The sequence below is a fragment of the Streptomyces sp. NPDC048650 genome (genome assembly GCF_043199095.1).
Lineage (GTDB): Bacteria > Actinomycetota > Actinomycetes > Streptomycetales > Streptomycetaceae > Streptomyces.
The window spans coordinates 166,782-224,158 of record NZ_JBICVM010000004.1; the positions used below are offsets into that span (position 1 = coordinate 166,782).

A 57,377-nucleotide genomic window follows, 5' to 3' on the forward strand; every position below is an offset into this window, starting at 1 on the left:
CCCCCGCCGCGCGAGGAGACGCCCGTCGCCGCGCACCGTGACCGTGGCGCCGGCCGCCCCACCAAGCGCGACCGCCGTGAGATCGAGCAGCTGATGTTGCGCGGCCGGTAGCCCTGGGATACGCGGCCGGTGGCCGGGGCGGGCGAGGCCGCCGGTCCGGTCTACGCCGGCAGCAGGGCGTCCACGTAGAGCCACCGGCCGTCCTCGCGGACGAACCGGCTGTTCTCGTACTGGCTCCCGGCCCTGCCCTGCAGCGTGTAGTGGGCGCGGAACTCCACCGTGCCCTCGGTGTGGAAGGCGCTGCCGCCGGTGGCGCCGAGGATCTCCAGGCCGGTCCACCGCTGGCCCGAGTCCAATTCCAGGCCGGCGGGCCGGGTCGTCGGGTGCCAGGTCCGCAGCAGGTATCCGTCGTCCCCGACGACGAAGGCGCTGTAGCGCGAGCGCATCAGCCGCTCCGCGCTGGGGGCGGCGGCGCGCCCGTCGTGGCAGGCGCCGCAGCAGTCGCGGTAGGTCTCGTCGCGTCCGCAGGGGCAGGGCGAGGCGGGGGTCACGGCGGGCCGGCGGGGCGTTTTCTTCTTCGACACCCCCCGATTGTGCCGGAGGGCGCGGGAGCTCCCGGTGGCGGGATCCGGGCACGACACGCGAAGCACAGTTCGAGGCGACGCGCCCTGTGGGCGGGGCCCGTTTGGGGGGTTTCAACGATAAATCACCCATTCGCAGCTTTTGATGGCTTGATACTTGCTGTGAGGCTGGAAGAACTCATGGTGATCGTCCCCACCACCCAGGAGAGAACCCCCATGATTCTGTCCATTTCCGGCGTCATCCTGCTCGGCGTCATCGTCTTCCTGTTCTTCCGCAAGGACGGCCTCAAGTGGTCCCACGCGCTGGTCTGTGCGCTCTTCGGGTTCTACCTCGCGGGCTCCGCCATCGCGCCCAGCATCAAGGCCGGCGGCGCCAGCCTCGCGGGCCTCCTGAGCGGGCTGAAGATCTAGCCCGCTCCACCGCCCCGGCTCGCCCCACACGTCGAGCCGTCACGACCGCAGCACGAGCAACAGGAGACAGATGTGGCCCGGCGCCCCCTGCCCCGCATCCTGACCGACAGCGCTTCCCTCGCGCGCAGCAGAGACATCGCGCGCACTGCCGCCGACAGCGCCTCCGATGTGTTCCATCCGCTGATCACCATCAGCCGTGGACTGCGCCGGCTGGCAGCGAACGGCAGACAGCGCTGGGATGCGACCCCCAAGGATCGCCGGAGTCCACTGTTCTTCTCCGTTGCCGCGTGCCTGGTGGCCGTGGCGCTGGTGCCATACGGGCCGCTGCTCGCAGCCATCGCGGTGATGGCGGCGGCGGCCTGGGCGGGCCGGGACCACACGCCGGCGGAGACCGGCCCCAGTGAGGCCGAGGCGGAGCGGCTGCAGGCGCTGTACGACGCGCTCGTGCCGTACTTCTCCGCCGACGGCGACCCCAGCCCCCTCTACGCCCACGGCGGTGAGTGGGACCAGTCCTTCACCGAGTACGGCTTCGACGACGACGGACGGCTGGAGCACCTGCAGCTGAAGTACCCGGCGTACTTCACCGATGGCGAGGACCTGTCCCGGTCCCGCGTCGAGCAGGTGCTGCACGCCAAGTCCGGCCGTGGCCGCGAGTACCACTTCGCCTGGGACGAGGCGGCCAATCAGCTGGTGCTCAGCGTCCTGAGTGCGCTGCCCACGGACATCGCGGCGCAGGAGTTCATCGTCTCGCCGGGCGAGACGGTCCTCGGGTTCACCGACCCGGACGCGGTCCAGCGGACCCTGCCGGTCGTCCAGGACGACGAGTCGCAGGATGTGCCACCGGTGGTCTGGCGTACCGGACTGCGGTCCACCGAGCCGCATCTGCTCGCCCTGGGCCGGCCGGGGACGGGCGGCACGACGCTGCTGCGGTCCATCGCGCTGCAGGCGCTGGCCGACGGCGATGTGCTGGTCATCGACGGCAGCGGCACCGGGGAGTTCGCGTGCCTGGCCGGACGCTGCGGGGTGCTGGGGGTGGAGAGCGGCCTCGCGGGGGCGCGGGCGACACTGGAGTGGGCCGCGCACGAGACCGAGCGGCGGCTGATCTCGGCGAACCGGGCGCGGCAGGCCGGCATGTCCCCGCCGGAGGACACCCGGCGGCCGCTGTGGATCATCGCGGACCGCCCGACCACGCTCGCCCATCTCGCGGCCGCCGAGGGCCGGGAGGATCCGCAGCGGCTGTTGCAGGTGCCGCTGCGGCACGGCGGGGCGGCCAACGTCACCGTCGTCGTGGCCGATCAGCTCGAGAGCGTGGACCTGCTGAGCGACACCGTGCGGGCCCACACCCGGGCGCGGGTCGTCCTGGGGCCGGCGTCGGCGGAGGCGGTGCGCTCCGTGCTCGGGGCGCCGCCGTCCACCACGCCGACGGACGACGTACCGCCCGGCCGCGGGTATGCACGCCTCGGGAGCGGCCCGGTACTGCGGCTCCAGGTGCCGGCCACCCCCGACCCGTTCGACGAGGCGACCAGCGAGGCCCACCGGCAGGCCGTGCTGGCGCTGCTGCCGGAGCGGACGCCTCCGATGACCATGTCGACGTCCTTCGCCAAGCCCGCCCTCACACCCGCGCCCGCACCCGCGGCGGACGAGGCCACCCCGTTGAGCACGAGCACGCAGATCGCGACCGTCAACGGCGGCGGCACGCTCGCGGTCAACGGATCGGAGGCCGCACACTTCGAGGGCTGAGGCCCCCGCGGAACCGACGGCCCGTCAGGCGACGAACAGATGGCGCGCTTCGGTCTCGACGGGGGCGCCGGAGGCCACCAGGCGCGCGGCGCCCGCCAGCCGTACGGCGGCCTCCTCGGCGACCGCGCCGTTGACCGTGAACGGGAGCCGCACAAAGCCTTCGAAGGCGCCGTCGACGCCGAACCGCGGGCCGGACGGTACACGCACCCCGAGCCGCTCCCCCGCCTCGGCGATGCGGGATCCGGACAGGCCGCCCGTCCGGGCCCAGAGGGTGAGGCCGCCGCGCGGCACGCTGAACTCCCAGTCCGGCAGGTGCCGGCCGAGCGCGGCGACGATCGCCGCGCGGTTCTCGCGGGCCTGCTCGCGGCGGACCTCGACGGCGGCCTCCCAGCCCTCGCCCCGCAGCAGCGAGGCGATGGCGAGCTGTTCGAGCACCGGTGAGCCCAGGTCGGAGTAGGCGCGGGCGGCGATCAGGGTGCGGATGATGTCCGGGGCGGCGCGCACCCAGCCGATCCGCATCCCGGCCCAGAACGCCTTGCTGGCCGAGCCGACGGTGATCACGGCGCTGCCCCCGGGGTCGAAGGCACAGACGGGACGCGGGGGGTCGGGATCCTCGTCCAGGTGCAGTTCGGCCATGGTTTCGTCGACGACGAGCAGCGTGCCGGCCGACCGCGCGGCGTCGACGAGGCGGCGGCGCTGGTCGTCGGTGGCCAGGGTGCCCGTGGGGTTGTGGAAATCGGCGACGACATAGGCCATCCGGGGCGCCGCGTCGCGCATCACCTGTCGCCACAGGGGGACGTCCCAGCCGGCCAGCCGCTCCCCCAGGGCGACGGGGACGAGCCGGGCGCCGGCGTCCCGCATCAGCTGCAGGATGTTGGCGTACGACGGGGAGTCGACGGCCACCCGTTCGCCGGGGCTCGTACACAGCCGACAGATCGCGGCGACCGCGCCCATCGCGCCCGTGGTCACCATGATCTGCTCGGGCATGGTGGGGATGCCGCGCGCGGTGTAGCGGTCGGCGAGGGCCTGGCGCAGGACGGGGAGTCCGGCCGGGTAGTCGCCGTGGGTGTGGGCGTAGAGCGGCAGGTCGGCCATGGCGCCCTGCACGGCGCGGGTCAGCCAGGGTTCCGGGGCCGGGAGGGCGGCGCAGCCGAGGTCGATGATCGAGCCGGCGGCCTCCGGCGGCAGCGGTTCCAGGGCCCGGGTGGGCAGCGGATTCCCCGCCGGGACCGCGGTCCAACTGCCCGAGCCCCGGCGGGACTCCAGGAAGCCTTCGGCGCGCAGCGCCTCGTAGGCGGCGGCAACGGTGGTGCGGCTGACCCCGAAGGCCGCGGCCAGCTCCCGCTCGGCGGGAAGCCGGGCGGCGACGGGCACCCGTCCCTCCAGGACGAGGAGACGGACGCCGTCGGCGAGGCTGCGGTAGGCGGGCAACCGGCGCCCGGCGGCCGTGAGTTCGGCGTCCCGCGGGTCCTGCGACCGGAGCAGCCGGGCGAGTTGGGGTGCACCCACCGCCGAAGTCCACTGAGCCATGGAAATCAGTCCACCTTCGCCGAATTGGCTCTACTTCCCGAGTTCGTACCGGCCACATGGTGTCATGCGTCAGTCCAATTCTGCCAGGAGGGGAAAGAGTCGTGTCCATCACCCGGGAAACCGCCATTCCGAGGGCGCTGCTGCCGCGCCGGCTCGGCCAGCTCTACACGGGACTCGTGCTGTACGGCGTGAGCATGGGCCTGATGCTGCGGGCCGACCTCGGACTGGAGCCGTGGAGCGTCCTCAACCAGGGCATCTCGCGCCATACGGGGCTGACGATCGGCACCGTCACCATCGTCTCCGGTGCGCTGATCCTGCTGCTGTGGATCCCGCTGCGCCAGCGTCCTGGGCTGGGGACGGTGTCGAATGTGGTGATTCTCGGGGTGGTCATGGACGCGACGCTGGCGCTGGTGCCCGAGCTGCACGCGCTCGGCGCCCGGATTCCACTGCTGGCCTTCGCCGTGATCCTCAACGGCTCCGCGACCGGCCTGTACATCTCCGCCCGCTTCGGCCCCGGCCCGCGCGACGGCCTGATGACCGGCCTCCACCTGCGGACCGGCCGTCCGGTGCGGCTGGTGCGGACCTGCATCGAGGTGACCGTACTGGCGGTGGGCTTCGCGCTCGGCGGCTCCCTCGGAGCCGGCACGGTCGTGTACGCGCTGGCCATCGGGCCGCTGGCGCAGTTCTTCCTCCGGCGCTTCGCGATCAAGGGCCTGTCCGAGCCGCCGTCGCAGGTGGTGGCCCGCGGAGGGGCGTCAACCGAGCGCGCAATACTGCAGAAGTGACCTCAGCGATACGCATCCGCCACGCCTATCTCGACCACCCCACCCCGCTCGCCTTCGCCCACCGGGGCGGCGCCGCCGACGGGCTGGAGAACACCGCCGTCGCCTTCCGGCGCGCGGTGGATCTCGGCTACCGCTATCTGGAGACCGACGTCCACGCCACCTCGGACGGGGAACTCGTCGCGTTCCACGACGCGACCCTCGACCGCGTCACCGACACCCGCGGAAGGATCGAACGGCTCCCCTGGCGGGCGGTGCGCGGGGCCCGGGTCGGCGGACGGGAGCCGCTGCCGCTCTTCGCCGAGCTGCTGGAGGAGTTCCCCGAGGCACGGTGGAACATCGACATCAAGGCGGATGCCGCACTCGCCCCGCTGCTGGACCTGCTGGAGCGCACCGGCGCCTGGGACCGGGTGTGCGTGGGATCGTTCTCGGAGGCTCGGGTGGCCCGGGCGCAGCGGCTGGCGGGGGCGCGGCTGGCGACCTCCCTCGGCATCCGTGGGGTGGCCGGTCTGCGGATGCGCTCCTACGGGCGCGGCGCGGTGCCGCTGGACCGGCTGCTGGGCGCGGCGGTGCGGCGCAACGCGGTGTGCGTCCAGGTTCCCGAACGACAGTCCGGCATCCCCGTCGCCGACCGCCTGTTCCTGCGCGCCGCGCGTGCACTGGGCATGCAGGTCCATGTGTGGACGGTCAACGATGCGGATCGGATGAGGGCGCTGCTGGACCTCGGCGTGGATGGCATCATGACCGATCAGATCGACACATTGCGCGGGGTGCTGACCGAGCAGGGCTCCTGGGTCTGACCGCCCGGTGCCGGTTCGCGACGGCGACGGGGACAGGAAGACGGGGGTGGGCGCGGTGAGCGCGCAGGCCGTGATCGGGGACGTCGAAGGGGATGCGGCGGCCAGACGCCGGGAACAGCGCGGCTGGTACTGGTACGACTGGGCCAACAGCGTCTACTCGACGAGCGTGCTGACCGTCTTCCTCGGGCCCTATCTGACATCGGTGGCCAAGGCCGCCGGGGACGCCGACGGTTTCGTGCACCCGCTGGGCATACCGGTGCGGGCGGGGTCCTTCTTCGCGTACTCGGTGTCGGCGTCGCTGCTGCTGTCGGTGCTGGCGATGCCGGTGGCCGGTGCCCTGGTGGACCGGACCGGCCGCAAGAAGCCGATGCTGGGCGTCTGCGCGTACACCGGGGCCGCGGCGACCGGGGGGATGTACTTCCTCGGCGGCGAGCGCTATCTGCTCGGCGGGGCGCTGCTGATCGTCGCGAACGTCTGCTTCGTGGTGTCGATGATGCTCTACAACTCCTTCCTGCCGCAGATAGCCGAGCCCGAGGAGCGCGACGCGGTCTCCTCCCGGGGCTGGGCGTTCGGCTACGCGGCGGGCGCGCTGGTACTGATCGCCAACCTGGCGCTGTACGCCGGGCACGCCTCCTTCGGCGTCTCCGAGGGGACCGCCGTCCGCATCTGTCTGGCGTCGGCGGGCCTGTGGTGGGGCGCCTTCTCGCTGATACCCCTGCGGCGGCTGCGCGACCGGCGGGCGGCGCGCGCCGCCGCGGCGGACCGGCCGCGCGGCGCAGCGCTCGGCCAGGGTTGGCGCCAGCTCCGCGGAACGCTGCGCGACATGCGCCGCCACCCGCTCACACTCGCCTTCCTGCTCGCCTACCTCGTCTACAACGACGGGGTGCAGACGGTGATCAGCCAGGCGTCGATCTACGGCTCGGAGGAACTCCGGCTGGACCAGACGACGCTGATCGTCGCGGTCCTGCTGGTGCAGGTGCTGGCCGCGGCCGGCGCGCTGGCGATGGGGCGGCTGGCGCGGCGGTACGGCGCCCACCGCACGATCCTGGGCTCGCTGGTGGCCTGGACCCTGACGCTCGCGGCCGGGTACTTCCTGCCGGCAAGGGCGCCCGTGTGGTTCTTCGCGCTGGCGTCGGCGATCGGCCTGGTCCTGGGCGGGAGCCAGGCGCTCTCCCGGTCGCTGTTCTCGCATCTGGTGCCGCGCGGCAAGGAGGCCGAATATTTCTCCGCGTACGAGATGAGCGACCGGGGCGTGAGCTGGCTGGGACCGCTGGTGTTCGGGGTGGCCTACCAGCTGACCGGAAGCTACCGGGACGCCATCGTGTCCCTGGCGGCGTTCTTCGCGGTCGGTTTTGTACTGCTGGCCAGGGTGCCGGTGCGGCGGGCGATCGCGGCGGCGGGCAATCCCGTCCCGGACCTGATTTAGGTTCGGGGGGCGCGGGCCGGTAGTGTACGCCTTTGGCTCACCAGGCGGACCGTTACTGCGCGCTCAACTATGTAAAGCGTTGGGTGACATCTGCTGCCAGATGTGACAAACCGGGCGCTGGTGGGTACAACAAGGGGCGGCACGAAGAGGAACCAAGCGGCGCGCAGCGCCTCCGTCAAGGGCGGTGGTGGGCGACGGGTGGGCGCATGTCCCGGATTACGGGAATCTTCACCGCCGACCGGACGTTGACCGGATGACGACGACAGCGACACCTGTCCTGTGGGCGACAAGCCCGGGAGGCACGATTCATGAGTGAGCGAGCTCTCCGCGGCACGCGACTCGTGGTGACCAGCTACGAGACCGACCGCGGCATCGACCTGGCCCCGCGCCAGGCGGTGGAGTACGCATGCGAGAACGGCCATCGATTTGAGATGCCGTTCTCGGTTGAGGCCGAGATTCCGCCGGAGTGGGAGTGCAAGGTATGCGGTGCACCCTCCCTCCTGGTGGATGGCGACGGCCCCGAGGAGAAGAAGGGCAAGCCGGCGCGTACGCACTGGGACATGCTCATGGAGCGGCGCACCCGCGAGGAGCTCGAGGAGGTGCTGGCCGAGCGGCTGGCAGTCCTGCGCTCCGGCACCATGAACATTGCCGTGCATCCGCGCGACAGCAACCGCAAGTCCGCCTGACAACCGGACTCTGCGCCTGAGAAGTACGCAGCACGAGGGCCGGGGCCACCGCATTGCGCGGTGGCCCCGGCCCTTGCTCGTGGGCGCTCGCCGTCAGCCGGTCAGCGGCGGGTCCTGGCGGCGCGGGGTCGGGGGCTCCTCGTCCCTGATGACCTCGCCCTGGACGACGCGGCCGTCGGGGCGGTGCATACGGGCCTGCTGGAACGCCTCACCGAACGACCCCGGAGGGTAGGCCGCCTTCCTGTTCAGCAGCTTCTGCGTGCGGCGCCGGATCAGCTTCCCGGTCGGCGGGAAGAGGCACAGCAGCCCGGCCGCGTCGGACACCGGCCCCGGCACCATCAGCAGCAGACCGCCGAGCATCACGAGGGCGTTCCCCTGGGACGACGCGCCGCTCCGGTCGGAAGTGCCGCCCTTGGCCGAGGCGCCGCCCTGGTCGGAAGTGCCGCCCGCCCCCGAGGCGCCGCCCTCCGGGGTGGCGGACTCCTCGGACGCTCCGGGGCCGGCCGTCTGCAGGGTCTCGGTGAGGTTGCGCCAGGCACGGCGGCCCGCCCGCTTGATCACCAGGCCGCCGAGCAGCACGCCGGCGACCAGCAGCAGGAAGACCGTGAAACCGCTCGTCGCCCTGGCGATGACGATCAGCAGCCAGACCTCCAGCACCACCCAGGCGGCGACGCCCAGCGGGACGAACCGGCGGGCGCGTGAACGCTGGGGCGGGCGGGGACTCGGCGGTGGCATGGCTCCGAAGGTCATGCCACAAGTGTGCCTGGCCCCGATCTCCGGGCGGTCAGCGGCCGCGGATCTTGTTCACCCGGGTGTCGACGCCCCAGGCCGTGATCCGCCACAGCGCCTCGACCATGATGTCGCGGCTCATCTTGCTGTCCCCCAGCTCCCGGTCGACGAAGGTGATCGGGACCTCGACGACGTGGAAGCCGGCCCGCACCGCGCGGCGGGCGAGGTCGACCTGGAAGCAGTAGCCGGCCGAGGCCACCTCCTCCAGCCCGAGACCGTTGAGCGTCTCGACCCGGAAGGCCCGGAAGCCGCCGGTCACATCGCGGATCGGCACGTCCAGGAGGGCGCGGGAGTAGGCGCTGGCACCGCGGGAGAGGAACTCGCGGCTCTTGGGCCAGTTCACCACCCGCCCGCCGGGCACCCAGCGCGAGCCGAGCACCAGATCGGCGCCCTTGAGGGCGGTGAGCAGCCGCGGCAGCTCTTCCGGCCGGTGGGAGCCGTCGGCGTCCATCTCGACCAGCACGCCGTAGCCGTTGTCCATGCCCCACTGGAAGCCCGCGAGGTAGGCGGCGCCGAGCCCTTCCTTGCCCTGGCGGTGCAGCACGTGGACGTGCTCGTCGTCCGCGGCGAGCTCATCGGCGAACTTGCCGGTGCCGTCGGGACTGTTGTCGTCCGCGATCAACACATGCGCCTCGGGGACGGCGGACCGCACCCGCGAGACGATCGGCTTGATGTTCTCCGCCTCGTTGTACGTCGGGATGATCACCAACGTGGTGCCGAGCGGACCGTATCGCCGCTGACCGCCGTCTGTCACTGCTTCCCCTTCTCGGTCTTCGAACGCCCGCGCCGGCCGGCGACAATCGCGGCGGCACAGGACAGAAGACCCACGATAGCGAGCGCCCACTCGGGTGCCGCACCGACGCGGTCGGCGAGCGTCGTTTCGTCGCGCAGCGGGATCCGTGCGGAGACGACGCCCTGGGTGAATTCGGGGATCTGGTGGGTGACCTTGCCGTCCGGGGCGACCACGGCGCTGATGCCGCTGGTGGCGGCGGTGACCACGGCCCGGCCGTGCTCGACGGCGCGCAGCTTGGACATCGCCAGCTGCTGCTCGGGCTGGCCGGTGCGGCCGTAGGTGGCGTTGTTGGTCTGGATGACCAGGGCACGGGCGCCGGCACCGACGGTGTCGTGCACGATCTCGTCGTACGCGACCTCGAAGCAGATCACGTCGCCCAGCTTGGCGGGGCCGAGGTTCAGCACACCGGTGTGGTTGCCGGGGTAGAAGTCCCGGGGCACCCTCTGGAAGCGCGTGATGATCTTGCTGAGCTGCTCCCGGAAGGGCACGTACTCGCCGAACGGCACCGGGTGCTGCTTGGTGTACGAGGCGCCCGGCCCCTTCTTCGGGTCCCAGACGATGCCCTCGTTGAAGACATAGCCCTTCTTGGAGGGGTGGTCGACCAGGGCACCGACCAGGACGGGAACGCCGATGGCCTTCACCGCCTCGTCGATCCGGTCGTACGCCTGCGGGTACTGGAAGGGGTCGAGGTCGGAGGAGTTCTCCGGCCAGATGACCAGGTCGGGCTTCTTGGCCCGGCCCGCCTTGATGTCGGCGGCGAGCTTCTCGGTGGCCGTGGCGTGGTTGTCGAGGATCTTCATGGGGCGGCCCAGGAAGTCCATGCCGGCCTGCTGGACGTTGCCCTGGACCACGGCGATGTTCGCGCTGTCGTCCGCCTTCGTCGGGACGGGCACCAGCGCGCCCGCGACGGTGACGGCGGCTGCCAGGCCGAACGCCTCCAGTGCGGGGACCGCCTTGCGCAGCGAGCCGGAGGTGCGCAGGCCCCACAGCGCGGCGGCGCAGACGGCCAGCAGCGTGCCGGCCAGCGCGACGGCGAAAGTCACCAGCGGGGCGCCGCCGAGCGCGGCGAGCGGGGTGAACGGCGAACCGGTGTTGGCGAACGCCAGCCGCCCCCAGGGAAAGCCGCCGAACGGCAGCCGGTCGCGGGCCCACTCCTCGGCGACCCACAGACATGCGGCCCACAGCGGCCAGGCGGGCAGCCGGGAGGTGCCGGCCAGCGCCGCGCCCAGGGCCGCCAGGAACAGCGCCTCGGCGACGGAGAGCCCGAACACCGCGTCCCAGCCGACCACATGCAGCCACTTGAGCAGGATCCCGAAGAACGGCAGCCCGAAGGCGAAGCCGGTCCAGGCGCCCTGGCGCACCGTCCGGCCGCGGGTCAGCAGGGACAGCGCGGCCACGCCCACCAGGGACAGCGGCCACAGGTCGTACGGCGGGAAGGCGAGGCCGAGGACGACGCCGGAGACGACCGCCAGCACGGTGCGCGGCGCTTCTCTGCGAGCCGACGAGGCGAGGCGGCGGAGGCGGCCGGGCCGGCGGGGCATGTCGGTCACATCCGTCTCGGCACCCGGATCCGGGCCGTCGGGCGAGGCGCCGCTGACGGCTTCGTCGAGGGTGTCGGAGCCCGATGACACGGTCGTGGCCTTCCTGCAGGTCGTGCGGTCGTGAGCTGACCGTACCTCGGGAGGGCGCAATCGCGGGGGTCAGGTGCGCAGGACGGAAGCGCACCGAGGCGGCGAGCGGTGCGGATAGGGGCCCGGTGCCCTTCGGGCCGACCTGGGACCCGCTGGCTGCGGGTCGACCGAAAGCCGTTGTCTACTGAGCGTCCGGGCCCCACCCGGGTCGCACCTGCCGACCGGCTGAGACGTTCCGTCGTGTCGTGCCGCTGACGCTGGACCTGGCTCCCAGTGGCGGTGCGCCGGTGTGGCGCCCCGTCCCATGGCCCAGCTGCGTGCGACGACTGCGCGGAGGTCTCGCGATCGGACGTCCTGTGGTGGACTCGGCCGAACCTACCGGCCGCCGACCGCCTGCTGTCAACAGGTGCCCCGCCTGCGTCGTTTTCGCGTCGTCCCAGGTCACCGGCGAGCGTGCCCAGGTGGGGCAAGCGGCTGCATGCGCGCCGTTCCGCGAGACCTGCCCGCCCGATGTCACTCGATCGGCCGCGCGAAGACGGTACGTCCTGCGACGACCGTGGTCAGGCACTGCGGAAGGTCGCTGCCGGGCGTCAGATCGGGCAGGCCGGGGGTGCCGGAGCGGGGGTCGGTGGACCAGCGCTCCACCCGCTCGTCGGGGGCCTGGACGATGAGTTCGCCGGTGTGCCAGACCGCGTAGTCGGCGGGCGCGCCGGGGACCAGGACCCCCGCGTCGTCCCGGCCGACGGCACGCCAGCCGCCGCGGGTGTGGGCGGTGAAGGCGGCGCGGGCGGAGATGCCGTGGGCGCGGGTGCGGTGGAAGACGGCGGCGCGCAGGGTGCCCCAGGGGTCGAGCGGGGTGACCGGGCTGTCGGATCCGAGGGCGAGCGGGACACCGGCCTTGAGCAGGGCGGCGTACGGGTTGAGGGTGGCGGCCCGATCGGTGCCCAGTCGGGCGGCGTACATGCCTTCCGCGCCGCCCCAGGCCGCGTCGAAGGCGGGCTGGACGGAGGCGGTCAGGGCGAGGTCGGCGAAGCCGGCGACGGTGGCGTCGGTGAGCATTTCGGCGTGTTCGACGCGGTGCCGGGCGGCCCGGATCCGGTCCAGGCCGACGCGCTCGGCGGCGGCGCGAACGCCGTCGACCACGGTGCTCAGCGCGGCGTCGCCGATGGCGTGGAACCCGGCCTGGAGCCCCGCTTCGGTACAGGCGGCGACATGGGCCGCGACGGCCGCGGTGTCGAGGTGCCCGGCGCCGCAGTGGCCGGCGTCCGCGTACGGGGCGTGCAGGTGTGCGGTGTGCGAGCCGAGGGAGCCGTCCGCGAAGAGGTCGCCGGCCGCTCCGATGGCGCCGAGCTCCCGGATCCGTTCGGCGTCCTTTGCGGATGCGATCAGCTCGGCCCAGTAGCCGACCACCCGCGGCCCGTTCCCGTCCGCCGCCAGGGCCAGCAGCGCGGTGAAGTCGTCCTCGCCGGAGATCTGGGGCCCGGCGCACTCATGGATGCTGCCGATACCGAGGGAGGCCGCGCGGGCGAGCGCCGCGGCCTGGGCGTCGGCGCGCTGGGCGGGGGTGACGGTGGCGTACGCGGCCTGCCGAACGGCGTGGTGGGCGTCGCGGGTCAGGGGAGCGTCGGCATGGAACCCGGGGAGCTCGCGGACAGCGGGGACCAGGTCGAGCAGTGCCGTCGTCACGACCGCGGAGTGCACGTCGACCCGGGTGAGATAGAGGGGCCGGCCGCCGGTGGCCGCGTCCAGCTCCGCGCGGGAGGGCGGACGGCCTTCGGGCCAGGCGCTGGCGTCCCAGCCGTGGCCGAGCAGGATCCGGTCGGTGGGGCGGGCAGCGGCGTACTCGCGGATCCGGGCGAGCGCGTCGGGGAGTGTGGCGGCGCCGGAGAGGTCCAGGCCGGTGAGCGCGAGGCCGGTCGCCGTGGTGTGCACATGTGCGTCCGTGAACGCCGGGGTGACCAGTGCGCCGTCGAGCCGTACGACCTCATCGACGCCGTCGGCGAAGGAATCGGCCGCGCCCTCTTCCCCCACCCAGGCGATGCGGTCGCCCTCCACCACCATGGCGGTGGCGAAAGGATCCGCTGGGCTGTGCACCTCGCCGCCGCGCAGCAGGACGGTACGGGGCCGGGTGGGAGTGGGGGTGCGCTCGCTCATACCGGACAGTTTGACCCCTTCGCGCAGGTGGGCAGCGCGCGGGGGGCGATTGCCGGTCAGATCCGCGGCGGCCGGGCCTCGTACGGGGTGGAGAGCACGACCGTGGTGCGGGTGGAGACGCCGGCCAGCGTACGGATGCGGGTGAGCAGGTGCTCCAGCTCCAGCGGGGTGGCGACCCGGACCTTGAGGATGTAGTTCTCGTCGCCCGCGACGCTGTGGCATGCCTCCAGCTCGGGCACCTCGGCGAGCCGGTCGGCGATGTCGTCCGGGGCGCTGGGGTCGAAGGGTTTGACCGAGATGAAGGCCGTCAGCGGCAGGCCCACGGCTTCGGGGTCCACGATGGCGGCATAGCCTCGGATGACACCGCGCTGCTCGAGACGGCGCACGCGCTGGTGCACCGCCGAGGTGGACAGGCCGGTGGCCTTGCCCAGGTCGGTGTAGCTCATCCGCCCGTCCTTGACGAGCAGATCCACGATTTGTCGGTCCAACTCCTCCACCCGCTCAACCTACTGTGCCCGGCCCCGGATGCGCAGCGCGCGCCGGATCGTGGACACCTCCGCGCCGGCTCATGTGAGGAATGCCACACTCGTGAACCCGTGTCCGCGGAGTGGCGGTGATTATGCGCGCGGCATGAAGGGAAATGCTGGTGGTGGCCGGGACCGCCCGTACAGGAAGTCAGCGGTCCGAGTGGGCCCACCCGAGGGGGATGGACATCATGCGACGCCTCAAGCAGGAATCCGCTGCGCCGACCGTCGACGCCCAGGAGGGCGACAGTCTCGGCTTCTCCGGCGACGACGGCAGGTACGACACCGTCGAGACCTTCGACATCTACCGCGTGACCTGCCCGGACTGCGGGCAGCCGATCGCCCTGCTGGCGGACGAGGACACGCTGCCGGAGCACGCCCTGTGCCCCACGCCGTGGAATCCGTTCGGCCTGACGGTCTGCCAGGGCTCCGGCCGGGCGGCGACCGAGGCACCGGACGCCGACGACACGATGGACGCTCAGGAGCGGGACGTGGCCGTCCTGTTGACGCTTCCGGAGAGCCTCGACTGGCGCCGTCAGCCCTTCTCGCACATCGCGGGCGCCGGCACGTCGAGCCGGGTGCCGCAGATGCGCCCCGGGGCCTGACCTCCCCCACGCTCTCAGCTCCCTTCGAGCAGGGCGGTACCCCCACTCCAGTAGCGACCCGCGATCATCGCCTCCAGGGTGTCCCGGTGCAGGATCAGCGCATCAGCGTCGTCCGGCACCGGCACCTCACCGAAATGCACCTGCCGATAGGCCACCCGCAGCATCACCACGGCGTGCCGCAGAGCCGCATACAGCGTGTGGAATTCCATGTCCCGGGGGGTGTGCCCGGTAAGCCGTTCATAGCGCTCCTCGATGCGGTCACGGCGCAGGAATGCGGGAAGCCCACGATTCCCGCTGCTTTCCGTGAGGTCCTGGAAGAAGCGGTGGAGGTACACCATCCAGCCCAGGTCGAGTTCACGCGGGCCCAGGGCGGCCATTTCCCAGTCGAGTATCGCGGACGGCTCGAAATCCGGTCCGTAGACGATATTGCCTATCCGGGCATCACCCCAGGTCAAGACCGTCTCGCCGGGGTCGGAGGGCCAGTTTTCGGCGAGCCAGGCGAAGCCGCGCTCGATGACCGGAGAAGGCGGCCGGCCATCAACCACCCAGGCGTAATAGGCGCGTTGCGCCTCGACGTGACGGCGTAGTTCCGTCCCGTTTCCCGCTCCGGACGACAGGAACCGGGCCTCCGACAAGGGCACTTGGTCGTGCAGCCGGGCGAGTACGGAAACGCTCGCGGCCTCCAGGCGCTCTCGTTCACCGTCCGTGGCGTCGTGGAGCCAATTCCCCTCGTAGGTATAGGGCATGACGTCCGGTGGCACGCGACCGACGGCGCGCGCCATGACGAAGAAGGGCGCGCCCAGGTGCGCCGGATCCTCCTCCAGCCACAGCGTGCGGGGCACGGGCAGGTCGGTCCGGTCGGCGACCAGGCGCATGGTGCGGTACTGCCGGGCCATGTCGTAGCGCGGGAAGATCGTGTACGCGGCCGGGTCGGCGGCCAGGCGCAGCGCGCAGGAGGCGGGGATGTCTCCCCGCCCGTCGGGGCCCACCCCGGTCGTGCGGGGTCGGGAGCCGGGGGAAGGGGCCGCGAGCTCGGGGGACGGCGGCCCGGGGTGGTCGATGTCGAAGAGCAGGGTCTCGCTGGACATGCCGTTGGAGCCGGGGACGGTTGCCGCGGTGGCGCGGGCGCCGGGGAGCCGGGTGCCCAGCCAGGCGGTGAGGCGGCGTGTGAGGTCCTCGGGGTCGCGGGTGGTGGTGCGAGGCCGGGGGGCGGTCATCGGCCGGCCTCCTCGGCCACCGAGTCGTACCCGGTGAAGCCGCTCGGGTCGTGGCGGCCGAAGCTGCCGTGCTCGAAGATGCCGTAGCCGGTCCGGCCGTCGAGGGTGAAGCGGGCGGCGTGGTCGGTGACGCCGTATACGGCGAGCGGGTGCGCGGCGGGGTCGGAGAGGTCGTAGCTGCGCCGGTCGGTCCAGCCCCGCCCGCGCCAGGTGCCGTGCTGCCAGTCGTCGGCGGGCGGATAGCCGGCGCCGACGGCGAGCGGCGAGGAGGTGAGGATCTCCGCGGTCAGTTCGAGAGGGGTGCGGTCGGGGCCGGTGAGGTGGAGGACGGCGCGTTCGGGGTGGCGGGTGCCGGGGCGGTAGGTGATGTCCGGGTACGGCCAGCCGAGTTGGGCGTCCGGGACGCCGTCGCGGACCAGGCGGGCGTCGTTCAGGGTGCGGTGGCCGTCTGCGTCCTCCTGGACGATGACCATGACGAAGCGGTCGTCGAAGCGCACCGGGCACCAGATCCAGTGGAACCCCTCGGGCCGCTGCTCCTCTCCCGCCCGCCCGGCGTCCTCGCCGGGGATCGGGCGCACGCCCCAGCTGCGGTCGCGGGTGCCGGTCCACTCCCCCGCCGTGACCGCGAGCTCCTCCCCCGCCACCCGGATGCGCCCGGTGCACGTCCCCGCCTGCACGAACCGACGTCCCTCCAGCAGCAACCGGTTGCCGCGGTACTGGGTGTGGTGCGGCTCCCAGGTGGCGGGAAAGGCCGCGGTCCAGGTCAGGTCGTACGCCAGGCCGTCCGGGTCGTCGGGGTCCGCGGCGCAGGTCAGCCGCAGCCGGGCGAGCGGCTCCTCGACGGTGATGGTGAGCGGCCCGACGGTCAGCGCGAGCCGGTCGTCGGTGAGCGCGTCGGAGGCGCGTACGGCGTACAGCCGGTCGCCGAGGCGGAGGGTGGCATAGGCGTCGATGACCCCGGTGTTGGGGTAGACGCCGAGACCGGCGATGAGCAGGGCCCGGCCGGAGTGGTCCAGGACGTGGAAGATGCACCGGTCGTAGGCGTTGCGATCGCTGGTGGCGACCTGCCGCATGGACAACGGGGCCTGGTGGATGGGGTATTCGTCGAGCGCGATCGGGCGGTCGGGCACGGGCACGGTCTCCTCCTGGGCGCGCGGGCGGCACGGGCCGTCGGGGACCACGCGGGACGACGCGGGACGACGCGGGACGACGCGAAGCATTGCCCGGACGGCAGGAGTTGACGGTACGTCAGGTATCGCCTCGCTGCCATAGCCCGGACGGGAGGCGGGGCGCGGCCCGGCCGGGTTGGGTTGACCGACGGGGCACCGCGCCGCGAGCGGGAACCGGGCCCGGTCGTGACGGGGGGCGGGCCGGGCGCGGCGGCGCACCCGGCCCGTCACACCCGGCCGCTCAGCGCGACTCCGGTCCCGCCAGGTGCCGGGCGATCACCATGCGCTGGATCTGGTTGGTGCCCTCGACGATCTGGAGGACCTTGGCCTCGCGCATATAGCGCTCGGCCGGGAAGTCGGCGGTGTAGCCGTAGCCGCCGAGGAGCTGCACGGCGTCCGTGGTCACCCGCATCGCGGTGTCCGTGCAGAAGAGCTTGGCCATCGCCGCTTCCTTGGAGAACGGCTGCCCCGCGTCGCGCAGTCGGGCGGCGGTGAGGTAGAGCGCCCGGCCCGCCTCGATCTGGGTGGCCATGTCGGCAAGCATGAAGCGCAGGCCCTGGAAGTCCCCGATGGGACGGCCGAACTGGCGGCGTTCGGCGACGTAGGCGAGCCCCTCGTCCAGTGCTGCCTGGGCGACACCGATGGCGCAGGCGGCGATACCCAGGCGGCCGGATTCGAGGGCCGAGAGGGCGATGGCGAAGCCTTGGCCCTCGTCGCCGATCCGGCGGGCGTCGGGGACGCGGACGCCGTCGAAGTGCAGCTGGGCGGTCGGGGAGCCCTTCATGCCCATCTTGCGCTCGGGCTGCGCGGCACTGAGACCCTCGGCGTCCCCGGGGACGAGGAAGGCCGTGATGCCGTGGGCGCCGCCGGCGCCGGTGCGGGCGAGGACGGTGTAGAAGTCGGCCACGCCGCCGTGGGTGATCCACGCCTTGGTGCCGTTGATGATCCAGTCCCCCTCGCTCCCGGCTCCGCCGGGGTCCGAGGCACCGGCGTCGCTGCGGGTGGCGCGGGTGGTCAGCGAGGCGGCGTCGGAGCCCGAGGCGGGTTCGGAGAGGCAGTAGGCACCGAGCAGGCCGCCGCCGAGCATGGCGGGGAGGTGTTCGGCGCGCTGCTCCTTGGTGCCGTACCCGGCGACCGCATGGCAGGCGAGGGTGTGCACGCTGACGCCGAGGCCGACGGTGAGCCGGGCGGCCGCGAGCTCTTCGAGGACCTGGAGGTAGACCTCGTAGGGCTGGTCGCCTCCCCCGAACTCCTCGGCGTAGGGAAGTGACAGCAGTCCGGATTCGGAGAGCAGCCTGAAGGTCTCGCGCGGGAAGCGGCCGGCGTCCTCCTCCTCGGCGGCCACCGGCCTGATCTCGCGCTCGATGAGTTCGCGTACGAGCGTCAGCAGGTCGCGGGCTTCCTCGGTGGGCAACTTGCGATCCACCGGCCGGGGGCCGTACTCGGTCATGGCGGCGCTCTCCTCCCTGTCGGGCGCTGCGGCGACGTGCGCGCGGGGTGAGGCGGCGCCGCCGATTTCCGTGATGCCCAGCCGATGATCGCCGTCCGGGTCTCGGATGGCGATGACCTGCAGCTGTGGCGCTAGGAGTATGCCCGATCGGCGGCCTCACGTCACGGGTTGATCATCACCTGCCGCGACACCCGCCGCGACCGGTCCGGCCGCTGCGCGACGGTCACGAAATTGGTCCGAACCATTGACCCCACTGGTCTAGTCCTTCTACCTTCTCCCCCAACGTTCAACGCGTTCATGCCAATTCGGAACGCAGGTCAGGCTCCACCTCGCCCCCCTCCGAGGAGACACCATGCTCAGACCGCACCGAAGGCGATCGCCGCGCAGGCTGATCGCCACCGCCACCGCCCTGTGTACGGCGGCGCTGGCCGGCACGCTGTTCGCGGGGGCCGCCGCAGCCGGTCAACCCGTCGCCGCCCCCACGGCCGTGGCGAAGCCCGCCGCCGCGGCCGAGGCGAAGCCCGCCGCCGCGGGCGACAAGGTCGTCGGATACTTCACCAACTGGGGTGTCTACGACCGCAATTACCACGTCAAGAACATCGAGACGTCCGGGTCGGCGGCCAAGCTGACACACATCAACTACGCCTTCGGCAACGTCCAGGGCGGCAAGTGCGCGATCGGCGACTCCTACGCCGACTACGACAAGGCGTACACCGCCGACCAGAGCGTGGACGGCAAGGCCGACACCTGGGACGACGGCGCGCTGCGCGGCAACTTCAACCAGCTGCGCAAGCTCAAGAAGCTGCACCCGAACCTCAAGGTGATCTGGTCGTTCGGCGGCTGGACCTGGTCGGGCGGCTTCGGCGAGGCCGCGAAGAACCCGGACGCCTTCGCGCAGTCCTGCTACGACCTGGTGGAGGACAAGCGCTGGGCGGACGTCTTCGACGGCATCGACGTCGACTGGGAGTACCCGAACGCGTGCGGTCTGACCTGTGACACCAGCGGCAAGGACGCCTTCACCAAGGTCATGAAGTCGCTGCGGACGAAGTTCGGGCAGAGCAATCTGGTGACCGCGGCGATCACCGCGGACGCCTCGGCCGGCGGCAAGCTGGAGGCCGCCGACTACGCGGGCGCGGCGCAGTACGTCGACTGGTACAACCCGATGACGTACGACTACTTCGGCGCGTGGGACGCCAAGGGCCCGACGGCGCCGCACTCCCCGCTCCAGTCGTACAGCGGCATCCCCAAGGCCGGGTTCAACACCACCGACACCACCAAGAAGCTCATCGGCCTCGGCGTCCCGGCGAACAAGCTGCTGCTGGGCATCGGCTTCTACGGGCGCGGCTGGTCCGGCGTCACCCAGGACGCCCCGGGCGGCACGGCCACCGGCGCGGCCCCGGGCAAGTACGAGGCGGGCATCGACGACTACAAGGTGCTCAAGACCCGCTGCCCGGCCACCGGCAAGGTGGCCGGCACCGCCTACGCCAAGTGCGGTGACCAGTGGTGGAGTTACGACACCCCGGAGACCATCGGCACCAAGATGGCCTTCAAGGACGCGCAGGGCATGGGCGGCACGTTCTTCTGGGAGCTGAGCGGCGACACCACCAACGGTGAGCTGATCAAGGCGATCAGGTAACCGGGAAGTACGGCTCGGCCGGGCGGGAGGCTCCAGGGCCTCCCGCCCGTTTCCGCTTCCGTTCCCGTTTCCGCTTCCGCTTCCGTTCCCGTTTCCGCTTCCGTTCCCGCTCCCGTTCCCCTTCCCGTTCCCGGGACGGCCGCGGGGCCGGCTCAGGCGGATGGGCGGGGCGGCGCCGGGCAGTCGGGCTCGTACTCCTCGATCAGCCGGAGGGTGTCCCCCAGGCCGCGCACGAGCAGGGCGACCACCGTTTCACGGGGCACTTCCTGCGCCGTGATCCAGTCGAGGGTGACGCCCTCGACGCTGGAGAGCCAGCCGGTCAGGGCCGTGCGGGCGAGCGCCGGGACGTCCGCACGACCCCATGCCCCGAGCGCGATGGTGGCGAGCAGCCGGGCGCGCACGGTGTCGCGGATCGCCAGCACCTCGGTGTCGAAGCCGACGCCGCCGGTGACGATCGCGCGGTAGGCGGCCTGATGGTGCTGGGCGTAGCGCAGATAGCCGTCGACGGTGCGCTGGACGCGTTCGACGGGCGGGAGGTCGTGGGTGCTGCCCGCCCGCTCGACCAGCTGGGCCACCGCGTCCTCGATGATCGCAAGGTAGTAGCCGCGCTTGTTGGTGAAGTAGTAGTAGATCAGGCCCTTGGCCACGCCGGCCTCGCGGGCGATGTCGTCCATGGACAGCGCGTCGTAGGAGGTGTCGGCGAACAACCGCCGTCCGGTGGCTATGAGTTCGGCGTGACGCGCCTGGGAACGCGCGGTGCCGCGGGCGCCCGGGGAGCCGCCCCGTCCGCGCTGTTGACTATTATTCAAAACCAGCCCTAGTCTCCAACTACCAAGAGTTTTGGGCAGTATGACAGAACGTCATAACCTGCGGCCGCGCTTCCGCGGCGGCGCCCTCCAGCACTTCCCTCGCGCATTCGACCGCTGCCCCGGGGAGGACGCAGTGAGCTCTACGACCCGCACATCGCCCGAGGGGCGAACCTCCTGGAAGAAGACCGCCGTGGTGGCGCTGCCCGCCGTGCTCGCGGTGGGCGCGCTGGCGACAGTGATGGCCGAGGGGGTGCTGGCCGCCTCCTTCGCTGTCTCCGGCACCCACTTCCAGGTGTCCTCGAGGAAGCTGACCAGCAGCGGCCTCTCCTCGTACGTACACACCGACCGCGACGCGGACGGCGCGGGCCACCCCGTCGCGCTGCTCGGCATCGGCAAGGCCACCCTCGCCGACATCTGCCAGTCCGCGCAGGTCTCCACGCCCGTCGGCACGGTGGTGTTCAAACTGACGGCGGGCGGCCGGGCCGGCACGGTGACCGCGGACAGCCTGGTCATCGACGGCGAGGACCTGGTGGGCGACGCGCGCTTCGGTACGGCGCAGATCGGCCGCGACGCCGCCTCGCTCGACGCCGTGCCGGGCGTCAGGGGCCCGCGGGGGAAGTTCGGACTCCAGGCCGGGGACATCGAGGTCGCCGGGGTCAGGTCGCACGCCTGGTCGGCGACCGGCGGCAACTTCCGCCTCAAGGGCCTGCGGGTGAGCGTAAGCCTGGACGGCACGAAGTGCTTCTGAGCGCGCGCCGGGCCCGTTGGGGAGCCCGCCTGGAGCGGACGCTGCCCTGGCCCGAGCGGCGGGCGGGGCTGCGGCGCTGGCGGCGGACCCGGCCGTTCTGGGCCGGGCTGCTGCTGGTGCTCGGCGGGGCGGAACTGCTGCTGGTCCCGCTGTCGCCGCTGACCGTACTGGTGAGCCTGGGTCTGGGCGGACTGGCCGCGCTCGGCATCGGGCTGGCGCTGATGGTGGCGGGGGTCTTCCTGTGGTGCGCCCCGTCCGCGCACCACTACGTGAGCATCAACGCGCTGATCCTCTCGGTGCTCTCGTTCGCCGCGACCAACCTCGGCGGCTTCCTGGTGGGCATGGGGTTGGGGATCGCGGGCAGCGCGATGGGGTTCGGCTGGACCGCGTCGCGGGAAGCGGCCGAGGGCACCGGGACCGCGGACGGCACCGCGCCCTCCCCCGCCCGCGGCACCGGCAGCAAGGCCCTCGCCGTCGGCCTGCCCCTCGCGCTGCTGGCGGCCGTCGGGACCCCGGCACAGAAAGCCGGCGCGGCCGGAATCCCGGCGCCGCCACGCCCGCCGACCGTGCGGACGACGATGTTCGCGCCGCAGGGCTTCACCCTCGCCGGTGTGACCGAGGTGCCGACGGCCAACGGCCCGATCAAGGCGATGGTGCTGAGGATGAAGGCGGCCTCGCTCACCGACTATCGCCTCACCACCCGCGACGGCGCCCCCGAACTCACCCTGGACGCCGACTCGTTGCAGCTCGACGGCGCCGTGACCCTCTACCTCACCAAGTTCAGCGGCTGCCTGGAAGGCGTGCTCTGCCTCACCTTCACCCCCGACACGCTGCCGGTGCCGCCGGTCGTCCCACCGTTCGTCTTCATGACCGACGTCGAGGCCGAGCAGGCACTGGTCACCTCGGACCTGATCGTCGCGGACGGACTGCGGCTGCGAGCCGGCGGCCGGAGCGGTACCCGTACGTGACGCGGGGTTTACGGCCCCGCCCGGTACGAGCACCATCGGCGTGCAGGGGCGGATCGTAGCGAAGAGGTGACAGTGGTCAATCCTTGGCTGGCGCTGGAGTCGGGCGCCGACCCCCAGGCGCACACCCGGACGGTACGGCGTGCCCATGAGGCGTTCCTGGCCGGCGCGACCGTGGACCCACCGGTGCGGAGCGTGGTCGCGGACTCCTGGCGCCGCTCGGCACGGGCGCGGGCCGCATCGGACGGCGCGGCACCCATCGAGCTGGACGAGGCCGCGCTGCACGCCTACCGCGAGCGCCATCCGCTCGCGCGCGCGATGCCCGTCTTCCGGGAGCTGCTGGGCGCCATCGCACAGGACGGCGCGCATCTGATGGCCGTTTGCGATCCGCAGGGGCGGATGCTCTGGGTCGAGGGCCACGCCGGGGTACAACGCCAGGCCGAGCGGATGAACTTCGTCGTCGGTGCCCGCTGGGACGAACGGCACGCCGGCACCAATGCGCCGGGCACCGCGCTCGCCGCCGATCACGCCGTCCAGATCTTCGCGGCGGAGCACTACAACCGGCAGGTACAGCGCTGGACCTGCGCCGCGGCACCGCTCCACGACCTGCGGACCGGGCGGCTGCTGGGTGCGGTCGACATCACCGGCGGCGACCACTTGGCGAGCCCGCACAGCCTGGCCCTGGTGCAGGCCACCGCTCGCGCCGCCGAGGCGCACCTCTCCGCAGCGGCGACGGCAGGCACGGTCTGCCTGACGGCGCTGGGGCGGGACGAGGCGCTGCTGGTCCTCGACGGACAACGGCAGCGTCTGGGCCGCCGGCACAGCGAGATCATGGTGCTGCTCGCCCAGCACCCCGCGGGACTGACGGGAGACCAGCTCGCCGTGCTGCTGTACGGCGAGCGCGAGGTGCGTCCGGTCACGCTGCGGGCCGAGCTCTCCCGACTGCGGCAGCTGGTGGGCCCGCTGCTCGGCTCGCGGCCCTATCGCCTGAACCGGCCGGTCGAGACCGATCTCACCGCAGTGGAGGTGGAGTTGGCCGCCGGTGACCTCACGGCAGCGCTGGACACCTACCTCGGGCCGCTGCTGCCGACGTCGGAGGCACCCGGGGTACGGCGGCTGCGCGCGGCGCTGGAGGATCGGCTGCGGCGCGCCCTGCTCCGCTCCCGCGAATCCGAGCTGCTGCGCCAGTGGTCGCGGATGCCGTGGGGCGAGCACGACCTGGAGGTCTGGGAGGCTCTGGTAGACGCCCTGCCGGAGCGCTCACCGGCGCGTACCGCCCCACTCGCCGCGGCCGGGCGGCTGCGGGCGGCGTACGGACTGCCGGACGAAACCCCGTCCTGTTAACGCATACCGGACGCCTCCCGGCCGGTGGTGGCGACGCATCCACCGGGCCGGAGTGCTCGTATCCGTGGCCCGCCCCCACGGCTTTCCCACGGCTCTCCCACGGCTCTCCCACGGCTCTCCCACGGCTCTCCCACGGATTTCCGACCGCCGTCCGAGCGCTGTCCGACGGCTGTCCGACGGCCGTCCGAGGGCTGTCCCGACGGCTGTCCGACGGACTTTCGGCGGACACGCCGGGCGCCACCGTCCGCCGTCCCCCGCGCAACGTTCCGGCAACCTTCGCCGCCCTACCCTGCGCGCAACGCCCGTCGCACGGGAGCGGCGGGCACCGCGTCGAGAACGATTGGGAGGCCGCCCCATGGCCCGCTACGCCAGCCCGGGTTCCGCCGATGCCGTCATGAGCTACCAGAGCCGCTACGACCACTGGATCGGCGGCGAGTTCGTGGCGCCCGCGCTGGGCCGGTACTTCGAGAACCCGACCCCGGTCAACGGGCAGCCGTTCACCGAGGTCGCGCGCGGCACCGCGGAGGACGTGGAGCGCGCCCTGGACGCGGCACACGCGGCCGCGCCCGGCTGGGCGCGCACCTCGGCCGCGGAGCGCGCCGCCGTCCTCAACAAGATCGCCGACCGGATGGAGACGCATCTGGAAGAACTGGCCGTCGCGGAGAGCTGGGAGAACGGCAAGCCCGTACGGGAGACGCTGGCGGCCGATATTCCGCTGGCCATCGACCACTTCCGCTACTTCGCGGGCGCCGTACGCGCCCAGGAGGGCACCCTGTCGGAAATCGACGAGGACACGGTCGCGTACCACTTCCACGAGCCGCTCGGCGTCGTCGCCCAGATCATTCCCTGGAACTTCCCGATCCTGATGGCGACCTGGAAGCTCGCGCCGGCGCTGGCTGCCGGCAACGCCGTGGTCCTCAAGCCGGCCGAACAGACCCCCGCCTCGGTGCACTTCCTCATGAGCCTGATCGCGGATCTGCTGCCGCCCGGTGTGGTCAACATCGTGAACGGCTTCGGCGCGGAGGCCGGCAAGCCGCTGGCGTCCAGCCCGCGCGTGGCCAAGGTCGCGTTCACCGGCGAGACCACGACCGGACGACTGATCATGCAGTACGCGTCCGAACATCTGCGGCCGGTGACTCTCGAACTCGGCGGCAAGAGCCCCAACATCTTCTTCGACGACGTCTCCGCCCAGGGGGACGACTTCCAGGACAAGGCGCTCGAGGGCTTCACCATGTTCGCGCTCAACCAGGGCGAGGTGTGCACCTGCCCCTCCCGGGCGCTGCTCCAGCGCGGCCACTACCAGGACTTCCTGGCCGCCGGTGTGGCCCGTACGGAGAAGATCGTCCAGGGGCATCCGCTGGACACCGACACCATGATCGGCGCCCAGGCGTCCAACGACCAGCTGGAGAAGATCCTTTCCTATCTGGACATCGGCCAGAAGGAGGGCGCCCGCGTGTTGACCGGCGGCTCCCGGGCGGAGCTGGGCGGGGAGCTGGAGGGCGGCTACTACGTCCGCCCGACGATCTTCGAGGGCAACAACGACATGCGCGTCTTCCAGGAGGAGATCTTCGGCCCGGTGCTGGCGGTCGCCCCGTTCTCCGACTTCGACGACGCGATCGGCATCGCGAACGACACGCTCTACGGGCTGGGCGCGGGCGTCTGGACACGGGACGGCTCCACCGCCTACCGAGCCGGCCGCGCCATCCAGGCCGGCCGGGTGTGGACCAACTGCTACCACGCGTACCCCGCCCACGCGGCGTTCGGCGGCTACAAGCAGTCCGGGATCGGCCGGGAGAACCACAAGATGATGCTGGACCACTACCAGCAGACGAAGAACCTGCTGGTGTCGTACTCCCCGAAGAAGCTGGGGTTCTTCTAGACGCCCAGGAAGGGCGCCTGACCAGGTGTTTTACCTGGCAGGCGTCCTTCCTGGCGTCCATCTGAGCCACGGAGTGAAGTGCGGAGTAACTCCTGATACATCCCTCCGCTGTCCCACCTCTGACCAGCTGTTCCGGGGCATTTCCGGGCCGAGGCCCGACTCACGTACCCTCCGGCACTGCCGTCACGCCCCTCCCACCGACGCATCGACTCCTCGATCAGACTGTTGGCATGGTTCCGCGCCTCGGCCAGGAACTTGGCGTAGTAGCGGAGGAGGACCTGGATACTCTGTCCGGCGCGGCGCGCACACTCCGCTGGGTCGACACCGGAGGCAAGCCAGAACGAGATCCCTGCGTGGCACAGGTCGTAGGGACGTTTCGCCAGATCAAGAGCGTGTTCGTCGAGAGTCAGTGCGGCCTCACGCGCACGTCCCCATGTGATGCCGTAAGCGGAGGTATCGACGTGGTTTCCCGCAGCATCGCGGAACAGACGTCCATTCGTGCGCGACACCGAAACTCTCTATGATCCTGGCCACTGCGGGTGAACCTCGCCGACCGGAGGAATCGCCGCTCTTCGCTCCGTTTGCCGAGCTGGTGCGGGTGGCGCAAGCCGAGCCGCTGCTTCGTCAGCTCTACCCCTGGACCGGCATGTGGGAGCTGCACTTCAGCAGGTGCACGGAGATCCGCCATACCTGGGACATCCCTTACATCGGCACACTGGGAGACGGCCGGTACCACGTCGAAGGGCCGAGCCGAACCAGCCCGCGGATCGCCGAGACGGACAACGCGCAAGCCGCAGTAACGATGGTCATCGATCGCCTGCCAACGCACTGCGGCCGGCCTTCATCGGTAGTGCAGAGGAACTGGCCGCCTACGAGGGCGCACGAGACAGCAGGTAGAGGAGGCCGGCTGACTTCGTGGAAGCAGCTCCATGAGCGCCTTTGAAGACGGGGCCTAGTACTCCAACCGTAGATGGGGAACGAGTGGCGGTCCCCAATGGCAAGAGCCACCAGGGACGGCGCCGGTTCTCAGAAGAATGCCTTGTCCCAGTCGCCCGTGATGAGCGCCCGTACTGCATTCTCGAAGCCATTCCGAATCCGCTGGTATCCAGCGTCACCGGCAAACAGGACGTCGCCGTTCTCCGCCAGCAGCACAGCTTCCTCGGTCACGAATGCGGTGCCGACCAGCGAGACTGGCCGACCAAGCTCTTTGGCGAAGATTCGAACGTTCCGGGGCGTGGCGTGTGTGCTCTTCAGAGTCCTTTCAACGGATGTCGTGAGCTCCATCTCCGACGTCTGGAACTTCAGGAACATGGTGAGCTCGCCATGGCTCTCGAGGAATTCTCGGAGCTGGTCAGTGACCTCGTACCCGTCTTCGGTGTACCGCTGGCAGGCTTCACCGATGTCCAGTGAGGTGAACATCCGAGGTTCAGCACACACGCCGGGTGGACGAGTGTCTATTTCCTGGCGTTGAGATTCCTTGGGCATTGCGTTGCTCACAGCGCGAGGTTAATTCCTCCGCAGAAACCACGAGCGCCCCCGTCCTCCTGGTCGCGGAGGCGGGGGCGCTGCGTGTGCTGAGGCTCAGGTCCGGCAGCGTCAGGTCTGGCACTGGGAGGTCGCGGCGCTGCTCCAGTTGGACCAGGCGCCCCCTGCGGGCCTGACATGGACGCGGATCTCGACCTTGACGTTGACCGGGCCGCAGACGCGGTCCGTGTTGCCGATGGCGATGGGGCCGACCGTGGACCGTCGCTGGACGACGGTACGCCCGTTGCCGATCTTCACCCAGTGACCGCCCGAGACGACGCGGAAGTACGCCTCGTACTCGACCCCGGAGGCGTGCGGGCGCGTATTCGTCAGGACCGTGTGCGCGGTGATGTTGCGCATGAAGACGTGGCCGTCCTTCCACCGCTCCGCACTGATACAGCCGTTACCGGAGATGCCCTGGGTCGAGACGGACCCGCCGCAGGCGATGGCGGCGGCGTGGGCGTCGGCGGGGAGGGCAAGTGCGGCAACGGCAGCAGCGGCCACGACAGTTCCCGTACGTTTCAGCATTCCGGTACTCCTTTGGGTTGGGTGCGGTCGGCGAGCAGCAGGGCGAGGGGACCGCCGGGAAGGTGTAGCCGGCTGTCCTGCGCGGCCTGGATCGCCTCGTTCATCGGACACCAGGACAGCTTGAAGTCCTCTTCGGTGTCGTTGAGTTCCTGTGGTCCGAGCGTGAGGTGTGAGGCGAGGAACAGCGACAGGCGGGCGTTGCTTCCGAGGGTGATCGTGTAGGTGCCGAGATGCTGCCACCGGGTGGCCTCGACCCCGGCCTCTTCCTTCAGCTCCCGCCGCGCACAGCCCTCGGGAGTCTCCCCGGATCGCGCCGGCCACCGGGAAGGAAAATCTCCCCGTGTTCGGCGCTGCGGGAGGACAGACCGGCCACCCGGCCGTCTTTGGTGCGGACGACGACCACGGAGGCGTCCTGAAGCTGGGGCATGGGCTCGCTTCCGTGAGGTAGGCGGTGGTGATGTCGGCGAGTTGGGCGGGGGTGTTGTCGTCCCTGTCGATGATGACGCCTGTGGGGTCAGCGGCGGCGACTTTGCCGAAATTGGTGCGGAGCCGTGTCAGCCGGCCGGGGACGTTGGCCATGCCGTCGTCCTGATTGCAGTCCTGTTTTCCGGCCGTACGGTCGCGCAGGGTGGCGTCCGTGCACCGCACTCGACCAGGCGTGGGGCAGGTTGAGTGCGGCAACATACGGAACCAACGGGACTTCTGTACCTGTGGGTTGAGACGTCGAACACCTCCCCCAACGGCACGAGAGGCTCGTGCATTGCGCCCACCGCCGGCGTCACCCGATCAGTGGCCACTCTGAAACAGCTCAGTGCGTGTTTCTGATCCCGAAGGCCGGCGCCCTGCTGGTGATGACAGGGAGAGATGATGCTGCCATGTCAGACAAGCCGAAGCGGCCCCTCAGTGAGCTTCACCCGGGTGATCCCGTCCAAGCGACCATTACTAGCCACCAGCCATGGGGTATCACGGCGAAGCTCAACGAATACGAGCCAGTCGGCGCTTCACTCGACACCATCCGCCGCGGCAGCGAGCCAGGCGTGAGGCTTCTTGCGCAGGACCTCCCGCCGGTGGGAACAACCGTCGAACTGGTCATCGGCGAAGTGCGCTCGTGGCACCACGAACCGTGGGTATGGGTGGATCTCACGAGCATCTGACAGCTGCACGGGAACACACCGCCAGTGCAGCCTATTCACGACAATTCGATACGCGATGCCGTCAGTACCTGGTGATCCGAACTTCGATGCTGTGGCCTCGTTGGTAGGTCACGCGTTGCGACGAGCTGCGGGACCTGATCATTGAGTTGCTCGAAGCCGACCCCCGTGTAGCCGCTGTCGGGCCGGATCCGAAGTACGCCCTCGACGGAGTGCCGGGCATCGCCCTGCCTCGCATGTCGAGACGCCGGCCGAGGCAGATGTGCAGCCAGCCTGAGGCATCAGCCGCTGTGCTCGGCGGCCCACCTGGAGGCCGTCGAGCGCAGTGCGGTAAGTCCGCGGCCGATTGCGCCTTGGTCGCTGCTGCCCCGGCGTACGCAGGCGACGATCTGACGGGTGGGTCGCGTTTCACCTCGCAGGGGTACTCGGGTCACCGCGAGCCCCTCCGGGATTGGCGCCAGTCTTGGGATGAGACAGATACCCAGACCGCTCGCAACGAGGGCCGAAACGGCAAACCAATCCACCGCATTGTGGGTCACACGGGGCACAAAGCCAGCGGCGGCGCATGCCGTAAGGAGCAGTTGGTGCTGATCGCGTGGGTCCCCTGCACGCAGCCAGCGAGCTTCCGCGAGTTCGGTCAACTCAGCGGACCCATTCCTCGCGATGGGGTGCTCCTGTGGCACGAGGAGGTCCTGCGGTTCTTCAAGGAGAGCATGCTGTTCGAAGCGTTCGTCATCGGGCGATGGGGTTCCGGTTGCCGGAATGGTGACAGCTACGTCAATCTCTCTGGCCAGCAGGAGCTGGAACCGATCCTCCTCAGGATCCTCTCCGACGTGGAGAGTCATGTGCGGGTATTGCTGCGCGAGTTCGGTGACTGCCGGAGCCACCAGGGCGGCCAGCGCGCTGGCGACGGCCGAGATTCGCAGGTGGCCGGCGAGCCCTTCACGGTGCGCAGCCAGGTCGGACATCGCGCGTTCCCACTGAGTGAAGAGGCGGTCGCCGTGTTCGAGCAGCGTGTACGCGGCGGGCGTCAGTTTCACCTTGCGGCCCACTGGCTCCAGGAGCGTGATGTCAAGGTCGGCTGACAACTGGCGGAGTTGCTGAGAAACGGTGGACGGAGTCAGGTGAAGAGATTCAGCTGCGGCGGTGATCGTGCCCGTCTCTCTCAGTACGCGGAGCGTCCGCAGTCGACTGTCAATCATGCGCACCATCCGAACGATACTGTTGAAAATTCTTCGATAGACCCACATGAACGTAACACGGAGACTGATCACATGATGATCACTCAACTTCGCCCTGCCGTTTCCTACCACAGGGATATCGGCTGGGAGCCGGCCAAGACCAACCGTCAGAACTCGCGCCCGACCCCCGCAGCGCCATGATCGACTCGATTCTCTCCGGCCTGTGGGCGGGCTATGGCCTAGCCGTACCTGTCGGCGCAGTCGCCGTCCTGATGATCAACATGACCGCCCGGACGTCTTTCAGGAACGGAGCCGCTGCGGCGATTGGTGCGACTACTGCGGACGCTCTTTATGCGGTTGCAGCAGTAGTCGGCGGTAACGCCGTCGCATCCACTCTCGCTCCAGTTTCCACCCCCTTGCGGTGGGCCGCCTCGGTGATCCTCGTCGGCATGGCTATTCGGATAGCGGTACAGGCCATGAGGCAGCAGCGGACGGGCGTTGGCGAGGAAACGCACAGCAACGAATCCGACCTCCGTCCGTTCCGTGCCTGTCTCACGTTCTTCGGGCTCACAGCACTCAACCCCTGGCCAGCCATCTACTTCGTTGCGCTGGTCTTGGGGCGGCAGGCCCAAGACGACCAGACACCTTGGCAGGCGCGTGTCTACGTAACCGCCATCGTGTTGGCTTCCGCGAGCTGGCAGCTACTGCTGGCCGGCGGGGGTGCTGTGCTCGGCCGTTTCCTCACCAGCCAGCGTGGTCGCTTCATCACAGCCGTATTTTCCAGCCTGCTTATCGCAGGCCTTGCGACAAGTGTCGTTGTGACCGACTGAACGAACGGGGCTCTTCCTTGACCGCGGCGGCCGCATGCTCCTTGTCCTCGGCGTTGCAGATGTCCTGGATGGCCTTCTTCGCCGCGGGCTGGGCCGACTTCGGGAGGCTGTCGAGGCAGTCGGCCGTTTTGTGGACCCAGCATCCTTGGTGGAGAGACGTAATCCGTGGCGGACAGGTCGCGCTCGCCGAAAGCCTTGTGGTCGGCCTGCCACTGCTGCGTGAGGCGGGTCACGGTGGCCGGGGACCGGCCGGCCGAGGAGCCGAGGAGCTGCTCGAGGCCGGGCACAAAGTCCCCCGAGGACAGGCCGTGCAGGTAGAGCAGCACCAACACCTCGCTGATCTTCGGGGACTTGCGGCACCACGGCGGCAGGAGCGTCGAGGAGAACTGCTTGCGCTCACCCGTCGCCTCGTTGACGCGCTTGTCGTTCACCAGCGGCGCCTTCACCTCGACCGCCCCGGCCACGGTCGTCACCGATCGCGGCTGGTGATAGCCGGGGCGGGAAGAGCAGCGTCGCTCCTGCGCGGGCGATGCGCTTGCGGGACTCTCTAACCGCTAAGAACTTCGCCCTTTTTAGACATTTTATAATAACTATCAGCCGATAGTTCGAGCTTGAACACCATTCCATACTGCTTACGTATGTCGGCGATCTGCTTCTGTGCCGGCTCGTGCAGGCACCGAGTGACCGGCGGATCGCTCTTCATGCATGGACGGGGCTCCGGCACCAGTTGCCGCTTGCTGCTGCGTACGGTGTCCCATGACAACTTCTGCGAAGACCTGAACAGCACTGAAGGCTCCGTCACATGCGCGCCGTCCGGGTTCGGTCCGTGGCCGCGGTAGTAGCTGACAAGTCTCCTGCGGTGGTCGTCATGGTTGAACGGGATGGCATCCGCCGAGCCTCCGTAGTGGTCGCCAGCGGTGAAGACTCCGTCGAGAACGTCTGCGATGTCTTGCGGGTCGGCTCCGTAGTAGGCGGTGAGGCTCAGGGAACAGCGGATCTTGTACTGGTCGTCGCCGGTCTGGAAGAACCACTCTTTCGCTGCTCCGCCTTTGCAAAGGTCATCGACCGTGACCAGGGCCAGGGCGAGAGGGGTCTTCCTGTCGTAGGCATCCGCGATGGAACGAAGGCGCTCTTCGGCCTTGTCCCGGGCCTCTTTGGCCTGTCGGCTTCCGGCGAGTCTGCGTACCTCTTTGGGACTGGTAGCGCGGTTTTGGGAGGAGCAGGCGGTCACAGCGAAGATGAGGAGGACAGAGACGAGGCCGAAGAGGCGCTTCGCGGCGTTGCGTAAGACGGTCGCGGCGTTCTGTGTCTGCTTCACAGTCATGCGGTCATTGTGGCAACGAGGCGCAGCACGGCGTGCCTGTTTGAGGCGCCCCCACACTCGCCGATGGACGTCGCTACTTGCCCGTCCTCAGAGTGCGCTCGAGGGAGTTCGCGTAGAGGCGCGCTCCTCCGATCTTGGGGTGGAGCAACTGGGCGGACAGGCCATACCTGTTGAGGAGAGGGAAGTCCACAGCCGGGCCATCGGATGCGGTAAGGGTTTTCACGATCCCATGCACTTGTTCGGGGTCGCCGCATACTGCTTGGCCCTCAAAGTCCTTTGTGGGGTTGGAGAACCAGACGGGAACGCCCTGCTCCTTGGCGTCGTCGGCTGCGCCCTGCATGGCGCCGGCCAGGGCGGCGGCAGTGCCGTTGAGCCACGCGGTCGACTCAGAGGTCAGGCCGATGAGGGGAAGACCCAGGACGCTGAAGCTGAGGCAGGATCCGTCGTTGGAGATCAGGGGCGGGTAGCCCATGAGGACGATCTGCGCGTTTCTTGGCGAACGCATGAATCTGGAAGAGGGTCTGGGTGATGTCAGGGCGGACGATTTCGTTGATGATGCCGGGCACGGCGTTCGACAGTGGCTGACCGACGAATTTCTGGTCCCGGCCATGTCGGAAGAAGGGCGCCTGAACCGGCCATATACCCGTCAGCAGGTGCCGAGCGGTGACTCCGCGTGCGGTCCGAGCAGCTCGCGCGGGAGCCGGCCAGGGCGCGCGATGACAGAGCGAGGTTGTCCATGGCGCCGCGGAATCTCATGACGCACCCGGAATACGGGAGTCCGATTTTTCAGTGCCTATCCGACTTGTCGGCCTCATTTTCGCCTGGGTAACCTAGCCGATGATCAACACAGTTACCTGCAGGAAGAGGACTCTCCCCATGCGCAACCACACTCGGGCCGGCGTCATAGCCACCGCCTCCCTCCTCGCCGCCGCGGGCCTGGCGGCTCCGGCGTCGGCCGCCGAGTCGGCCGCTGCGGTCCGCAACGCGGGCCCCTCCTGCACCTCGCTCTCCAACGGTTCGCTCTGTGTGGGCATCATCGACGGCGGCCACACCGTGAACGTCGTGTACGGGAAGACCGGTGGCTCCCCGGTGACCGTGAAGTTCGGTTACCGGAAGGGCAACACGAAGCACGTCAGCAACGCGTACACGGTCAAGAAGGGAGACACGAAGACATACAAGTTCAAGAACCAGAACCTGGGCTGCAGCACCATCTACGGTCTCCTTTCCGTTGCGGACCAGGGCAACTTCGAGACGCCGGGTCTGCACAACACCGGTTGTTGATCAGCATCGTCGCCGCCCGGCGTCCACGGCGCCGGCGGCGTGCGTTGCCTTCACAGCCTGTCGTGGTTCAACTGGTCGTCGCGTAATGGGAAGGCCCCGCCGACCGGGAGGGCGAAGGCCGGCAAGGCGACGTGACGATCCTGCTCCGGCGAGGGCGGCGCCCAGGTGCAGCGGGCGCTCGACGGTGTACTTGACGGTCTTGTAGCGGGCGATGGTCAAGGCGCACCGGCGGGCGACGAGTGGCACGAGCGGTGGACCGCAACGTGGAAGACAGCCTGGCCGCGTGTCGTCTGCCCGGTCCGGCCAGCGGGCGGAGCGACGTCACGCCCCACGTAACCTCTTCCTGTGCCTGCACCCCGCCTGCATCGCGTCGCCGTCCTTGTCCTCGAGGGCGCGAAACCGCTCGACGTCGGAATTCCTGCGCAGGTGTTCACGACCCGCGCGAGCATCCCGTACGAGGTCCGGGTGTGCGGGGCGACACCCGGTCTCGTGACCGGCGGCGACGGCCTCGCGTACTCCGTCGCCCACGGCCTCGACGCGCTTGCGTGGGCCGACATCGTCTTCGTCCCCGGCTACCGGTTCCCGGACCGCGACGACCCGCCGCAGGCCGTCGTCGATGCGCTGATCGCCGCCCATGATCGGGGCGCCCGGCTCGCCGCCATCTCGACGGGTGCCTTCGCGCTCGCCGCCACGGGCCTGCTCGACGGCCGGCGCGCCACGACGCACTGGCACTACACGCGGGCACTCGTGGCCAGGCATCCACTCGTCCAGGTCGACGAGAACGTGCTGTTCGTCGACGAGGGCAGCGTGCTCACCTCGGCCGGCGCCGCCTCCGGCATCGACCTGTGCCTGCACATCCTGCGCGGCGACCTCGGAGTGGCCGCATCCCACCACGCGGCCCGGCGTCTGGTTGCGGCCCCCTACCGCAGCGGCGGCCAGGCCCAGTACGTGCCGCGCAGCATCCCCGAGCCGCTCGGCGAGCGGTTCGCCGCCACCCGCGAGTGGGCGCTGCACCGGCTCGGCGAGCCCCTCACCCTCGACATACTGGCGCTGCAGGCGGGGGTCTCGCCGCGCACGTTCTCCCGACGCTTCGTCGAGGAGACCGGCTGCACGCCGATGCAGTGGGTGATGCGCGCCCGCATCGACCTGGCCCGCGAACTGCTCGAGCGCTCGCAGCGCAGCGTCGAACGGATCGCCGCCGACATCGGGCTCGGCACCGGCGCGAACCTGCGCCTGCACTTCCAGCGCATCCTCGGCACCACACCGAGCGAGTACCGGCGCACCTTCACCCGGGGCGAGTAACGCCCGGCACCGCATGGCGGGATCCTTTTGAACCATGGCGATCCCGCCACTGTCAGCGGCGCCGGCCGCGGGCGAGCCTGGTGTGGAAGGGAAGGGACATCACTCATGACTCGCATCGCCATCAACGGATTCGGCCGCATCGGACGCAATGTGCTGCGCGCACTGCTGGAGCGCCACAGCGCCCTCGAGGTCGTCGCCGTCAACGACCTGACGGAGCCCGCCACTCTCGCCCGGCTGCTCGCCTACGACAGCACGGCCGGCCGGCTCGGGCGCCCGGTGACCGTCGACGGGGACGCCCTCGTCGTCGACGGCCGTCGGATCACGGTGCTGGCGGAGCGCGAACCGGCGCAGCTGCCGTGGGCCGAGCTCGGCGTCGACATCGTGCTTGAGGCGACCGGCCGCTTCACGTCGGCCACGGCCGCCCGCGCCCACATCGACGCGGGCGCGAAAAGAGTACTCGTCAGCGCGCCGGCAGACGGCGCCGATGTCACCCTCGCGTTCGGGGTCAACACCGACGCGTACGACCCCTCCGTGCACACGATCGTCTCGAACGCCTCGTGCACGACCAACGCGCTTGCCCCGCTGGCCAAGGTGCTCGACGATCTTGCCGGCATCGAGCACGGCTTCATGACGACGGTGCACGCCTACACGCAGGAGCAGAACCTGCAGGACGGTCCGCACCGCGACGCCCGCCGCGCCCGCGCCGCTGCTGTCAATATCGTGCCGACCACGACAGGCGCTGCCAAGGCGATCGGTCTCGTGCTGCCGAAGCTCGACGGCAAGCTGTCGGGCGACTCGATCCGCGTGCCGGTTCCGGTGGGATCGATCGTCGAACTCAACACGACCGTCGCTCGCGACGTGACGCGCAAGGACGTGCTGGCGGCATACCGCGCCGCGGCACAGGGGCCGCTCGCCGGCGTACTCGAGTACTCGGATGACCCGCTCGTGTCGTCCGACATCACGGGCAATCCCGCCTCGGCGATCTTCGACTCGGCCCTCACCCGCGTCGACGGCCGCCACGTCAAGGTGGTCGCCTGGTACGACAACGAGTGGGGCTTCTCGAACCGGGTGATCGACACGCTCGAGTTCCTCGCCACCCGCTGACCGGACACCGGGGGGGTGCCCCGCCACCGGCGACCGCGCCGGCCGGCACTTCCTTTGGGCGCTCTGGTTGAGGCGATGATGGTGGCAGCCTCCCGCTGCTCGGCCGCATGGTGGGAGCGCAGCGTGCGTTCCGCCTGGTTGAGGCGGGCGAGGTCCACGGTCAGGGTGTCGCTCGGGGCGGGGCGCGTCCGGTATCCGAGAAGCCCGGTGGTGACACGGCAACTCCCCCTACCTCCCACGGGAATCCCGCTTCCGACCAGGAGTTCCGGTCTGCTTCCGGTCCAGTGCCCCACTCCTCACACAAGCCACAAGCCACAAGCCGCCTGACAAGCGCACTTCCAGACGATGTCCGGCTCCCGCATACGTAAGATGGAAAGACTCCGCAGCCCACCCCGACAGGCGGCGGAGCCCCGGAAGATCAAGGAGGTGGCGTGATCACGATGAAGCATGCCGCTGCTGGTGCTGCCTGACGGGGGACGACGCCGACGGCAGTGAGACTGGATGGACACCTACCGGCGGCACGTGGAACACCCGCGTGACAGTGACTGGGACAAACAAGCAAACCCAGTCGTGGTCCGGATCCAGAGTGGCAAGCGCACTCTGGTGAAGCTGGAGCCGGAAGTAATCGCCACCCACAACGGCGGTGAACCGCGTCACTCCCCGGTCAAGCCTGCGGCCCCTGTTCTGGCAGGGGGAGAGCGAACGGAACCCTGCGCCTCCGATGCCGTCGAGCGCCACTCCGCGAAGGGCTACATGATCGTCCACCAATGCACCGGCTGCGGCACCCGCGGGCGCAATCGCATGGCCGACGATCCGCACCAAGGCGACGAACTCGACGCCGTCCTCGCCCTGATGCGCTTCAGCCATCACGAAGCCGGACACACAAACGGCGCCGGACACACGTCTGACGCCCCTGCGGCTCCCGTCCACGGCGGGAGCCGCTTCCCCACGCCCGGTGGCTCCACACCCGCAGCGCACCATGGCGACTTCCGCCGTGGAGCCGGCAGAGGTTTCCGGAGGTTTCCGCTCGGCGTCGCACCTACGCTGAGCCTCACCGATCCGTCCCTGTCCGGCAGCGAGGCCGGCGCAGAGGCGGAGAGCCGGAGCCGCATGTCGCCGGACGCCTCGCCCTCGCCATCTCTTTGATGGCGCTGCCGTTCGTGTTGAACTCACTAGGTGCGCCGAACACCTTCTTCCTGGTGCTGCCCATCCCGGTCGGGATGTGGTTGCTCATCTTTCTGGCGCTCCGGGTCGGCCATGGGCGGCGCTTGAACGTGTGCCGGAAGGTCCTGCACACCTATCCGCTCGAATACCGAACGCGAGTGGAGAGGAAGGAGGGAGACAGGAACGGGGACGAGTGGAAGTACCTCGGCACCATTCACACGATCAAACTCTCCAGCCGCGGCCGGCACGGCGCCCCCCGTATGCGGGCCGTCAACGCCACGACGGTGCGGCGCTGGCCCAAGGGTGCCGAGGACGGCGGCGCCTGGTTCGCCGGTGATCCGCACTTCGGCGGCGTCATGGTGGTTCCCGGCAGCAACGCCATGCTGTTCATGCAGCCCGCGAACTGGGAGAAGTTCGCCCCGGAGCGTGCGCAAGCAGATGCCGCCCGGATCGCACGGGCGCAGCAGGCCGGCATCACCGAGCTGATCGAGCGCGACCCGAACATCGCCGGCTGGGTGTGATGCGAGCCGCGCTCTACGGCACGGGCAGGTGGGCCCGTCAGGCACCTTCGGCTCGGCCCGCTCGGCCCGCTCGGCCCGCTCGGCCCGCTCGGAACAAGGCCCGTTGACACCACACCTGCGGGACAGCCCTCAGCTTCTGGCCGCGCGTCGAAGGTCTGCCGAGAGGTGGTGTTGCAGCGGCTGACCGACCGCCGCGAGGTCGTGGACGAAGTGGAGCGTGTCCTCGTCGGTCAGGGTGTAGCGGCGCCGGGTGGCGTTGACCTCCTTGGCGGTGGGGGTGAGAGCCACCTGGTGGGTGCTGAGGTCGGCCGCGCCGTCGTCGGCACGGCCGACCAGGATCTCCGCGATGCCGGTGGGCTGGGTGATCAAGGCTTCCACACCCCCCTCGGGCTGCATCCGCCACCAGCCGCTCTCCCGGGCCGACGGCCGCAGCGGGGTGCCGTCCGCGTCGAGCAGCCAGGCGCGCGTCTCGTACTGGAGGAAGGGACGCCCGTCGTGGCTGAAGGTGACCTCCTGCGCGTACGTGAACTCCTCGGCGAGCGTCGGGTACTCGCCGCGCCCCCGGCCGACCCAGGTGCCCAGGAACCCGATCAGCGGGGCGAGCAGTGCGTGCGGTGCGGGCGCTTCGTTCGGTTGCAGGGCTTCGGGATCAAAGTCGGTACGCATGGTGATCAGTATCCAGCCTCCTAACGAGCGGAACGGGGTTCGGCCTGGCGCCGGGTGGCGTGGATGGAGCCGAGGAGATGGAGGGCCTGGGCGCTGGGGCTGCCCGATTCGGCGTGGTAGATGACGAGCTGCTGGCCCGGGGCGTCGCGTACGTCGAAAGACTGGTAGGTGAGAGTGAGGGGGCCGACGTCCGGGTGGAGAAGGTCCTTGGCGTCCTGAGTCTTGCCGCGCACGGTGTGGGTGTTCCAGAGGCGGGTGAAGTCAGCGCTGTGCTCGGTGAGGGTGCGGACGAGTTCGCGGAGCCGCGGGTTGTCCGGGTCGAAGCCGGCTGCCTGGCGCAGGTGGGCGACGGTGGCCCGGGCGGCCCGGTTCCAGTCCGTGTAGAAGCTTCGGCCCGCGGGGTCGAGGAAGGTCATGCGGGCCAGGTTGTCCGCCGCCCCGAACGGGGTGTGGAGGGCATCGGCCAGGGCGTTGGCGGCGAGAAGGTCCAGGGTCCGGCTCAGGACGAAGGCCGGGGTGTGCGGGTAGCCGTCCATCAACTGGTGCAGCGCGGGACTGACCCGCTCGGCGGCGTGGCCGGGCGGCTGGTCGCTCGGTGTGGCTCCGGCCAGCCGGTACACGTGCGCTCGGGCATCCGTGTCGAGGCGCAGCGCGCGGCTGAGGGCGTCGAGTACCTGGGGTGAGGGGTTGCGCTCGCGCCCTTGTTCCAGGCGGGTGTAGTAGTCGGCGTTCACTCCGGCCAGGACGGCGACCTCCTCGCGGCGCAGTCCGGCGACTCTGCGGGCCCCGTGGCTCGCCATGCCGACGTCCTGCGGCTGCAGGCCGGCGCGGCGTGCGCGCAGGAAGTCTCCCAAGTGGCTGTCGTCCATGCGTTCAGGCTAAGGGCTGTCCCGTGGGCGGTGGATCGGTGTGCTGCCCGGGTGTGCCGCACCCAGGCAGCACACGTCCTGGTCGACGGCCGCTGAACTGCCCAGACTCGGTGGCGCGGGGACAGAACCGCACCAACCGAGGAGAGGAGTCCGCCATGGCCGGGACCGCTGACGGCGACCACGTCGACGTGGTCGGGATGTGGGTGACCGCGGACGGTCACATCCGTCAGGAGCTGCTGCCGGACGGTCGCTACGACGAAGCCCGCGGCGAGCGGCGCAGCGCGTACACGGGCCGGTACACGGTGACCGGCAGCCACCTGGACTACGTCGACGACACCGGGTTCGGCGCGACGGGCGACATCCGGGACGGAGTGCTCCACCACGAGCACCTCGTGCTCTACCGGGAGGAGAAGTCGTCATGACGGAGGCTGCCAAGATCGTTCTGATCACCGGGGCGAGCAGCGGGATCGGTGAGGCGACCGCCCGCCGGCTGGCCGCCGACGGTCACCGGCTGCTCCTGGGCGCGCGCCGCACCGACCGTCTCGAGGAGCTGGTGGAGCGGATCACCGCCGAGGGCGGTACCGCGGTGTTCCAGCGGCTCGATGTCACGGACGCCGCCGATGTGCGGGACTTCGTGTCGGCCGCTCGAGAGCGCTGGGGGCGGGTGGACGTGATGGTCAACAACGCCGGGGTGATGCCGCTTTCGCCGCTCGCGGCGTTGCGGACCGACGAGTGGGACCGGATGATCGACGTGAACGTCCGCGGTGTGCTCCACGGCATCGCCGCGGCCCTGCCGGTCATGCGGCAGCAGGGTGGCGGACAGTTCGTGAACATCGCTTCGGTCGGCGCGTACGAAGTGGTGCCCACCGCCGCGGTGTACTGCGCGACCAAGTTCGCCGTGCGCGCCATCTCCGAGGGGCTGCGTCAGGAGTCGGCCGGCGACGTCCGGGTCACCGTCGTCTCCCCGGGGGTCACCGAGTCCGAACTGGCCGATTCCATCGCCGACCCGCGCGCCCGCGAGGACATGAGGGCCTACCGCTCGGTGGCCATCCCCGCGTCCGCGATCGCGGACGCCGTCGCCTTCGCCATCACGCGGCCCCCGGAGGTGGACGTGAACGAGATCGTGGTCCGCCCCGCCGCCGGCGCTCAGTAGCCCGCCTCGGCAGGGCCAGGGCTCGGTTGCCCGAATCAGGATCGAAAGGGCCTGAGTACGCCCCTGCGTTGCAGCTCCACGATGTGCTCCGCTGCACGCCGGGGCGCTTCGCCGCCGCTCACCAGTACTCCTGCCTCGATATTGCGCCGCGCTGCGGACTGCGTCAGGTTGGCGCTGCCCACGAAGAGCGTACGGCGGTCGGCGACCGCGAGTTTGGCGTGCTGGCGCGAGTGAGCGTGCTCGGCCGAGTGACGTGCCCAGCACCAAAGGCGCACTCCGGCCACGGACGCGAAGGCGTCTGCCGGCTCCCGGCCCGAGAGGAGACCGCGTGCGCCGGCAAGCGTTTCGACGACGATGTGGATCCTCACGCCCCGTGCGGCAGCCTCCGTCAGAGCGTGTGTCAGCGCTGGGTAGGGGCGAGCCGCGTACGTCATGGCCAGGAGTTCGTCATGAGCCTCGTTGATGACCTCGACGAGTACCTGGGCGGTCGCACGCACCGGTACGGCCGGAGTCGAGGGGCCGCTCCACACCGTGCGGACCTGGACCGTGTCCCGGGCACGCAGCATGGCCGCGACATAGCCGCGCACATACGCGGCCGCCTCGGCGGGAGAGACCGACTCCGTGCCCATCGCGTCGTAGAGCGTCGCGACGGCGTCGCTGACTCCCGGCGTGGCCAGTTCGGTCAGCACCCGTTCCCTGCTGCGTCGTTGTGCCAGCAGCCCGGCGAGGTCCTTGCCACGGGAGAGGCCGAGGGCCGCGACGGCGGCCTCGGCGGCGGTCTCGAACGCACGCCGACTCACGGCAGCAGACCGGCCGGTGTCAGTAGCGCTTCCTTGTCCTCGGAGAGCGGGACGAGGAAGCGCCGGTCCAGGAACCGATTGGCACGCTCGCAGGTCGTCTCGGAGACGAAGAGGCAGACGTGGCATGCGGCGCCATGGAGGTAGTCGCCCGGATGGTGCGGCAGACGTTCGGAGCAGAGCGGGTCCGCCGAGCAGTGCCCGGCGTCGGCCAGGGCCCGGCGGATGATTCTGCCGAACTCGCGCTCTTCGGCGAGGGAGACCAGGCCGCCGAGGGTGCCCTCGGAGTCCGGAACAGCGGTGTAGAGGAGAATGCCCGTCCGCGGGCTCTCGTCGTCTCCCGCATAGATCCGCTCACCGAGCGAGGCGGAGTTGTAGCCGCATTCCAGGGCGATGGTGCGGATCAGCAAGTGGGAGAGGGTGTGCAGGGCGATGTAGCGTGCGCCGGGCCAGCCGTGGAAGGGGTCGAAGTCGCTCGTCTTGCGGTCCGACTTCCGGTTGGCGCGGAATCGGCCGTAGGCCTCCCTGTGGGCCTCCATCTGCGGCGACTTCTCCATGCGGGCCACCCACTCGGCCATGAGGTCGTCCCGCACGCGCAGGAAGATGCCCTCGCCGCGTACCTCGCTGGCCGGGACCCAGGGCTGCGTACCGCGGGAGAGGTCTACGCGAGTGGCGATCTCCGGCGACTCGGGGTCGGGGGCGTCGAGTCGGGTGAAGCCGATCAGAGCGCGGGCCTCGCGCAGGCGCTCGACCTGGCGGATGTCGGAGAAGAGTTCGCTCAGGGGCGTGGACACGGAGATCTGCCGCAACGCGAAGTCATCACTGGGCGGAGGAACAGGGCCGGAGAGTGCGTCCCATTCGGGGCCGAAGAGATCGGCCTGTACGTCGGGCGCGGAGGGAGCCGGCCCGTTGGCCCCCCGCTTGCGAGCCGTGATCGCCGCGACGACCGCGTCGGCGTCGAACTCCGCGAGGAACCCGAACTTGGGCATGCGCGCCATGAAGGCGAACTGATCTCGGTCGTCGATGAGTTGCAGGTCGGGCCAGTGGTCGTCGAGGAGTTTGCCGATGTCCCCGCCCGGTGCCTTGGGCAGGGCCAGCGCGCTGAGGGTGAGCGGGAACCACTGGTTGGATGCGCCCGCCACCATCAGGACGGAGACCTGCGTACAGGCGGTCGCCTCGTACGTGCCGAGGTGCGGGTGTCGTCCACGGCACTGGGGCAGATTCCGACGGCCGCGTTCCCCCATCGCCTCCCGGATGTTGCGCTTCTCGCCACAGGCGACGCATTCGATGGTGACGTTGGCGGCCTGGTTGCCTCCGTGGTCCTTCATGCGCAGCTTCGGGCGCGGGGTCCTGCCGCAGGTCTGACCGTGGTGCGCGTACGCGGTGTACGGAAACTCGTCGAGATGGCCCGCCGTGCAGACGAGGGTGAAGCGAGCGGCCACCGCGAGCGGCTTTCCCCGCTTGCAGTCATGGACGAACTTCGCCTCGTGCGGTGTCCGCGGGTTGGAGTTGACGAAGGCGAACTCACCGGAGTCGACGGCGGCCAGTACGTTGCAGGCGGTGCAGCGCAGCCATTGAGGAAAGGGTGTGACGGGTACGCCGATCCCCTGTGCGGCCCAGCCCTTGGGGTCCGTGTCCCCGCCCTCCGACCAGGGAGCGGCACGCAACTGCTCGACCTGCCCCCGCCCGTAGCGCTGGAGGGACCGGTTGACGGCTGCGCGCAGCCGAGGATCGTCGATGTCGTAGTCGGTGATGCCGGAATAGCTCCAGGAATCGAGTCCTTTGACGAGAACCGAGAAGTTCGGCAGGTCGACGAGGGAACCGACACCGGCAGTGAACATGAGGTGGCTGGGGCGGACCGCGCCGACCCTGCGATTGCCGTGGTTGCTCATCGCTGCGCCTTCCTGCCCGTCTCGGCGGTGGTAGGTCCGTACTCGTCGCTGTCCACGGTGGCCGCCATGTCGTGGTCGATGGCGCGCACGGTGTCGGAGGTACCGAAGTCCCAGTCGGGTCCGCCTCCGGAGGACTCCTCGAGGAAGGTCCCGCCCCCGGGCAGCAGGAGGTTGATCTCGTTCTCCGTCTCGCGCATCGACATCCCGACGGTCAGCTCCGTCCACCGGGATCCGTCCGCGCGCCTCAGCAGCCCGTTCACGACGGTCGTCCTGCGCTTCTCCTTCCGGTAGCCGAGGGCCGAGCTGTTCTCGTCGCGCTTGCGGCGCCACTCGTCCTTCAGCTGGTCCAGGCGTTCGCGCAGATACCGGCGGGGCCGTTCGCCCGCCACCCGTTCGGCCCGTTCCAGGAGCCGGCGTTCGACGTCCTGGGCGAGGGGCCCGTCGAGGTCGACATGGTGGGCGTCCAGGTTGCGGGAGGTCTCGTACGCCGCCTGCCGCAACGCGGCCACGTAGGTGGCGGCGACGCCCCTGTCGAGGGCGCGACGGGTGAAAGGGGTGACGGAGAGGGCTTCGACCTGGCGGTAGAACGTGGCGTGGTAGTGCTCGAAGTCTTCGTAGTGGGCGAGGTCGCGAGGGCGTGCCCAGTTGTAGAGGGTGACGACGAGACCCGGGCGCTCGGGGTCACGACCGACGCGGGAGGACGCCTGGATGTACTCCGCGGTGTTCTTGGGCTGTCCGACGACGAGCATCAGACCGAATCGGGAGACGTCGACCCCCACCTGGAGCATGGAGGTGGCGAGGACCACATCGACCGCCTGTCGGGCGGTCGGTGTCATGGAGGCGCGGGGTTCACGCTTCTCCTTCATCGCGGCCGCATACTCGCGCAGGAAGGCGCGCCGGCGGTCCGAGGTGTCACGTTCGGGGTCGAAACCGATTTCCAGACGTTTGAGGGCCGCGCCGATGTCGGTCGAGGAGATGCGGGAGGTGAGTTCCTGGATGCTGAGCATGCCGGCTCTGCTCACAATGCGATCAGCCAGCGTGTCCTGGCCCTTCCGACTGCCGTTGGAGCGCACCCGGGTGGTGATGTCGTCATCCATGTACCGCCGCATGCCCGCGAGTTCACGGGTCGCGTTGAAGTAGCCGACCAGTGTCATATAGGGGTCTGCCGGCTTGCCGTAGCCGTCGAAGAGTTGCTGTCCCGCCAGGAGCAGGATCTCGGCGACCCGGATCTCGGCGGCCTTGAGGCGGGTGCCGTGCGCGCACACGCCCAGGTAGCGTCGACCGGGGTTCTCACGGCTGAGCTCGACCTGTCGGGAGAAGAACGTGTCACCGACGTCGAGGACCTGCGGCGGGAAGACGGCGACCTTGCGCCCGAAGACGCCGAGCACCTGATCGGCGGCCCGCTTGGTGGTCGCCGTCGAGGCGACGATCTTGGGGCCGACCTCCTGCTTCTGCCCCCGCGCGTCAGTGACGCTCCAGGTGCACAGCTGATCGACAGCGGCTTCGAAGAGACCCACGATGGTGCCGAGCGCACCGGAGATCAGGTGCAGCTCGTCCTGAATGATCAGGTCCGGGGGGCGCAGCCGCGTGACGGGCTGTGCGGTGACGCCGGGCAGGTCGCCCTTCGCGTTGTGGCGGCCTCCGCAGCCGGTCTTGGCGTCGAGGTCGTCGTGGCGGTAGCCGTGGCGAGGGCAGATCTCGGTGACCCGGCCGAACAGCAGGCCGGCGTAGCCGTTCCACGGGAGCTGGGCGAACTTGTCGACCGTGGCGATCAGCAGCGACGGGGCGAGCCGGTAGATCTCCTCGTCGACGGTGAGCACGGGGATGCCCTCTCCGCGCGCCTCGCGCCGCGAGAAGGGGCAGCGGTCCTCGCCCTCCCCGCGTGGGCAGTACAGCAGAACGCGACGTCGTCCTTCGTCGTACTCCATGTGGGAGCGGGCCGTCAGCCCGCTGCCGCACCAGGGACAGGTGAGGACCTGAAGGACTCGGGCGTGCTTGTCACTCGCGCTCTCCTTGGCGTCGGCGATCTGCTCCTTGGCCTCGTCGAACCAGTTGGGCGAGACGGAGGTGCCGACCCAGAGTCCGATGCGGAAGGGGGTGGCGCCCCAACGGGCGTCCCGTGCGAACTCTTCGCGGCGCAGCACCTCGCAGGCACTGACCAGGGCGGCGGCGCGCTGGAACTGTTGGGCGGTCAGAAGGCGCAGGGTGTAACGCATCAGGACACCGACGCCCGCCTCGCCGCTCCGGGCCTCCGTTCCCGAGCCGATGGTGCCCTGTAGGCGTCGCAGCGCGAACTGGTAGGCGGTGAGGCCGAGATACGCCTCGGTCTTACCACCGCCGGTGGGGAAGAACAGCAGGTCGACGAGTGCCTCGCGGCCGGTGCCGCGATGGGCGTGTCCGGGCTGGGTGAGGGAGTCGAGGTTCAGCAGGACGAAGGCGAGCTGGAACGGGCGCCAGCCGGCAGCCTCCTTGCCCTTGGCGTAGATCTCGTCGTACGCCTCCTGGTAGGAATCGCCGTCGTCCTCACGGCCGGCGCGGGCGGCGGCGATGGCGGTGTTGCGGCGCTGGAGCGCCATGGACCGGTTGGCGAACCGAAAGGCCTCCAGAGCCGTGTCGTCGGCCACGAGCCTGTCGATGCCCAGAGTGATGCGGTCGCAGACGTCCAGCGCCTGCTCGATGGCGACGCATGCCGATGCGCGCAGGTCGTCGGGGAGCGAGTGAGCCCTGTGCCGCTGCTGTTCGAGCCAGGTGCCATAGCCGTCGGCCAGCGGAGCGAGTGCGGCGCTGAGCTCGGTCCGGCGTGCGGGCACCGCAAGCGCGGCGAGTTCGTCCATGCCGAGCTCGAGCCCGCGAAGGAGATCCTGGTCCTCGACGCTCGGTGCGGTGGTGGCCCGGACGTCGTACTCCGGGAGCCAAGTGGTCGTGAGGCGGTGCGCGTTGCGCTCGCCCTCGCGCACCTGCGCGTGCACGGCGACGTTCCGACCTTTGGCGTGGCTGAGGCTGTCCCGGTAGAGGAGACGGAGCCGTCGGTCCTCGGGGGCCTCTGGGGCATTGCCCCGGTTCGCGGGATCGAGAGGGTCGTCGACCGGGAGGAAGACCGCGGCGTGGTCGTCCGGGAATGCAGTGACGTCGATCTCGGCCTGGAAGAGCCAGTGGGCGTCGCGAGCATCGCGGCTGTCCTGCTGCCGGTTCACCAGGGCCAGTTCGACGACGCGCAGGTCTTCGGCACCGCCTCGTTCGGCGCGTCGCCCTAATCGCCGTATTCGTACGTCGAGGACGACGGCGTCGCCTTCGAGCTCGACGATCCGATCGGCCGAGCCGGTGACGTCGATGTCCACCGGGTGCTCGATCTGCTCGCGCGACCAGACCCTGCGGGTCGCGCCCCGGTCCGGGTCTTCCTCGGACTGCGTGTAGCGGCCCCAGCGGACGTGGGCGCTGAGCGTGCCGACCGAGGCGGGAACCGCGAAGGACAGCCCCATGGACGACGCCCAGATGTGGCCGGCGGCCTGCGGGGTCAACCGGTCCTGGGGTTCGCCGTCGTCGCCTTCCTGCTCGTCGCCCGATTCGCTGTCCGCGCTCTGGGCGGCGGCTCGTGCGATCCGGTCCGCGGTGACGGCCTGCGGTCGCGGCCCGAGCATGCCGACGAGGTACCGGTCGCGCGGCCCGGAGGAGGCATTCGGGAGCGTTTCCGTCTCACCGTCCCAAGGCCCCAGCAGATCGCGGCGGACGTAGGTCACGAACCCGTCCCGTACCGCGTGGGAATCCCCGGCGCGGAACGTCTGGGGTACCGCGTCGAGCGGGTGCGGGACAGCGGCCTGGGCAGGCTGGGCCGGCATGCGGTAGGTCCTTTCGGACAGATCCGGTGGGGCACGAGCACGGTCGGTCGTACAGCGGCAGGAGAAATATAAACCGTTGACTGAGTTCACACAATGATTATCTGACGTTCCGTCGCTCCGGGCGGGGCGAAGTCCCTAGGCTGGTCCCCGACCGCCCCCACCACCCACCGCGACCCGAGGACGCCATGCCCCGACTCGCCCTGTCCGACGACTTCGTTGCGGACCTCATCTCTCTCCAGAGACCCGTACAGAAGGAAGTCAACGACGCGATCCAGATGTTCCGGAGCATGACGGTCCCTCAGCTCCACGCCAGCAAGGGCATGCACCTGGAGAAGCTCGGGCGGGCGCACGATCCCCGGATCCGCACGATACGCATCACCAAGCTCCACCGGGGCGTTCTCCTGGCCCCCGACGACGGAAGCGAGCTGTTCACCCTCCTTCGGGTCGCCCCCCACGACGAGGCGATCAACTGGGCCTGCAAGCGCGTCTATTCGGTCAACGGCGCCACCGGGGGCCTGGAGGTGCGCAACGTCGATGCGCTGGAACAGATGGAGACGTACTTCGAGACGAAGGCGGTCGCGACTCCTGCCCGCCTCTTCGAAAAGCACTCCGACACCGTGCTGCGCGACCTCGGCATCGACGCCCAGGTTCTGCGCCTGGCCCGCGTCTGCGTCACGGCCGACGATCTGACGGTCATGGCACCGCCCATGATGCCCGCCGACCAGTACGAGGTACTGGAGTACCTGGCGGCCGACTACTCCCCCGAGGACGTCTGGGAACAACTGATCGCCGCGCGGGGACAGACCGTGCGCACGGCGGAGGAACGGCCGACGGTCACCCTCACCGAAGCGATTCTCAACACGCCCGACCGCATCGTGGAGGTGACCGGCCCCGGCGAGCTGGAGCGCATCCTCACCGAGGACCTCACCCGCTGGCGCATCTTCCTCCATCCCGCACAGCGCCGCCACGCCTATCACTCCGGCTTCAACGGGCCGGCTCAGGTCACCGGCGGCCCCGGCACCGGCAAGACCGTCGTCGCCCTGCACCGGGTCCGGCACCTGCTGCGCACCGGCCGTTCGGACGACCGGATCCTGCTCACCACCTTCACCAACGCCATGGCGGCCGCTCTGCGCGACAGTCTGGCCCTCCTGCTCGGTGACACCGATGCCCATCTGCTGGCCCGCGTCGACGTCACGACGGTGGATTCACTCGCCGCCCGGGCCATCCGAGAGGCGCGGGGCACTGCACCCAAGCCTCTATCCGGCGCTGCCGAGAAGAGCGCCTGGACCCGTGCCACCGCACGCGAGGAGCTCCCGTGGACGGAACGCTTCCTGTCCCAGGAGTTCCGCAACGTGGTCCTCGCGCAGGGGCTGCGGACTCCCGAGGAGTACCTGCGCTGTACGAGGAGGGGGCGCGGGACGCAGGTGGGGCGGGTGCAGAGGGCCAGGCTGTGGCGCGTCATGGATCGGTTCACGACCGACGTCGCCTCGCGGGACTCGGCGACGTACACGCAGCTGTGCGACCAGGCCGCCCGGATCCTGGCCGAGGGCGGGCCGCGGTACCGCCACGTCGTCGTGGATGAGGCACAGGACCTGCACCCGGCCCAGTGGCGGGTGCTGCGCGCCTGCGCGGCCCCCCGATCCGACGACATGTTCCTGGTCGGCGACCCCCATCAGCGGATCTACGACTCCCGCGTCTCGCTGCGCTCCTTGGGAATCAACGTCCGTGGGCGCACCTCCCGGCTCCGCCTCAACTACCGCAGTACGGAGGAGATCCTCCGCTGGTCCGCATCCCTCCTCGACGGTCAGCCCGTGGGCCGGCTCGGTGAGGACGACGACGATGACGGCGGTCGGGACTCGCTCCGCGGCTACCGCTCCCAGTTGCACGGTCGAATCCCGGCGGCACGCGGATACCCGAGCCAGGACGAGGAGCTGCGGGCGTTGATCGAGCAGGTCCGGACCTGGATCGACCGGGACGGTGTGAAGCCGTCCGAGGTGGCGGTGTGCGCCCGGTTCAACACGCTGGTCGACGCGGTCGTCACCCGCCTGCGCCGGGAGCGCATCCCGGCGGTCGCGGTCAAGGACGATCCGGGGCCGGGGGTGTCCGGTGTGCGGGTGGCCACCATGCACGCGATGAAGGGGCTGGAGTTCCGGTGTGTGGCCGTCGTGGGCGTCACGTCGAGCGTGTTGCCCTTCGCCCCGCAGGTGACGCCGCCCGAGGTGGATCCCGTGCAGCACCATTCGGATCTGCTGGCCGAGCACTGCCTGCTGTTCGTGGCGTGTACGCGGGCTCGCGATGCGCTCGCGATCTCGTGGAGCGGTGAGCGGAGCCGGATGCTGGATCCGGTCGCCGACTGAGTCCCGCAGGGGTGTGCCGCCCGACCCGAGGCCGGGTCTCGGGCGGCACACCCCATGAGCGGATGCGGAGGTTTCGGGCTCTTGACCCGGCCCGGGCCCCGTGTGCTCAGGCCCGGATCTCCCGGACGACGACCGTGCGCGCCATGCCCCGGGAAGCGTCGTAGGCGATGTCACATCCCGTCGGCTGCCACATCAGCGCGTGCCCCAGCGGAGACGAAGGCGCGACGGCGTCCGCCTCCTCGGTGGACAGTTCGGCCACCACGTACAGCGTGTCGTCATCGACCTGTCCGTCGAATTCCAGAACGAGCAGCGCACCGGGGGTCACGACCTTCGGCGCGGCCGCCTCCCCTCCGACGCGGACGGCGTCGAGGAACGTCCGCAGGAAGCCGAGGCGCTGTGTACGTCGGTCACGCTGATCGGCCTGTGTCCTCCGGAGGAAGACGAGGTCCGTCGCAGCCGTCCCGTCGGGAGTCTCGTCCGGGGCGTCGACGGCGGCCTGCAACTCCTGCATCTCGCGGACCAGTCGCTGGAAGGCGGCGGCGGGAATCTCCTGAACCGGGACCGGCACCGGGGCCGGGGCGCGAAAGGCGCCCCCCGGGCTCGCATCCACCGTGGACCCCTGGTCCCGGATCTCCCCTTCCCGGCCGTCCCCGTCCGCCCCGCCGACGGACGGAACCCCGGTCCTCGCCCCCTCGACGGGAACGACGGACTCCTCCGCAGATGCACCGACCGGCTCGATCCCCAGCCTCTCCAACTCGGCCCAGAGCGGCGCGAGCGCCTGCTCCCGGTCGAGATGAAACCGGCTCCCGCGCAGTCGGACGAAGGTCCAGTCGACGCGCTCCAGGTCACGCTGCCGGGCGGCCGCCGTGGACGCGTCCTCGCCGTCGGCGAAGGCGTCGCCGTCGCAGGCGACCGCGAGTCTGCGTGTCCCGCCCTCGACGACCAGGTCGATCGTGTGGCGGCCGACCCGATACCCCGGCCGCACCCGGTACCCGGGGGACGTCAGCTCCAGATACACCTTCTGCTGGAACAGGCTGTCGAACGCTTCGTGGCGTACGTCGGGCAGTACGGCACCGTTGACGGCAACGGTGTCCTCCTCAGCGGGCCGGGTGAGGTGATCCAGCCACTGCCGGCGCAGGTCGTTCTCGTGGAACTGTTCCGTGCGGGCGCTGTGGAACACCCACACCTGGTCCTGAGCGCGCGAGGCAGCCACGTTGAGGCGCTGTTCGTACGTCTTGCCGTTGAAGCCGCCCGGCACCGTCCCGGCGGCGGTGGTCGCCGAGTTGACGCAGGAGATGAACATGACGTGGCGCTCGTCGCCTTGGAAGTCCTCGGCGTCACCCACCCGGATGCGCCGCTCCTCACGCTGCTCGTAGTCGAGGCGTTCGGCGAGCAGATTCTCCAGCTCCGCCAAGTACCCCTTGCTGGCGCGGAGGCTGATGACGCCCATCGTCCTCCCGTCGTACGCGGGGTCGGCGCAGCAGCGCACCACCGCGTCGACGAGCGCTTCGGCCTCGGCGGTGTTGGTCAGCCGGGTGTGGGTGCCGGCGGCCTCGCCCCGCTCGACGTACACGGTGCGGATCGGGGCGAGTCGGTCGGCACCGTACTGCCGCAGCGGCTGCAGCCGGCCGTCGTAGCACAGCTCGTTGGAGAACGAGATGATCTCCGGCATGCACCGGAAGTGCTCCTTGAGCATGAGCGTGCCGCGGCCCGCGGAGAGCGCCTCCGTGAGATCGAAGAAGCTGGAATCGGGACCGAAGAGGCTGCGGACGTCCGGCTCGAGAGCGGTGAGCAGCCGGTCCCTCAGATGGAAGTACTCGTCCTGCTTGAGACCGACGTTGGAGGGGCTGACCTGCTTGCTGTCGCCTACGACGACCATCCGGTCGGCGAGCCAACTCAGCAGCATGGCCTCCAGGCCCGACTGGCTGGCCTCGTCGACGATGACGACGTCGAACATGCCGGGCCGGTCCATGGGGACGGTCTCCGCCACCTGGTGCAGCGGCATGATCCAGGCCGGCACCGCCGTCTGCGCCTTGCGCAGTGCGGCCTGTGCGTCGCGCCGGTACCGGTGCTGGTACTTGCCCTTGATACGGCGAGCGGCCTGCTGGTACGCGCTCAGCGCGCGGGACTGGTCTCCGGTGAGCAGCCCGAGACAGCGGTGCCAGGCACGGGCGGCGGCGAGCCTGGCGAGCATGATGCGCGCCTCGTCGTCGGCCTCCGTCAGCCGCCTTCGCAGGGCGCGCTCGGCCTCCGGATCGGTGAGCCGCTCCATGCGGTCGCGCCATCCGGACCAGGCCCAGGCTTCGGGGAGCAACGGCAGCCGAGTGTCCCAAGCGGCGTCCTCGGCGGCGTCGGTGATCCGCTCGGCGAGTGCGGGGAACGCCTCGCGCACACGGGTGAGTGCCGCGTGCTGTTCGGCACGCAGCCGGACGGCGCCACGGACCTCGGCGAACTCGTGGCCGAACTCGCGGTAGCCGTCCGGGTCCTGGGCCCGCACGGTGTCGAGTGCCCGCCCGACGGCGGGCGAGACGCCGGGCCGGTCGCTCCAAGCGCGCAGAAGTTCCTCGGTGTCGGCGATGATCCCGCGCGAGTGTTCGGCTGCGCGCAGCGTGGTCGCAGCGCGCAGCAGGGCTCGTACGGCATCCTCGACGGAGGGGTCGTGCCAGGTGGCGACCGCCAGTTGCGGCGAGGTGGCCGCGGCGGTGAGCACGTCGGTGCGCGCGGCGGCGACGGCGAGCAGCGCGTCGAGCACCCCGGCGTCCTGCCGCAGGCGAGCCAGACGCGGACCGTGCCCCTGCCATGCGCCGGTTGCGGTGTCCCACTCGGATTCGACCTGCGCCAGGCGCAGTTCGAGCTGGACCCGGGCCAGGACGACGGCTGCGGTTCCGAGGTCCTCCGGAGCACGCCCGTCGACCCGGACGGTCGCCACGAACGCGCCGACGGCCTTGGCCAGCTTCGAGCGCGTGCCGAGCGGCCCCCGCAGCTTCTGTCCCTGGCCGAGCCCGTCGTGCAGAGCGGTGATGTGGCCGAGGGCGGTGACCGGGTCGTACTGATCCAAGCCACTGACCATCGCGGTGCCCAGCGTGGCGAGCGAGGCGTCGACCGCCGCCAGGGCCTCGCTGACGGCAGCCTGTCTGCTGCGCGTCTGCCAGTCCTGCCCTCCGGTCACCTGCTTCAGGAGTGCCGCGGCCCACTCGCCGGCCGCAGCGGCGAGGGACGCGGCTCGGGCCCGGGTGGCGGAGAACGCGTCGAGTGCCGTGGAAAGGCGCTGCTGTTCGGCCTCACCGAGGCTGCGCACCGCGGTGTCGTACTCCTCGCTCAGGGGGTCCGCTCGCACCGCGGCGTGCGTTTCCTCCGCCGAACGCACGGCTGAGACGGCTTCCTCGAAGTCGGCGGGGCTCGGCAGCTCGGAGGGGTCGGGTACGTCGGCCGCCAGAGCCTGCTGCTGCGGGGTGAAGGCGCGGGTGGCGTGCAGGAGGCGGAGCGCATCCTCGGCGCTCAGGGTGGGCTGTTCCTGTGGGACCTGGCCGAGCCAGTCGTACCTTCCCGCCTCGGCGGTGAGACGCTCGGCGATCTCCTGGAGGCTGCCGCTGTAGTCGCCGATCTCCGCCTCGAAGCGATGGGTCTCCTGTTCGCGCAGCACGGCGAGGTCGCGCAGCATGGCCTGCTGGGCGGACCGGGCCGCGGCGAGTCGTGCCTGAAGCGCACGGATCTCACCGTGCGACGCTTTCGGGTCGTAGCCGGCGTACTCGTGCAGGATCTTCTGTACGGACGCCTCGAGCTCCCGTTGGGCGGCCGCGCCGTCCTCGGTACGGCTCACGCACAGGTCGCGGACGGACTCCGGCAGTTTGTCCCGCAGCACGCGCAGGGCGCGCGGAGTGTGGCTGGTGATGAGGACCCGCTTGCCCTGGGCGAGCAGGTCCGTGACCAGATTGGCAATGGTGTGCGTCTTGCCGGTGCCGGGCGGTCCCTGGACGACGACGAGCCGGTTGGCGCGCAGACGTTCGGCGATCGTGCGCTGCTCCTCGTTGGCGGGCAGCGCGAAGTACATCTCGCCGGCGTCGGTGTCCGCGCCGTCGCCCTCGGCCGCCGCAAGGTCTGCGGCGGTCAACGCCCCGTCGCGGCCGGCGATGTGGCCGAGCAGTCCGGTGGGAGGGGTGCCCGCGTCGATCTGGCGGGCGATGGCCTTCAGGGCGTCCATCGTCGAACGGCGGTTGCGTTCCCGCAGGACGAGTGCGGGTGTGAGTCCCACCTGCGGTACGTCGAGGGTTCGCGGCGTGGTGCGCTCCACGGTCGGCAGGTAGCTTCCGGCGCTGTGCGCGGCGTTGGCCCAGCTGCGCAGGGCGGTGTGCAGGGCTTCGAGGTGCCCGGGGTCCGTCACATCGGAAGCGCCTTCCAGCATCTCGACGATTCCCTCCCGCACGGGCCCCGGGACGTGCTGGGCTCCTTCGAGCATGCCCTCTTCGAGCTCCAGGCCGACGCCCGTCGGGTCGGGGGAGGCGGTGAGCGTGCCGGTGGACGGGTCGAGCTGGATGGCGGCCCGATGGGTGACCAGGTGCCGTTCCACACGCTGGCCACTACTCGTCTGCCAGGTCAACCGACCGAGCCCGAGTACGAGTTCGTACGCTTCACCGAGGTTGGCGGCGTCCTCGTGCATCTTGTGAAGCCGGTCGTAAAGCTTCACGAGGGGATCGATCGCGCGCCGACGCTCGGCCCAGGCGAGCCACTCCTGTTCCCAGGCGGCGTAGAGCTTCTCGATCTTCTCCCGCTGCGGGTGGGCGTCCAGGTCGTGGTAGACCTTTTCGAGCGGAATGCCCCGGGACCAGTCCGGGAACTCGGGCTCGATCCGCCGACGCAGATGCGGGGCGCGGGTCTGCTTGAAGTCCCGGATGCGGATCTCGTCCACCCATGCCGCGAGGAGCGGCTCGGGATGCGGGGCGTCCTCACGCTCGGGGCGCGCGACGGTCAGCCAGGCCGGATCCTCGGTGGCGAGCACCCCGTCGAGCATCACCTCGATGCCGGGGGTGTCCGGCAGTTCCTGGAACCACACGGTGCCGGCCGCACCGTCGAGCGTGCGGACGGGCCTGGCCTTCGACTCCTCGGCCTCGGCGAGGAACCGGAAGATCTGCCGGACGCGTGCGGTGTCGGTCTCGTCGGCGGACGGCGGGTCGCCCCCCTCGGCGGGGCGCCCCTGGTCACCCGTGGGCTCCGGCTCCGGCTCCGGCTCCGGCTCCGGCTCCGCGAACAGGGACTCCTGCTGCTCGCCGAACAGCGCCACCTGATCCGGGAGCGGCATCGACGTGCTGCGCGTCGCGGTCGCCGAGCGGGCACCGGCCGTCGCCGTGCGGGCGCCGGCAGGGGAGACCGGGGCGGCCACTGCCGTGGTGAAGGTGACGCTCTCCCGATCGTGCGCACTCGGAAACCGCACCTCGATGTCCAGCTCCGCGACTGTGCCGGCGGGGATGCTGTAGGCCCACGTCACCGAGACCCTGCGCCCCTTGCGCAGGGTGCCTTCCAAGGCGTCGTCGAGCACTTCGGTCTTGTGGTCCTGTACCTGGCGGCCCGTCTTTCCGTACGGCCCGGTCCTGACGAGCAGGCCGATGCCGTCGACGTCGATGGGCCGGCCGGTGCCATTACTCAGATACAGGCTGCATCGCACCAGGTCGTCGCCCCGCCGATACCCGTACGAGTCGTCGGCGTCGACCAGTTCGTACGGCATGACGTCGTCGACTCGCACGTGCAGCCCGTCGCCGTACTGGTAGACGGAACCGATCGGCTGCACATCGTCACTCAGGCCACCCTCGCCCTGGTTCACACGCCACCCCACTGCCGCTGAGGGCCACACGGTGGCCACATGGTGAAATCCCGCCCGGCCACATCAAGCACGAACACATCACGCGCCCCCCGGCGCGTCAATGCGACGTGTGAACTGAGCACACGCGTTCAGCGTATCAGGAGCACCATCCCGATTCACGGGGTTGCGGGGACCTCGACTCGCAGCGCATCCGACAGGCGTATCGACGTTGACTTAGTTCACGGTTGCCACCCTCACGACGGGTACGGCGTCACCGACCGAACCCTCAACTGCGCCGGTCCCCCGACGAGACGGCGCCGTGGATCTTCCACCGGTCGACCACCACACCGCCGGACAAGGATGCCTGACGGGGCATAGATTCGGATGCTCACTGTCCCGGGCCGAACCTCTGGACGGACGGCAAGACCTGTGCACCGGTAGGGAAAGGAAGCGCATGCGCGCCCAGGAGATCACCTTCCTCAAGCTCGTCCAGGGGGACAAGCAGTTTCAAGTGCCGCTCTACCAGCGCACCTACAGCTGGGGCAGGGAACAGCTGACGCGCCTCTGGGAGGACGTCGGTGAACTCGTCGACCAGCACCTCTCCGGTGATGCCGCGGCGCCGCACTTCCTCGGCTCGGTCGTGCTGGCCCCTGGCCAGATCCAGGCCGGCGGCGTACAACGGTGGCTGGTCGTGGACGGTCAACAGCGGCTGACCACACTGATGCTGGCGTTCACCGCTCTGCGCGACCACCTCAAGGAGACCGGGGATCCACGCGGCGTGGACCGCGTGCACCGGCAGATACTCGTCAACGAATTCCACGAGGGCGTCGACCACTACCGGCTGCTGCCCACACAAGCGGACCGGGAGGCGTACACCGCCTGCGTCCAGTCGCGGGCCGAGGCCGGCGGCGGAGACAACATCGGTGCGGCCTATCGGTTCTTCCGCGGTGCGCTCGCCGAGGGCCGGGAGACCGGCGACGAACGATGGATCGCCAGCGTCGAGACCGTTCTCAAGGACCTGCTGTCGATCGTGGAGATCACCGCCGAGAGCGGCGACAACGTCTACCGCATCTTCGAGTCGATCAACAACACGGGTGTCGGGCTCAGTCAGAGCGACCTGCTGCGCAACTACGTGTTCATGCTGCTGCCCAAGCGGGGTGAGCGGGTCTATCAGGAGCTGTGGCTGCCCATGCAGCAAAGCCTCGGCCCGAAGAACCTCGAACTCCTCGTCTGGCTGGACCTGGTCGTACGCGGCCACCACAAGACGAAGCAGAGCGAGATCTACCGCGAGCAGCAGAAGCGGCTCCAGCCACTGGCCGGCGACGAGGACGCACTGCAGGGCGAGGTCGCGCAACTCGCCGAGCGCGGGCGGCGGTTCCTCCGCATCGTCCAGCCCCACCGCGAACCCTCGCCCTCACTCCGCGCGGTGCTGGAGCGCCTCGCCGCCTGGGGCGGTCAGACCCACTATCCGCTCGCACTCCACCTGCTGGACCTCGTCGACACCAGCAGCACGACTCCCGACGACGCGGCGCAGGCCCTGCTGTACGTCGAGTCGTACCTGGTGCGACGCCTCATCTGCCAGACGCCGACCACCGGGCTGAACCGGATCTTCATGGAGGCGCCGAAGGAACTGGAGACCGACCGGCCTGCGGCCGAGGCCGTCCGACGGTTCCTGTCCGGCCGGCGCCGGCGGTGGCCGAGCGATGACGAACTGCGTGAGGCGATCCGCAGCAAGCCCTTCTACTGGAGCGGTCGCCCTCCGCAGCGCAGCTACATCCTGCGCCGCCTGGAGGAGAGCTACCGCCCCACCGAACCCGTCGACTTCGCGAAGGCGTCGCTCAGCGTGGAGCACATCCTCCCGCAGCGCCCGGCCCCGGCATGGTTCGAACTGCTCGCCGACGAGACGGAGTCGAACGAGACGCCCCAGGAACTGCACGACCTTCTGGTGCACACGCTCGGCAACCTCACACTGACCGGTGACAACACGAAGCTCTCCAATCATCCCTTCGACCGCAAGCAGCAGATCCTCGAGTCGAGCGCCCTGCGCATGAACTTGGAGATCGCCTCGGCGCAACGCTGGGGCAAGGCGGAGATCCTGGATCGCGCCGACCGGCTGGCGGGGCGGTCGGTGGAGCTGTGGCCCGGTCCGATCGGCGGGGTCAAACCGGCCGGTGAGGAGTGGGCAGGCTGGGCCGAACTGCGCGCGGCGCTGGTAGCGATGCCGAGCGGCACGTGGACGTCGTACGGCGATGTCGCCGAGCTGATCGGCAGCCACCCGGTACCCGTCGGCACGTACCTGGGCTCCAACCCGGCGGTGGTCGGGGCCCACCGGGTCCTCACCGCGGACGGGAAGGTCTCTCCCGCCTTCCACTGGCCGGACGGCAGTGACCGGCAGCCGCCGGAGGACCTGCTGAGGAGCGAGGGCGTGAGGTTC

Annotated in this window: 47 protein-coding genes and 3 pseudogenes (2 of these 50 cut by a window edge); 25 read left to right on the top strand and 25 right to left on the bottom strand. The window is 70.2% G+C overall.

All coding sequences use genetic code 11. The features are described from left to right. Window positions 1-111 carry the end of an RNA-binding S4 domain-containing protein gene (locus tag ACGFML_RS13195; protein ID WP_393543041.1) on the top strand. Its footprint begins 273 nt before the window's first position, so the window shows 111 of its 384 coding nt (coding positions 274-384); the start codon falls outside the window, past its left edge; its stop codon occupies window positions 109-111. 50 nt (window positions 112-161) lie between these two features. Here the strand turns inward: ACGFML_RS13195 and ACGFML_RS13200 are convergent, their stop codons facing one another. Beyond that, window positions 162-584, bottom strand: coding sequence for a YchJ family protein (locus ACGFML_RS13200; RefSeq protein ID WP_393543043.1), 423 nt, complete (start codon window positions 582-584; stop codon window positions 162-164). 213 nt (window positions 585-797) lie between these two features. On the opposite strand from ACGFML_RS13200, the gene ACGFML_RS13205 reads away from it, so the two are divergent. Both ACGFML_RS13205 and ACGFML_RS13210 read left to right on the top strand, forming a co-directional pair. Further along, the gene (locus tag ACGFML_RS13205; RefSeq protein ID WP_393543045.1) at window positions 798-992 is read left to right on the top strand and encodes a hypothetical protein; all 195 of its coding nucleotides are present in this window, start codon (window positions 798-800) and stop codon (window positions 990-992) included. Between the two features lie 72 nt (window positions 993-1,064). Beyond that, window positions 1,065-2,732, top strand: coding sequence for an ATP-binding protein (locus ACGFML_RS13210; RefSeq protein WP_393543047.1), 1,668 nt, complete (start codon window positions 1,065-1,067; stop codon window positions 2,730-2,732). Window positions 2,733-2,756: 24 nt separating this feature from the next. Here the strand turns inward: ACGFML_RS13210 and ACGFML_RS13215 are convergent, their stop codons facing one another. After that, window positions 2,757-4,262: a PLP-dependent aminotransferase family protein gene (locus ACGFML_RS13215; protein WP_393543049.1), complete on the bottom strand. Its 1,506-nt coding sequence runs from the start codon at window positions 4,260-4,262 to the stop codon at window positions 2,757-2,759. A 107-nt stretch (window positions 4,263-4,369) separates the two neighbouring features. Here ACGFML_RS13215 and ACGFML_RS13220 point away from each other — a divergent pair, with 107 nt between their 5' ends. The 4 genes from ACGFML_RS13220 (at window position 4,370) to ACGFML_RS13235 (ending at window position 7,956) form a co-directional block, all read left to right on the top strand. Then, window positions 4,370-5,047, top strand: coding sequence for a YitT family protein (locus tag ACGFML_RS13220; RefSeq protein WP_393543757.1), 678 nt, complete (start codon window positions 4,370-4,372; stop codon window positions 5,045-5,047). Next, entirely contained in the window at window positions 5,044-5,844 is an 801-nt protein-coding gene (locus ACGFML_RS13225) for a glycerophosphodiester phosphodiesterase (RefSeq protein WP_393543050.1), read from the top strand. Before ACGFML_RS13220 ends, ACGFML_RS13225 begins: the two co-directional genes overlap by 4 nt. A gap of 55 nt (window positions 5,845-5,899) precedes the next feature. Continuing rightward, complete coding sequence (locus ACGFML_RS13230; RefSeq protein WP_393543052.1) at window positions 5,900-7,270, top strand: MFS transporter; 1,371 nt, start codon at window positions 5,900-5,902, stop codon at window positions 7,268-7,270. Window positions 7,271-7,578: 308 nt separating this feature from the next. Continuing rightward, the gene (locus tag ACGFML_RS13235) at window positions 7,579-7,956 is read left to right on the top strand and encodes an RNA polymerase-binding protein RbpA (RefSeq protein WP_030080286.1); all 378 of its coding nucleotides are present in this window, start codon (window positions 7,579-7,581) and stop codon (window positions 7,954-7,956) included. Between the two features lie 93 nt (window positions 7,957-8,049). Here the strand turns inward: ACGFML_RS13235 and ACGFML_RS13240 are convergent, their stop codons facing one another. From ACGFML_RS13240 to ACGFML_RS13260, 5 genes are all read right to left on the bottom strand, one after another. Further along, window positions 8,050-8,706, bottom strand: coding sequence for an FxsA family protein (locus ACGFML_RS13240; RefSeq protein WP_393543054.1), 657 nt, complete (start codon window positions 8,704-8,706; stop codon window positions 8,050-8,052). A gap of 34 nt (window positions 8,707-8,740) precedes the next feature. Then, window positions 8,741-9,499, bottom strand: a complete 759-nt coding sequence (locus ACGFML_RS13245) for a polyprenol monophosphomannose synthase (protein ID WP_393543056.1) — start codon at window positions 9,497-9,499, stop codon at window positions 8,741-8,743. Then, the gene (gene lnt / locus ACGFML_RS13250; protein ID WP_393543058.1) at window positions 9,496-11,169 is read right to left on the bottom strand and encodes an apolipoprotein N-acyltransferase; all 1,674 of its coding nucleotides are present in this window, start codon (window positions 11,167-11,169) and stop codon (window positions 9,496-9,498) included. The genes ACGFML_RS13245 and lnt overlap by 4 nt, the downstream gene beginning before the upstream one ends. A 513-nt stretch (window positions 11,170-11,682) precedes the next feature. Further along, window positions 11,683-13,323, bottom strand: coding sequence for an amidohydrolase (locus ACGFML_RS13255; protein WP_393543060.1), 1,641 nt, complete (start codon window positions 13,321-13,323; stop codon window positions 11,683-11,685). 56 nt (window positions 13,324-13,379) lie between these two features. Beyond that, window positions 13,380-13,820: an Lrp/AsnC family transcriptional regulator gene (locus tag ACGFML_RS13260; protein WP_026170119.1), complete on the bottom strand. Its 441-nt coding sequence runs from the start codon at window positions 13,818-13,820 to the stop codon at window positions 13,380-13,382. A gap of 209 nt (window positions 13,821-14,029) precedes the next feature. Here ACGFML_RS13260 and ACGFML_RS13265 point away from each other — a divergent pair, with 209 nt between their 5' ends. Beyond that, window positions 14,030-14,452: a hypothetical protein gene (locus tag ACGFML_RS13265; protein WP_393543062.1), complete on the top strand. Its 423-nt coding sequence runs from the start codon at window positions 14,030-14,032 to the stop codon at window positions 14,450-14,452. A gap of 14 nt (window positions 14,453-14,466) precedes the next feature. Here ACGFML_RS13265 and ACGFML_RS13270 read toward each other — a convergent pair whose 3' ends face one another. The 3 genes from ACGFML_RS13270 to ACGFML_RS13280 form a co-directional block, all read right to left on the bottom strand. Further along, window positions 14,467-15,669 (bottom strand): phosphotransferase family protein, encoded by a 1,203-nt coding sequence (locus ACGFML_RS13270; RefSeq protein ID WP_393543063.1) that lies wholly within the window; start codon window positions 15,667-15,669, stop codon window positions 14,467-14,469. Then, window positions 15,666-16,799, bottom strand: coding sequence for a hypothetical protein (locus ACGFML_RS13275; RefSeq protein WP_393543065.1), 1,134 nt, complete (start codon window positions 16,797-16,799; stop codon window positions 15,666-15,668). Before ACGFML_RS13275 ends, ACGFML_RS13270 begins: the two co-directional genes overlap by 4 nt. Window positions 16,800-17,079: 280 nt before the next feature. Next, window positions 17,080-18,288: an acyl-CoA dehydrogenase family protein gene (locus tag ACGFML_RS13280; protein WP_393543067.1), complete on the bottom strand. Its 1,209-nt coding sequence runs from the start codon at window positions 18,286-18,288 to the stop codon at window positions 17,080-17,082. Window positions 18,289-18,640: 352 nt separating this feature from the next. Here ACGFML_RS13280 and ACGFML_RS13285 point away from each other — a divergent pair, with 352 nt between their 5' ends. Next, window positions 18,641-19,924, top strand: coding sequence for a glycoside hydrolase family 18 protein (locus ACGFML_RS13285; protein WP_393543069.1), 1,284 nt, complete (start codon window positions 18,641-18,643; stop codon window positions 19,922-19,924). 152 nt (window positions 19,925-20,076) lie between these two features. On the opposite strand, the gene ACGFML_RS13290 is transcribed toward ACGFML_RS13285, so the two are convergent. Beyond that, complete coding sequence (locus ACGFML_RS13290; RefSeq protein ID WP_393543071.1) at window positions 20,077-20,733, bottom strand: TetR/AcrR family transcriptional regulator; 657 nt, start codon at window positions 20,731-20,733, stop codon at window positions 20,077-20,079. A 238-nt stretch (window positions 20,734-20,971) separates the two neighbouring features. Here ACGFML_RS13290 and ACGFML_RS13295 point away from each other — a divergent pair, with 238 nt between their 5' ends. The 5 genes from ACGFML_RS13295 (at window position 20,972) to ACGFML_RS13315 (ending at window position 26,612) form a co-directional block, all read left to right on the top strand. Then, a complete protein-coding gene (locus ACGFML_RS13295; protein ID WP_393543759.1) occupies window positions 20,972-21,481 on the top strand; it encodes a DUF6230 family protein in 510 nt (169 codons plus the stop codon). Beyond that, on the top strand, window positions 21,472-22,449 hold the full coding sequence (locus ACGFML_RS13300) for a DUF6114 domain-containing protein (RefSeq protein WP_393543073.1): 978 nt from the start codon (window positions 21,472-21,474) through the stop codon (window positions 22,447-22,449). The genes ACGFML_RS13295 and ACGFML_RS13300 overlap by 10 nt, the downstream gene beginning before the upstream one ends. 72 nt (window positions 22,450-22,521) lie before the next feature. After that, window positions 22,522-23,790, top strand: a complete 1,269-nt coding sequence (locus ACGFML_RS13305) for a GAF domain-containing protein (RefSeq protein ID WP_393543075.1) — start codon at window positions 22,522-22,524, stop codon at window positions 23,788-23,790. A gap of 355 nt (window positions 23,791-24,145) precedes the next feature. After that, window positions 24,146-25,669: an aldehyde dehydrogenase family protein gene (locus tag ACGFML_RS13310; RefSeq protein ID WP_393543077.1), complete on the top strand. Its 1,524-nt coding sequence runs from the start codon at window positions 24,146-24,148 to the stop codon at window positions 25,667-25,669. A gap of 520 nt (window positions 25,670-26,189) precedes the next feature. Continuing rightward, window positions 26,190-26,612: a DUF6193 family natural product biosynthesis protein gene (locus ACGFML_RS13315; RefSeq protein ID WP_393543078.1), complete on the top strand. Its 423-nt coding sequence runs from the start codon at window positions 26,190-26,192 to the stop codon at window positions 26,610-26,612. Window positions 26,613-26,695: 83 nt separating this feature from the next. Here the strand turns inward: ACGFML_RS13315 and ACGFML_RS13320 are convergent, their stop codons facing one another. From ACGFML_RS13320 to ACGFML_RS13330, 3 genes and pseudogenes are all read right to left on the bottom strand, one after another. Further along, window positions 26,696-27,166 carry an SUKH-3 domain-containing protein gene (locus ACGFML_RS13320; RefSeq protein ID WP_393543080.1) on the bottom strand — a complete coding sequence of 157 codons (471 nt, stop codon included), beginning with the start codon at window positions 27,164-27,166 and terminating at the stop codon, window positions 26,696-26,698. A 99-nt stretch (window positions 27,167-27,265) separates the two neighbouring features. Then, the gene (locus ACGFML_RS13325) at window positions 27,266-27,721 is read right to left on the bottom strand and encodes a hypothetical protein (protein WP_393543082.1); all 456 of its coding nucleotides are present in this window, start codon (window positions 27,719-27,721) and stop codon (window positions 27,266-27,268) included. A 140-nt stretch (window positions 27,722-27,861) separates the two neighbouring features. Beyond that, window positions 27,862-28,260, bottom strand: a pseudogene (locus ACGFML_RS13330) (NUDIX domain-containing protein); the annotation flags it as partial. 336 nt (window positions 28,261-28,596) lie between these two features. Between ACGFML_RS13330 and ACGFML_RS13335 the strand changes: the two are divergent. Then, the gene (locus tag ACGFML_RS13335) at window positions 28,597-28,875 is read left to right on the top strand and encodes a hypothetical protein (RefSeq protein ID WP_393543084.1); all 279 of its coding nucleotides are present in this window, start codon (window positions 28,597-28,599) and stop codon (window positions 28,873-28,875) included. A 278-nt stretch (window positions 28,876-29,153) separates the two neighbouring features. Here the strand turns inward: ACGFML_RS13335 and ACGFML_RS13340 are convergent, their stop codons facing one another. Continuing rightward, complete coding sequence (locus ACGFML_RS13340; RefSeq protein WP_393543760.1) at window positions 29,154-30,122, bottom strand: LysR family transcriptional regulator; 969 nt, start codon at window positions 30,120-30,122, stop codon at window positions 29,154-29,156. 128 nt (window positions 30,123-30,250) lie between these two features. Between ACGFML_RS13340 and ACGFML_RS13345 the strand changes: the two genes are divergently transcribed. Next, entirely contained in the window at window positions 30,251-30,883 is a 633-nt protein-coding gene (locus tag ACGFML_RS13345; protein ID WP_393543086.1) for a LysE family transporter, read from the top strand. A gap of 16 nt (window positions 30,884-30,899) precedes the next feature. On the opposite strand, the pseudogene ACGFML_RS13350 reads toward ACGFML_RS13345, so the two are convergent. The 3 genes and pseudogenes from ACGFML_RS13350 to ACGFML_RS13360 all read right to left on the bottom strand — a co-directional run. Next, a pseudogene (locus tag ACGFML_RS13350) lies at window positions 30,900-31,398 on the bottom strand (transposase); the annotation flags it as partial. A gap of 32 nt (window positions 31,399-31,430) precedes the next feature. Next, a complete protein-coding gene (locus ACGFML_RS13355) occupies window positions 31,431-32,207 on the bottom strand; it encodes a hypothetical protein (protein WP_393543087.1) in 777 nt (258 codons plus the stop codon). 73 nt (window positions 32,208-32,280) lie between these two features. Beyond that, entirely contained in the window at window positions 32,281-32,679 is a 399-nt protein-coding gene (locus ACGFML_RS13360; protein ID WP_393543089.1) for a hypothetical protein, read from the bottom strand. A 404-nt stretch (window positions 32,680-33,083) separates the two neighbouring features. Here ACGFML_RS13360 and ACGFML_RS13365 point away from each other — a divergent pair, with 404 nt between their 5' ends. Next, a complete protein-coding gene (locus ACGFML_RS13365) occupies window positions 33,084-33,488 on the top strand; it encodes a hypothetical protein (RefSeq protein WP_393543091.1) in 405 nt (134 codons plus the stop codon). A gap of 68 nt (window positions 33,489-33,556) precedes the next feature. Here ACGFML_RS13365 and ACGFML_RS13370 read toward each other — a convergent pair. Next, window positions 33,557-33,710 (bottom strand): annotated as a pseudogene (locus ACGFML_RS13370) (polyprenyl synthetase family protein); the annotation flags it as partial. 123 nt (window positions 33,711-33,833) lie between these two features. Between ACGFML_RS13370 and ACGFML_RS13375 the strand changes: the two are divergent. The 4 genes from ACGFML_RS13375 to ACGFML_RS13390 all read left to right on the top strand — a co-directional run bounded on the left by ACGFML_RS13375 (window position 33,834) and on the right by ACGFML_RS13390 (window position 37,579). After that, on the top strand, window positions 33,834-34,790 hold the full coding sequence (locus ACGFML_RS13375; protein WP_393543093.1) for a GlxA family transcriptional regulator: 957 nt from the start codon (window positions 33,834-33,836) through the stop codon (window positions 34,788-34,790). Between the two features lie 105 nt (window positions 34,791-34,895). Next, entirely contained in the window at window positions 34,896-35,894 is a 999-nt protein-coding gene (gap, locus tag ACGFML_RS13380; RefSeq protein WP_393543095.1) for a type I glyceraldehyde-3-phosphate dehydrogenase, read from the top strand. Between the two features lie 501 nt (window positions 35,895-36,395). Then, the gene (locus ACGFML_RS13385; protein WP_393543096.1) at window positions 36,396-37,040 is read left to right on the top strand and encodes a hypothetical protein; all 645 of its coding nucleotides are present in this window, start codon (window positions 36,396-36,398) and stop codon (window positions 37,038-37,040) included. A gap of 14 nt (window positions 37,041-37,054) precedes the next feature. After that, on the top strand, window positions 37,055-37,579 hold the full coding sequence (locus ACGFML_RS13390; RefSeq protein ID WP_393543098.1) for a hypothetical protein: 525 nt from the start codon (window positions 37,055-37,057) through the stop codon (window positions 37,577-37,579). Between the two features lie 129 nt (window positions 37,580-37,708). On the opposite strand, the gene ACGFML_RS13395 is transcribed toward ACGFML_RS13390, so the two are convergent. Together ACGFML_RS13395 and ACGFML_RS13400 are read right to left on the bottom strand one after the other, a co-directional pair. Beyond that, window positions 37,709-38,245, bottom strand: coding sequence for an FABP family protein (locus ACGFML_RS13395; RefSeq protein ID WP_393543100.1), 537 nt, complete (start codon window positions 38,243-38,245; stop codon window positions 37,709-37,711). A 20-nt stretch (window positions 38,246-38,265) separates the two neighbouring features. Then, the gene (locus tag ACGFML_RS13400; RefSeq protein WP_393543102.1) at window positions 38,266-39,114 is read right to left on the bottom strand and encodes a helix-turn-helix domain-containing protein; all 849 of its coding nucleotides are present in this window, start codon (window positions 39,112-39,114) and stop codon (window positions 38,266-38,268) included. 155 nt (window positions 39,115-39,269) lie between these two features. Between ACGFML_RS13400 and ACGFML_RS13405 the strand changes: the two genes are divergently transcribed. Together ACGFML_RS13405 and ACGFML_RS13410 are read left to right on the top strand one after the other, a co-directional pair. After that, the gene (locus ACGFML_RS13405; protein WP_393543103.1) at window positions 39,270-39,536 is read left to right on the top strand and encodes an Atu4866 domain-containing protein; all 267 of its coding nucleotides are present in this window, start codon (window positions 39,270-39,272) and stop codon (window positions 39,534-39,536) included. After that, window positions 39,533-40,267: an SDR family oxidoreductase gene (locus tag ACGFML_RS13410; protein WP_393543105.1), complete on the top strand. Its 735-nt coding sequence runs from the start codon at window positions 39,533-39,535 to the stop codon at window positions 40,265-40,267. The genes ACGFML_RS13405 and ACGFML_RS13410 overlap by 4 nt, the downstream gene beginning before the upstream one ends. 35 nt (window positions 40,268-40,302) lie before the next feature. On the opposite strand, the gene drmC is transcribed toward ACGFML_RS13410, so the two are convergent. The 3 genes from drmC to drmA are packed head-to-tail and all read right to left on the bottom strand — an operon-like array spanning window position 40,303 to window position 46,792. Further along, window positions 40,303-41,067, bottom strand: a complete 765-nt coding sequence (drmC, locus tag ACGFML_RS13415; protein ID WP_393543107.1) for a DISARM system phospholipase D-like protein DrmC — start codon at window positions 41,065-41,067, stop codon at window positions 40,303-40,305. Continuing rightward, a complete protein-coding gene (gene drmB, locus ACGFML_RS13420) occupies window positions 41,064-42,956 on the bottom strand; it encodes a DrmB family protein (RefSeq protein WP_393543109.1) in 1,893 nt (630 codons plus the stop codon). Before drmB ends, drmC begins: the two co-directional genes overlap by 4 nt. Next, window positions 42,953-46,792 carry a DISARM system helicase DrmA gene (gene drmA, locus ACGFML_RS13425; RefSeq protein WP_393543111.1) on the bottom strand — a complete coding sequence of 1,280 codons (3,840 nt, stop codon included), beginning with the start codon at window positions 46,790-46,792 and terminating at the stop codon, window positions 42,953-42,955. The genes drmB and drmA overlap by 4 nt, the downstream gene beginning before the upstream one ends. 185 nt (window positions 46,793-46,977) lie before the next feature. Between drmA and ACGFML_RS13430 the strand changes: the two genes are divergently transcribed. Continuing rightward, the gene (locus ACGFML_RS13430; RefSeq protein ID WP_393543113.1) at window positions 46,978-49,149 is read left to right on the top strand and encodes a UvrD-helicase domain-containing protein; all 2,172 of its coding nucleotides are present in this window, start codon (window positions 46,978-46,980) and stop codon (window positions 49,147-49,149) included. 106 nt (window positions 49,150-49,255) lie between these two features. Here ACGFML_RS13430 and ACGFML_RS13435 read toward each other — a convergent pair whose 3' ends face one another. Next, window positions 49,256-54,964 (bottom strand): AAA domain-containing protein, encoded by a 5,709-nt coding sequence (locus ACGFML_RS13435; protein ID WP_393543115.1) that lies wholly within the window; start codon window positions 54,962-54,964, stop codon window positions 49,256-49,258. A 433-nt stretch (window positions 54,965-55,397) separates the two neighbouring features. Here ACGFML_RS13435 and ACGFML_RS13440 point away from each other — a divergent pair, with 433 nt between their 5' ends. After that, on the top strand, window positions 55,398-57,377 hold the 5' portion of the coding sequence (locus ACGFML_RS13440; protein ID WP_393543117.1) for a DUF262 domain-containing protein. Its footprint extends 567 nt past the window's final position; the window shows 1,980 of its 2,547 coding nt (coding positions 1-1,980); the start codon lies at window positions 55,398-55,400; its stop codon lies off the right edge, out of view.

What these genes read in the sequence shown, in the direction of transcription:
- ACGFML_RS13205 (WP_393543045.1), top strand. Translation starts at nt 798, where the DNA reads ATGATTCTGTCCATTTCCGGCGTCATCCTGCTCGGCGTCATCGTCTTC.
- ACGFML_RS13215 (WP_393543049.1), bottom strand. Translation starts at nt 4,262, where the DNA reads ATGGCTCAGTGGACTTCGGCGGTGGGTGCACCCCAACTCGCCCGGCTG.
- ACGFML_RS13235 (WP_030080286.1), top strand. Translation starts at nt 7,579, where the DNA reads ATGAGTGAGCGAGCTCTCCGCGGCACGCGACTCGTGGTGACCAGCTAC.
- ACGFML_RS13240 (WP_393543054.1), bottom strand. Translation starts at nt 8,706, where the DNA reads ATGACCTTCGGAGCCATGCCACCGCCGAGTCCCCGCCCGCCCCAGCGT.
- ACGFML_RS13255 (WP_393543060.1), bottom strand. Translation starts at nt 13,323, where the DNA reads ATGAGCGAGCGCACCCCCACTCCCACCCGGCCCCGTACCGTCCTGCTG.
- ACGFML_RS13265 (WP_393543062.1), top strand. Translation starts at nt 14,030, where the DNA reads ATGGACATCATGCGACGCCTCAAGCAGGAATCCGCTGCGCCGACCGTC.
- ACGFML_RS13270 (WP_393543063.1), bottom strand. Translation starts at nt 15,669, where the DNA reads ATGACCGCCCCCCGGCCTCGCACCACCACCCGCGACCCCGAGGACCTC.
- ACGFML_RS13280 (WP_393543067.1), bottom strand. Translation starts at nt 18,288, where the DNA reads ATGACCGAGTACGGCCCCCGGCCGGTGGATCGCAAGTTGCCCACCGAG.
- ACGFML_RS13285 (WP_393543069.1), top strand. Translation starts at nt 18,641, where the DNA reads ATGCTCAGACCGCACCGAAGGCGATCGCCGCGCAGGCTGATCGCCACC.
- ACGFML_RS13295 (WP_393543759.1), top strand. Translation starts at nt 20,972, where the DNA reads ATGGCCGAGGGGGTGCTGGCCGCCTCCTTCGCTGTCTCCGGCACCCAC.
- ACGFML_RS13310 (WP_393543077.1), top strand. Translation starts at nt 24,146, where the DNA reads ATGGCCCGCTACGCCAGCCCGGGTTCCGCCGATGCCGTCATGAGCTAC.
- ACGFML_RS13315 (WP_393543078.1), top strand. Translation starts at nt 26,190, where the DNA reads ATGATCCTGGCCACTGCGGGTGAACCTCGCCGACCGGAGGAATCGCCG.
- ACGFML_RS13325 (WP_393543082.1), bottom strand. Translation starts at nt 27,721, where the DNA reads ATGCTGAAACGTACGGGAACTGTCGTGGCCGCTGCTGCCGTTGCCGCA.
- ACGFML_RS13335 (WP_393543084.1), top strand. Translation starts at nt 28,597, where the DNA reads ATGTCAGACAAGCCGAAGCGGCCCCTCAGTGAGCTTCACCCGGGTGAT.
- ACGFML_RS13340 (WP_393543760.1), bottom strand. Translation starts at nt 30,122, where the DNA reads ATGTGGGTCTATCGAAGAATTTTCAACAGTATCGTTCGGATGGTGCGC.
- ACGFML_RS13345 (WP_393543086.1), top strand. Translation starts at nt 30,251, where the DNA reads ATGATCGACTCGATTCTCTCCGGCCTGTGGGCGGGCTATGGCCTAGCC.
- ACGFML_RS13355 (WP_393543087.1), bottom strand. Translation starts at nt 32,207, where the DNA reads ATGACTGTGAAGCAGACACAGAACGCCGCGACCGTCTTACGCAACGCC.
- ACGFML_RS13360 (WP_393543089.1), bottom strand. Translation starts at nt 32,679, where the DNA reads ATGGGCTACCCGCCCCTGATCTCCAACGACGGATCCTGCCTCAGCTTC.
- ACGFML_RS13365 (WP_393543091.1), top strand. Translation starts at nt 33,084, where the DNA reads ATGCGCAACCACACTCGGGCCGGCGTCATAGCCACCGCCTCCCTCCTC.
- gap (WP_393543095.1), top strand. Translation starts at nt 34,896, where the DNA reads ATGACTCGCATCGCCATCAACGGATTCGGCCGCATCGGACGCAATGTG.
- ACGFML_RS13385 (WP_393543096.1), top strand. Translation starts at nt 36,396, where the DNA reads ATGGACACCTACCGGCGGCACGTGGAACACCCGCGTGACAGTGACTGG.
- ACGFML_RS13395 (WP_393543100.1), bottom strand. Translation starts at nt 38,245, where the DNA reads ATGCGTACCGACTTTGATCCCGAAGCCCTGCAACCGAACGAAGCGCCC.
- ACGFML_RS13400 (WP_393543102.1), bottom strand. Translation starts at nt 39,114, where the DNA reads ATGGACGACAGCCACTTGGGAGACTTCCTGCGCGCACGCCGCGCCGGC.
- ACGFML_RS13405 (WP_393543103.1), top strand. Translation starts at nt 39,270, where the DNA reads ATGGCCGGGACCGCTGACGGCGACCACGTCGACGTGGTCGGGATGTGG.
- ACGFML_RS13410 (WP_393543105.1), top strand. Translation starts at nt 39,533, where the DNA reads ATGACGGAGGCTGCCAAGATCGTTCTGATCACCGGGGCGAGCAGCGGG.
- drmB (WP_393543109.1), bottom strand. Translation starts at nt 42,956, where the DNA reads ATGAGCAACCACGGCAATCGCAGGGTCGGCGCGGTCCGCCCCAGCCAC.
- drmA (WP_393543111.1), bottom strand. Translation starts at nt 46,792, where the DNA reads ATGCCGGCCCAGCCTGCCCAGGCCGCTGTCCCGCACCCGCTCGACGCG.
- ACGFML_RS13430 (WP_393543113.1), top strand. Translation starts at nt 46,978, where the DNA reads ATGCCCCGACTCGCCCTGTCCGACGACTTCGTTGCGGACCTCATCTCT.